Source organism: Paraburkholderia sp. Ac-20340 (genome assembly GCF_017104965.1).
GTDB lineage: Bacteria > Pseudomonadota > Gammaproteobacteria > Burkholderiales > Burkholderiaceae > Paraburkholderia.
In genome coordinates, this window is record NZ_JAAGPR010000040.1 from 1 (window position 1) to 57,671 (window position 57,671).

General features: G+C 63.4%; 52 protein-coding genes (1 of these 52 running past the window's edge). 22 read left to right on the top strand and 30 right to left on the bottom strand.

What is annotated here, in order from left to right:
- The 15 genes from tssI to hypD form a co-directional block, all read left to right on the top strand.
- Window positions 1–1,334: type VI secretion system tip protein TssI/VgrG (gene tssI, locus G3N59_RS32080; protein WP_205986875.1), on the top strand; the 1,334-nt coding region annotated here is incomplete at its 5' end.
- Complete coding sequence (locus tag G3N59_RS32085) at window positions 1,331–2,272, top strand: DUF4123 domain-containing protein (RefSeq protein ID WP_205986876.1); 942 nt, start codon at window positions 1,331–1,333, stop codon at window positions 2,270–2,272. The genes tssI and G3N59_RS32085, both read left to right, overlap by 4 nt.
- On the top strand, window positions 2,269–5,520 hold the full coding sequence (locus tag G3N59_RS32090) for a T6SS effector BTH_I2691 family protein (RefSeq protein WP_205986877.1): 3,252 nt from the start codon (window positions 2,269–2,271) through the stop codon (window positions 5,518–5,520). The genes G3N59_RS32085 and G3N59_RS32090 overlap by 4 nt, the downstream gene beginning before the upstream one ends.
- A complete protein-coding gene (locus tag G3N59_RS37170) occupies window positions 5,520–6,323 on the top strand; it encodes a DUF6708 domain-containing protein (RefSeq protein WP_241024569.1) in 804 nt (267 codons plus the stop codon). The genes G3N59_RS32090 and G3N59_RS37170 overlap by 1 nt, the downstream gene beginning before the upstream one ends.
- A complete protein-coding gene (locus tag G3N59_RS32100) occupies window positions 6,320–6,541 on the top strand; it encodes a hypothetical protein (protein ID WP_205986878.1) in 222 nt (73 codons plus the stop codon). The genes G3N59_RS37170 and G3N59_RS32100 overlap by 4 nt, the downstream gene beginning before the upstream one ends.
- A 202-nt stretch (window positions 6,542–6,743) precedes the next feature.
- A complete protein-coding gene (locus G3N59_RS37175) occupies window positions 6,744–7,346 on the top strand; it encodes a DUF6708 domain-containing protein (protein WP_241024571.1) in 603 nt (200 codons plus the stop codon).
- Window positions 7,343–7,564 carry a hypothetical protein gene (locus G3N59_RS32110; protein ID WP_205986879.1) on the top strand — a complete coding sequence of 74 codons (222 nt, stop codon included), beginning with the start codon at window positions 7,343–7,345 and terminating at the stop codon, window positions 7,562–7,564. The genes G3N59_RS37175 and G3N59_RS32110 overlap by 4 nt, the downstream gene beginning before the upstream one ends.
- On the top strand, window positions 7,564–8,358 hold the full coding sequence (locus G3N59_RS37180) for a DUF6708 domain-containing protein (RefSeq protein WP_241024573.1): 795 nt from the start codon (window positions 7,564–7,566) through the stop codon (window positions 8,356–8,358). Before G3N59_RS32110 ends, G3N59_RS37180 begins: the two co-directional genes overlap by 1 nt.
- Complete coding sequence (locus tag G3N59_RS32120; RefSeq protein WP_205986880.1) at window positions 8,355–8,576, top strand: hypothetical protein; 222 nt, start codon at window positions 8,355–8,357, stop codon at window positions 8,574–8,576. Before G3N59_RS37180 ends, G3N59_RS32120 begins: the two co-directional genes overlap by 4 nt.
- Window positions 8,576–9,370 carry a DUF6708 domain-containing protein gene (locus G3N59_RS37185; RefSeq protein ID WP_241024575.1) on the top strand — a complete coding sequence of 265 codons (795 nt, stop codon included), beginning with the start codon at window positions 8,576–8,578 and terminating at the stop codon, window positions 9,368–9,370. Before G3N59_RS32120 ends, G3N59_RS37185 begins: the two co-directional genes overlap by 1 nt.
- Window positions 9,367–9,588: a hypothetical protein gene (locus tag G3N59_RS32130; RefSeq protein ID WP_205986881.1), complete on the top strand. Its 222-nt coding sequence runs from the start codon at window positions 9,367–9,369 to the stop codon at window positions 9,586–9,588. The genes G3N59_RS37185 and G3N59_RS32130 overlap by 4 nt, the downstream gene beginning before the upstream one ends.
- Window positions 9,588–10,382, top strand: a complete 795-nt coding sequence (locus G3N59_RS37190) for a DUF6708 domain-containing protein (protein ID WP_241024577.1) — start codon at window positions 9,588–9,590, stop codon at window positions 10,380–10,382. Before G3N59_RS32130 ends, G3N59_RS37190 begins: the two co-directional genes overlap by 1 nt.
- A 232-nt stretch (window positions 10,383–10,614) precedes the next feature.
- On the top strand, window positions 10,615–10,872 hold the full coding sequence (locus G3N59_RS32140) for a PAAR domain-containing protein (RefSeq protein WP_346777973.1): 258 nt from the start codon (window positions 10,615–10,617) through the stop codon (window positions 10,870–10,872).
- Between the two features lie 1,500 nt (window positions 10,873–12,372).
- Window positions 12,373–12,747: a HypC/HybG/HupF family hydrogenase formation chaperone gene (locus G3N59_RS32145; RefSeq protein ID WP_205986883.1), complete on the top strand. Its 375-nt coding sequence runs from the start codon at window positions 12,373–12,375 to the stop codon at window positions 12,745–12,747.
- 90 nt (window positions 12,748–12,837) lie between these two features.
- Window positions 12,838–13,947 carry a hydrogenase formation protein HypD gene (hypD, locus tag G3N59_RS32150; RefSeq protein WP_205986884.1) on the top strand — a complete coding sequence of 370 codons (1,110 nt, stop codon included), beginning with the start codon at window positions 12,838–12,840 and terminating at the stop codon, window positions 13,945–13,947.
- A 25-nt stretch (window positions 13,948–13,972) separates the two neighbouring features.
- On the opposite strand, the gene G3N59_RS32155 is transcribed toward hypD, so the two are convergent.
- From G3N59_RS32155 to galU, 5 genes are all read right to left on the bottom strand, one after another.
- A complete protein-coding gene (locus G3N59_RS32155) occupies window positions 13,973–16,501 on the bottom strand; it encodes a transglycosylase domain-containing protein (protein WP_205986885.1) in 2,529 nt (842 codons plus the stop codon).
- A 132-nt stretch (window positions 16,502–16,633) separates the two neighbouring features.
- On the bottom strand, window positions 16,634–16,930 hold the full coding sequence (locus tag G3N59_RS32160; RefSeq protein WP_205986886.1) for a hypothetical protein: 297 nt from the start codon (window positions 16,928–16,930) through the stop codon (window positions 16,634–16,636).
- 107 nt (window positions 16,931–17,037) lie between these two features.
- Entirely contained in the window at window positions 17,038–17,652 is a 615-nt protein-coding gene (locus tag G3N59_RS32165; protein WP_205986887.1) for a flavin reductase family protein, read from the bottom strand.
- 357 nt (window positions 17,653–18,009) lie between these two features.
- Complete coding sequence (locus G3N59_RS32170; protein WP_205986888.1) at window positions 18,010–18,528, bottom strand: GDP-mannose mannosyl hydrolase; 519 nt, start codon at window positions 18,526–18,528, stop codon at window positions 18,010–18,012.
- On the bottom strand, window positions 18,525–19,430 hold the full coding sequence (gene galU, locus G3N59_RS32175) for a UTP--glucose-1-phosphate uridylyltransferase GalU (protein WP_205986889.1): 906 nt from the start codon (window positions 19,428–19,430) through the stop codon (window positions 18,525–18,527). The genes G3N59_RS32170 and galU overlap by 4 nt, the downstream gene beginning before the upstream one ends.
- 231 nt (window positions 19,431–19,661) lie before the next feature.
- On the opposite strand from galU, the gene G3N59_RS32180 reads away from it, so the two are divergent.
- Window positions 19,662–20,996, top strand: coding sequence for an acyltransferase family protein (locus G3N59_RS32180; protein WP_205986890.1), 1,335 nt, complete (start codon window positions 19,662–19,664; stop codon window positions 20,994–20,996).
- A gap of 39 nt (window positions 20,997–21,035) precedes the next feature.
- Window positions 21,036–22,091 carry an acyltransferase gene (locus G3N59_RS32185; RefSeq protein ID WP_205986891.1) on the top strand — a complete coding sequence of 352 codons (1,056 nt, stop codon included), beginning with the start codon at window positions 21,036–21,038 and terminating at the stop codon, window positions 22,089–22,091.
- Between the two features lie 44 nt (window positions 22,092–22,135).
- Here G3N59_RS32185 and G3N59_RS32190 read toward each other — a convergent pair whose 3' ends face one another.
- From G3N59_RS32190 to G3N59_RS32200, 3 genes are read right to left on the bottom strand one after another with little or no spacing between them, the layout of a single operon-like run.
- Window positions 22,136–25,693 carry a hypothetical protein gene (locus G3N59_RS32190; RefSeq protein WP_205986892.1) on the bottom strand — a complete coding sequence of 1,186 codons (3,558 nt, stop codon included), beginning with the start codon at window positions 25,691–25,693 and terminating at the stop codon, window positions 22,136–22,138.
- Window positions 25,694–25,746: 53 nt separating this feature from the next.
- The gene (locus tag G3N59_RS37385; RefSeq protein ID WP_277397958.1) at window positions 25,747–26,280 is read right to left on the bottom strand and encodes an acyltransferase; all 534 of its coding nucleotides are present in this window, start codon (window positions 26,278–26,280) and stop codon (window positions 25,747–25,749) included.
- Entirely contained in the window at window positions 26,277–27,611 is a 1,335-nt protein-coding gene (locus tag G3N59_RS32200) for a hypothetical protein (RefSeq protein ID WP_205986893.1), read from the bottom strand. The genes G3N59_RS37385 and G3N59_RS32200 overlap by 4 nt, the downstream gene beginning before the upstream one ends.
- Window positions 27,612–27,641: 30 nt before the next feature.
- On the opposite strand from G3N59_RS32200, the gene G3N59_RS32205 reads away from it, so the two are divergent.
- On the top strand, window positions 27,642–28,130 hold the full coding sequence (locus tag G3N59_RS32205) for a hypothetical protein (protein WP_205986894.1): 489 nt from the start codon (window positions 27,642–27,644) through the stop codon (window positions 28,128–28,130).
- Window positions 28,131–28,140: 10 nt separating this feature from the next.
- On the opposite strand, the gene G3N59_RS32210 is transcribed toward G3N59_RS32205, so the two are convergent.
- The 14 genes from G3N59_RS32210 to G3N59_RS32275 form a co-directional block, all read right to left on the bottom strand.
- The gene (locus G3N59_RS32210; RefSeq protein WP_205986895.1) at window positions 28,141–28,695 is read right to left on the bottom strand and encodes a putative colanic acid biosynthesis acetyltransferase; all 555 of its coding nucleotides are present in this window, start codon (window positions 28,693–28,695) and stop codon (window positions 28,141–28,143) included.
- Between the two features lie 27 nt (window positions 28,696–28,722).
- A complete protein-coding gene (locus G3N59_RS32215) occupies window positions 28,723–29,874 on the bottom strand; it encodes a glycosyltransferase (RefSeq protein ID WP_205986896.1) in 1,152 nt (383 codons plus the stop codon).
- Window positions 29,871–31,022, bottom strand: coding sequence for a glycosyltransferase family 1 protein (locus G3N59_RS32220; protein WP_205986897.1), 1,152 nt, complete (start codon window positions 31,020–31,022; stop codon window positions 29,871–29,873). The genes G3N59_RS32215 and G3N59_RS32220 overlap by 4 nt, the downstream gene beginning before the upstream one ends.
- The gene (locus tag G3N59_RS32225; RefSeq protein ID WP_205986898.1) at window positions 31,019–32,374 is read right to left on the bottom strand and encodes a hypothetical protein; all 1,356 of its coding nucleotides are present in this window, start codon (window positions 32,372–32,374) and stop codon (window positions 31,019–31,021) included. The genes G3N59_RS32220 and G3N59_RS32225 overlap by 4 nt, the downstream gene beginning before the upstream one ends.
- Window positions 32,375–32,378: 4 nt before the next feature.
- The gene (locus G3N59_RS32230) at window positions 32,379–33,578 is read right to left on the bottom strand and encodes a glycosyltransferase family 4 protein (RefSeq protein WP_205986899.1); all 1,200 of its coding nucleotides are present in this window, start codon (window positions 33,576–33,578) and stop codon (window positions 32,379–32,381) included.
- A 17-nt stretch (window positions 33,579–33,595) separates the two neighbouring features.
- Complete coding sequence (locus G3N59_RS32235; RefSeq protein ID WP_205986900.1) at window positions 33,596–34,615, bottom strand: hypothetical protein; 1,020 nt, start codon at window positions 34,613–34,615, stop codon at window positions 33,596–33,598.
- Window positions 34,616–34,671: 56 nt separating this feature from the next.
- Window positions 34,672–35,676, bottom strand: a complete 1,005-nt coding sequence (locus G3N59_RS32240; protein ID WP_205986901.1) for a GDP-L-fucose synthase — start codon at window positions 35,674–35,676, stop codon at window positions 34,672–34,674.
- A 22-nt stretch (window positions 35,677–35,698) separates the two neighbouring features.
- Entirely contained in the window at window positions 35,699–36,814 is a 1,116-nt protein-coding gene (gene gmd, locus G3N59_RS32245; protein WP_205986902.1) for a GDP-mannose 4,6-dehydratase, read from the bottom strand.
- 59 nt (window positions 36,815–36,873) lie between these two features.
- Window positions 36,874–39,141 carry a polysaccharide biosynthesis tyrosine autokinase gene (locus tag G3N59_RS32250; RefSeq protein ID WP_205986903.1) on the bottom strand — a complete coding sequence of 756 codons (2,268 nt, stop codon included), beginning with the start codon at window positions 39,139–39,141 and terminating at the stop codon, window positions 36,874–36,876.
- Window positions 39,138–40,277: a polysaccharide biosynthesis/export family protein gene (locus G3N59_RS32255; RefSeq protein WP_241024590.1), complete on the bottom strand. Its 1,140-nt coding sequence runs from the start codon at window positions 40,275–40,277 to the stop codon at window positions 39,138–39,140. Before G3N59_RS32255 ends, G3N59_RS32250 begins: the two co-directional genes overlap by 4 nt.
- A 249-nt stretch (window positions 40,278–40,526) precedes the next feature.
- Window positions 40,527–41,954: an undecaprenyl-phosphate glucose phosphotransferase gene (locus tag G3N59_RS32260; protein ID WP_205986904.1), complete on the bottom strand. Its 1,428-nt coding sequence runs from the start codon at window positions 41,952–41,954 to the stop codon at window positions 40,527–40,529.
- Between the two features lie 47 nt (window positions 41,955–42,001).
- On the bottom strand, window positions 42,002–43,459 hold the full coding sequence (locus G3N59_RS32265; RefSeq protein ID WP_241024592.1) for a mannose-1-phosphate guanylyltransferase/mannose-6-phosphate isomerase: 1,458 nt from the start codon (window positions 43,457–43,459) through the stop codon (window positions 42,002–42,004).
- A gap of 292 nt (window positions 43,460–43,751) precedes the next feature.
- A complete protein-coding gene (locus G3N59_RS32270; RefSeq protein WP_241024579.1) occupies window positions 43,752–44,603 on the bottom strand; it encodes a helix-turn-helix domain-containing protein in 852 nt (283 codons plus the stop codon).
- A gap of 643 nt (window positions 44,604–45,246) precedes the next feature.
- A complete protein-coding gene (locus G3N59_RS32275) occupies window positions 45,247–45,513 on the bottom strand; it encodes a hypothetical protein (protein ID WP_205986906.1) in 267 nt (88 codons plus the stop codon).
- 26 nt (window positions 45,514–45,539) lie between these two features.
- Here G3N59_RS32275 and G3N59_RS32280 point away from each other — a divergent pair, with 26 nt between their 5' ends.
- A complete protein-coding gene (locus tag G3N59_RS32280) occupies window positions 45,540–46,274 on the top strand; it encodes a hypothetical protein (protein WP_205986907.1) in 735 nt (244 codons plus the stop codon).
- 179 nt (window positions 46,275–46,453) lie between these two features.
- Entirely contained in the window at window positions 46,454–47,764 is a 1,311-nt protein-coding gene (locus G3N59_RS32285; protein WP_205986908.1) for a glycosyltransferase WbuB, read from the top strand.
- 163 nt (window positions 47,765–47,927) lie between these two features.
- Here the strand turns inward: G3N59_RS32285 and G3N59_RS32290 are convergent, their stop codons facing one another.
- The 3 genes from G3N59_RS32290 to G3N59_RS32300 form a co-directional block, all read right to left on the bottom strand.
- The gene (locus G3N59_RS32290) at window positions 47,928–48,083 is read right to left on the bottom strand and encodes a hypothetical protein (RefSeq protein ID WP_167068239.1); all 156 of its coding nucleotides are present in this window, start codon (window positions 48,081–48,083) and stop codon (window positions 47,928–47,930) included.
- Window positions 48,084–48,290: 207 nt separating this feature from the next.
- Complete coding sequence (locus tag G3N59_RS32295) at window positions 48,291–49,286, bottom strand: hypothetical protein (protein ID WP_205986909.1); 996 nt, start codon at window positions 49,284–49,286, stop codon at window positions 48,291–48,293.
- Between the two features lie 260 nt (window positions 49,287–49,546).
- The gene (locus tag G3N59_RS32300) at window positions 49,547–50,248 is read right to left on the bottom strand and encodes an MgtC/SapB family protein (protein ID WP_205986910.1); all 702 of its coding nucleotides are present in this window, start codon (window positions 50,246–50,248) and stop codon (window positions 49,547–49,549) included.
- Between the two features lie 151 nt (window positions 50,249–50,399).
- Between G3N59_RS32300 and G3N59_RS32305 the strand changes: the two genes are divergently transcribed.
- The gene (locus G3N59_RS32305; protein WP_205986911.1) at window positions 50,400–51,482 is read left to right on the top strand and encodes an AGE family epimerase/isomerase; all 1,083 of its coding nucleotides are present in this window, start codon (window positions 50,400–50,402) and stop codon (window positions 51,480–51,482) included.
- A gap of 79 nt (window positions 51,483–51,561) precedes the next feature.
- Here G3N59_RS32305 and G3N59_RS32310 read toward each other — a convergent pair whose 3' ends face one another.
- Window positions 51,562–53,187 (bottom strand): methyl-accepting chemotaxis protein, encoded by a 1,626-nt coding sequence (locus G3N59_RS32310; RefSeq protein WP_205986912.1) that lies wholly within the window; start codon window positions 53,185–53,187, stop codon window positions 51,562–51,564.
- 316 nt (window positions 53,188–53,503) lie between these two features.
- On the opposite strand from G3N59_RS32310, the gene G3N59_RS32315 reads away from it, so the two are divergent.
- Entirely contained in the window at window positions 53,504–53,944 is a 441-nt protein-coding gene (locus G3N59_RS32315; RefSeq protein ID WP_205986913.1) for a PaaI family thioesterase, read from the top strand.
- Between the two features lie 108 nt (window positions 53,945–54,052).
- On the opposite strand, the gene G3N59_RS32320 is transcribed toward G3N59_RS32315, so the two are convergent.
- The 4 genes from G3N59_RS32320 to G3N59_RS32335 form a co-directional block, all read right to left on the bottom strand.
- The gene (locus tag G3N59_RS32320; RefSeq protein ID WP_205986914.1) at window positions 54,053–54,901 is read right to left on the bottom strand and encodes an ureidoglycolate lyase; all 849 of its coding nucleotides are present in this window, start codon (window positions 54,899–54,901) and stop codon (window positions 54,053–54,055) included.
- Window positions 54,902–54,965: 64 nt separating this feature from the next.
- On the bottom strand, window positions 54,966–55,718 hold the full coding sequence (locus tag G3N59_RS32325; RefSeq protein ID WP_205986915.1) for an SDR family oxidoreductase: 753 nt from the start codon (window positions 55,716–55,718) through the stop codon (window positions 54,966–54,968).
- 154 nt (window positions 55,719–55,872) lie between these two features.
- On the bottom strand, window positions 55,873–56,739 hold the full coding sequence (locus G3N59_RS32330) for an amidohydrolase family protein (protein ID WP_205986916.1): 867 nt from the start codon (window positions 56,737–56,739) through the stop codon (window positions 55,873–55,875).
- A protein-coding gene (locus tag G3N59_RS32335) for an aldo/keto reductase (RefSeq protein ID WP_205986917.1) crosses the window boundary here: on the bottom strand, window positions 56,736–57,671 show its 3' portion. It continues 102 nt past the right edge of the window; the window shows 936 of its 1,038 coding nt (coding positions 103–1,038); its start codon lies off the right edge, out of view — the gene reads right to left on this strand; it ends in the stop codon at window positions 56,736–56,738. Before G3N59_RS32335 ends, G3N59_RS32330 begins: the two co-directional genes overlap by 4 nt.

The following is a 57,671-nucleotide window of genomic DNA, read 5'->3' on the forward strand; positions in this document are numbered from 1 at the left end:
TTGAGCACCAGGACGGCGGTTATGAACGCTTCGACTACCCCGGGCGGTACAAGCGCGATGAGGCTGGGCGGCCATTTACGGAGACGCGCCTGCTCGCGCTACGTAACGAAGCCCAACTGGCCGCGATCGAGGGCGACGATGCCCGCCTGCAACCGGGCCTCGCGTTCGATCTGGAGGGCCACGCCCGGGAAGACTGGAACGCCGGCTGGCGGGTGGTGAGCATGGTGCACACCGGCACGCAGACCGTGAGCCAGGCGGAAGAATCCTCAGAAGCCAACACAGGCACGCAGTACAGCTATACGGCGAAGATCATCCCTGACCACATCGAGTGGAAGCCGGAACTCCTACCCAAGCCCCGTATCGACGGTCCTTTGATCGCGACCGTTACCGGTCCCGAAGGCGAGGAAATCTACTGCGACGAATATGGTCGCGTCAAAGTGCAATTCCCCTGGGATCGCTACGGCAACAACGACGCGAACAGCTCCTGCTGGATACGCGTGGCGCAGAACTGGGCCGGTGCAACGTGGGGGCACATGGCGATACCGCGCATCGGACAGGAAGTCATCGTGGCCTTCCTCGATGGTGACTGCGACCAGCCGATCATTATCGGAAGAACGTATCACGCCACCAATCTGCCGCCCTATGAACTGCCGCGTCACAAGACGCGCATGACGATCAAGAGCCAGACGCACAAAGGGGAAGGTTACAACGAACTGCGTTTCGAGGACGAAAAGGATCAGGAAGAAATCTACGTTCATGCGCAGAAAGATCAAAACATTCACGTTAATCACGATGAGACGACGTTCGTCGGCAATGACCGCAAGGAAAATGTCGAGCATGACGAAACAATCGACATCGGTCATGACCGAACGGAAAGCGTGGGCAATGACGAACAGGTGAGCATCGGGCACAACCGGACCCACACCGTTGGTCAGGACGCGCTTCTTTCTATCGAGCGCAATCACACGATCCATGTCGGCAAGGATCGCGTCGAGCAGGTGGGGAATCATCGTAAAGACCAGACCACGGCCAATCACATCATCGATGTGGGTGGACATGTCGAGGCGAGCGTGCAAGGGCATCACAAGCTCACAGCGGGTCAGTCCATCGAACGACAGACGCAACATTACGAGTTGAAGGCCAGCCAGGAGATCGTGATCCGTGGCCCGGGCGGCACGATCACGATCAACAGCGGCGGCATCACCATCGAAGCCATTGCGATCAAGCTCAAAGGGCCGATGACCAATCCGGGCAGCGGAGCTGGCAACAGCTTCTCCTTCAGCGGAAATCCGGATGCAGGTGATCTGGTCAACTGCGTGGAGAAGCATCGATGAGCGTAGACGTAGTGCAGGCATTCGCAAATATCACGCGCTTTGCAGATGATTTTCTGTACGTCCTGCTCGACCCGCTTGCCGGAGGCGGCAAAGACCACCCGCTAGATCCCGGTGCGCTGGCTGAACGCCTTGGCGAGGCATCAACTACGCGATTACCGCATCCAGGCTTCGCACATGCGTCAGACGCTGCGCCGACGCTCGTCACGCTGGCCGCACCTGGCGCTGCGCCCGACGCAGCGTTGATTGGACTAACGCACGCGTGCGCCACGGATGACGAGCACTATCGCAAGCGCTATGTATGCGGCTGGCTGGCGAGTCCGTTGCCTCCCGACACACTGGCATCACACCTTATTTCGCTATGTGAGGCGGCCCAGACAACGCTCGACGGCTCCTTCACTCCCCTCTATGAACCGCCCCGTCTTGAACTGTGGGCTGCTGCGTTGCCCAGTGGCCTTGCAACGCATTTGTGGCCCATTCGCCACTGGCTCTATCCAGTCAGTTGGGGAGGCTTCGCGCTCTTTAGCGGTTCACCGGGCACACCAGCCGACTTGCCAGTGGCGGCTCGCGAGACGCAAAGCGAGTCGCTGCTGGTGAGGGATGTGCTGGCAGCATGGCGACAATCCTTGCATACGCCGATGAGTTACGCCCCATGGCGCTGGCGTGGCGAGACGCTATTGCCGCCACAAGCCGCTGCACGTGCCTTCCGCATGATTCGCGATGCACGCCGGCTGGGTCTGCACAGCAGTGAGGACATCATTGTCCTCGCCCTCCACCGCGTCACGGTCCACCCAGATTTGCCCGATAACGAGCGCGTGTGCGCCGACATTGCCCGCGCCGCGAAGGGCGAAGCCCGTCTCCAAACGCTCTTTGATGCCTATGACGATGCCGCATGGCGATACGTCGCCTCATTGCTGCCCCATGCCAAGGATTACCCATGAGCACCAGTCAAGCCCTCGGCACCGTTGCCAGGGAAACCAGCCCAGTTCCTCCCGGCTCCTGCCGGGCGTGCGAGCGCAACGGTCTACCCATCCTGCTGCTGCGGCAGGCCGTGTGGCCAGCCAGCAGTTCACTGGCAAAGCATGGCACGCTGAGCAACCCTTCGACGCAGATGGCCGCACGTGTGTTGCGCGAAGGGTATGTGTACGTGCTGCTGGACAAGAAGGAATGGCAGGCTTATGAGGTTTCGCCGGAAGGCTTTCTGCGACAGTTCAACCCCTACGAACTACCACGCGCCAAGCCACAACCGCTCGCCAAGGCCTGCATTACGGCCGGACACGATCTGCGCGCCTCATTCCTGAACGTCAACACCACTGCCTACAAGCAGGCGTGGATCGCGTTCTCACAAGACCCGTGGCCCAGCGCGGTGCTCGACTCGTACAAAACCGGTATGAGCAGCACGACCGACGCAAACGGCAAGACCGTCAAGGTTGCGTTACGCGGGGATTATCAACAACGCTTCACTGTAATCGATCTGGCCACGCTCAAGACCGATCCCTCGAAGACGCAGGCGCTTGCCCTTGAGCATGTCCATCCGCTCGCTGGGCAGATTGTGGAATACACCAGCGGCATGGCGGATTTCGGCAGCGTACACGGCTCCTATACTCGCCAATCCCGTGCACAGGCGATGCGCGACTATCTGCGCATGCTCGAGAAGCAGTATGAACTGCCCAACGGTGTGGCCGGAGTGATTCTGCCCGATCCGGCTGGCACCATTCACGAGCTCAACAATCTGCGTCTGGCCGAATGCACTCAGCAACAACGCTGGGCGGAAGAACCCACGAATCGCTACAAGTACCTCACCTCGCAATGCCTGCTCGGCATTAAGGCACTGGAAGCCTCCCGCGCGCTTGATGCCGCAGCGGCCGAAGCCAAAGCCAATGCAACACAGGCGGACGCCTGGAACAGCAATCCCTTTCTGGCCGAAAAGGCGGGTCTGCCTCGCGTCGATGTAGCGCGGCAGACCGGTCAATTGGCGAAAGCCAGGACTCGGAGCCGTCACGAGCGTCTTGAGGGCCGGTACGACGAGACGGCGCGCAAAACTTTCCAGGATCAGTATGACAAGGCTGTCGCTGCCTCGCAAAAGCGTATCGACGCATACGCAAAGGATTGGGCCGACGCCGTGCTCAAGGCCGACTGGCGCCGCATTGTCGAACTGGACTATGCCGATAACGTAGGCCGCTCGCGGGCGTCTCGCCTGAAGATGGTGTCCGACTGTCTGCTTGGCGGCGTCACCGATGCGCCGCCGCCAGCCGCCAAGCCTGGTGAGAAACCTGCGCCCGAGGTGCCTGGCCCGAGCGGCAAGATCTGGCAGCAGTTGCTCAGCGATCCGAAGAGTCCCGCTTATATCGCCCTGCAAGGCCAGCAGACGGCGCTCATGACCGCTCTGACGCCGCTGTTCAACTCGGGCAGTATCGCCAACGATGCAGGCAAGAAGTATTACGACACCCTCAAGGGCGTGGCTGGCAGCAACGGGATCACCGAGTGGCGAGAGCACCTCACAGCCGGGGCGGCGGATCGTCTTCTTGCGGCCATGCACGATGCCGTTAACCGTCTCGATAAGCAACTCAGTGACGGCGCAAAGGCGGCGCTGAATGGACTGCATCAAGGAGCCAACTGGCGGTACGGCGGTGTTCAACTGACCCAGGTAAAGATTCAGCTTACCGTTGGCGAGTGCTTCGACATCCTCTCCGAGAATCTGCACGGCGCAGTGGACTCCGCCGCCCAAGGTGCGGGACGGCGCGTGCGGGCGATGGTGTTCGCCGGGCTGATTGCGATTCCCGATCCTGCTGTGCGCAAGACGGTGATCGAGGTCACGCTGTGGGTACAGGGCAACGCCGGGCAGGTTAAACAACGGCTGTTATCGAAGGGGGGGAGTCTCAAGGCTGAAACCAGTGCGGCGCTGCGCGAGGTCGCGGCTGGCCTGAAAAATCTGGAGCCGGAGGTCGCCAGCGCATTGCGTGGCATCAAGGTTGCCGGGGAGGTTGCGCGTGACTTCGCGAGCGGCAGTTTCCGGAGCCTGAAGAACCTGTCGATCAATGGCGTGGACGGCGGCCTGTCGCTCATCAGCCTGTACTTCCTGAACGATACGCTGAGGAGCAGCCTGGCGGACGTTGACGCCAAGGTGGGCGCACGCCATCCCGAGGCCGTGGCGGCATTCTATGGTGCGTCGGTGGGCATGATGGGCGGCGGCGCTGAAATCGCGGGGCAGGCGATCAAGATACCGGCCAAGGCGATTCAGGCGTTTATCCAGCGTGCGGGGACGGAGGTGACGCCGACGCTGTCCAAGGTCATCGGCTTGGGCGAGGGGCTGGTGAAGGCGGGTGGGGTGATTGCTGCGGTGGGGGGGATTGCGGATGGGGCGGGGAGTTTCAGTGCGGCGGTGCGGGTGGCGAAGGTCGGCGATGGGTGGGCAACTGTTGCTTACGGAGTCGCCAGCGTCCTTTCGCTTGGTGGAGCGTGGTTTAGCGCTGTAGGTGCCGTCGGAGCAGGTCTCTTGTTGGGGCCACTCGGAATTGGTATCGCTTTAGGACTAGCCGCCTTTTCTGTCGTCCAGATCGCGAAGAGCTTGGAATCCGACTCACTTGAACTGTGGGCGCGCAATAGTTGCTTTGGCAGTGCCCCCAATCATCGGCGGTGGGGGCTGACAGACAAGGATGGAAGGCCCGTCGATGTGGCGCATATTCCCGATATCATGGCAAGCGCGGTGGCGGCTCTGAATGCTGCTGTAATCGGTATGGATGTTGCACTGGGGTTTGACAGCGCCAAGCGGCCAATGGATAGCACGGCACTCTTGACGGCGGATGTTGAGGTACTAAAAAGCACCGGCGGCATTGAATCCGGTACGTCGCTGAACTATCGCGTCGTGCTTCCCGGTTTCAATCCGGAACTGTCGAGCTACAACTTCACGCTGGAAGTCGTCCGCTTCGGGCTGCGCCCAGACAAGCAAACTCTGGCTTCAGGGCAGTTGAACGATAGTACAGCGATCACTGCGTCGACTACCATTGCCCGCCCTGACTACACCCTAGACGAAGAAGGCAAGCCCACTGCCGCGGTGCCAGTGCTCAAGGGTTGTTACTGGCTCGATCCTGTTAATCGCATGAAGTCGGCCACATTCACGATCATATTCTGGCCTGATAAAACGGATCAAAACGGCTTTGCTCAGGTTACGCTCACGGAGCACGCGTAATGGCCGCGCCGAAGCTTAACCCACGGTACAGAGGCTGGCAGCAGGACTTGCCGGGACCAAACGATCCGCTTGCTGAGGCGCCGACGCTGCTTTGGTTGGCGCCTACGCATCTTGAAGACTCCTATATGGAGCTACCGCGCAACTCGCTGGGTGTGCGCGGGTTCATCTTGATCGGTGCAGCGATGATGGCGCTGCTATGTATCGTCTACCCGGCGTTCGCTATCTGGGTCGCGCTTTCAATGGGAATGCTGAGACGAGGATTCGCTGAGGCCGCCTTCTATATATCCTTGCAGTCGGTAATAGCAGCATTTTGCGTGTGGTCAACAGCTGTCTTTTTTCGCATGGATGTCTCACCACCGCGTGACCTCCCCCTCCGCTTCAATCGCCTGCGTCGCAAGGTCTACGTCTACGGGTTTCATTCAGTGTGGTGGAACCCGTTCACACGATGGTATGTCACCACGGCAAGCTACGACTGGGACGATCTGCGCGCCGAGAAATGGAAGGTGCGCGGCGCTACGGCCAATGGCGGACTCATCATCAAGGAAGGCGTATCTATTGCTGTCATCAAGCCGGGCACCAATGAGGTCATTGAGCGTTTTGACCTGAGCACGCGTGCTGCCAACACCACCAACGTGTGGGCGTATGTGTGTCACTACATGCAGCATGGCCGGCAAGGTCTCGATCCCGGTGAGGCCGAACCGCACGACGCCAACGATGTGCCGCCCTACAACCTTGCGCTGCGTCTGGCACCCAGGGTGGAGTGGCCTGCCGACATGGACGCCGAATCGCGGAGCGCGCCATGAATATTAGAGTCCGCATCACCGCGCCGACCACCATTGTCCACTCCGACTGCACCCTCGACGAAGAAGGCAAGCCCACCGTCGCGGTGCCGGTGCTCAAAGGTAGCTACTGGCTCGATCCTGTAAATCGCATGAAGTCGGCCACGCTCACGATCACCTACTGGCCGGACAAACCGGATCAAAGTGGCTTCGCCCAGGTTGCGCTGACGGAGCAGGCGTAATGGGTGCACCGAAGCTCAACCCACCGTGTAAAGGCTGGCAACAGGACTTGCCGGGGCCGAATGAGCCGCTTGCAGAAGCGCCGATGCTGCTTTGGTTGGCGCCTACGCATCTTGAAGATTCCTACATGGAACTACCCCGTAACACCTTGAGTGTCCGTGGCGTAGTCGTGTTATTTGCTTTGCTCAATGCTGCGGTGACACTATGGCTTTCTTGGTCTTTTGTGCGCAGTTTGGTGACGACGAATTTGCTTCACACTGGCAGTATTCTTGCGCTCGCACTTTTTGCGATAGTGAATGCCACTGTGATTGCGTTAGGTCTTTGGTCGGCCTATGTCTTCTACCGCATGGACGCATCCCCCCTCGCGATCTTCCCCTGCGCTTCAACCGCCTGCGTCGCAAGGTCTACGTCTACGGGTTTCATTCGGTGTGGTGGAACCCGTTCACACGATGGTATGTCACCACCACCAGCTACGACTGGGACGATCTGCGCGCCGAGAAATGGAAGGTGCGCGCCGCCACGGCCAACGGCGGACTCATCATCAAGGAAGGCGTATCTATTGCTGTCGTCAGGCCCGGCACCAACGAGGTCATTGAGCGCTTTGATCTGAGCACACGAGCGGCCAACACCAGCAACGTGTGGGCGTATGTGTGCCACTACATGCAGCATGGCCGGCAAGGTCTCGATCCGGGCGAGGTCGAACCGCACGACGCCAACGATGTGCCGCCCTACAACCTTGCGCTGCGTCTGGCACCCAGGGTGGAGTGGCCTGCCGACATGGACGCCGAGTCGCGTAGCGCGCCATGAATATTAGAGTCCGCATCACCGCGCCGCCCACCATTGTCCACCCCGACTACACCCTCGACGAAGAGGGTAAGCCCACCGTCGCGGTGCCGGTGCTCAAAGGTAGCTACTGGCTCGATCCTGTAAATCGCATGAAGTCGGCCACGCTCACGATCACCTACTGGCCGGACAAAACGGATCAAAGTGGCTTCGCCCAGGTAACGCTCACGGAGCAGGCGTAATGGTGGCGCCAAAACTCAACCCGCCGTGCAGAGGCTGGCAACAGGACTTGCCGGGGCCGAATGAGCCGCTTGCTGAAGCGCCAATGCTGCTCTGGCTCGCTCCTACGCATCTTGACGACATTTACTTGGAGCTTGCCCGAAATACGATGGCAATACGTGGTCTCGTTGTTTGGTTTGCATTGTTTTCAGTTCTAATGGCGCCGTTCTTCATTTGGGCGCTGCTCACAATTGGCGATTTGGACACGAACGATGGCGTTGAAATAGCGCTATTTGCGCTGGTGGATGTCGCGATGTTGGCGCTTTGCCTGTGGTCAGCTGGCATCTTCTATCGCATGGATGTCTCGCCACCGCGCGATCTTCCCCTCCGCTTCAACCGCCTCCGTCGCAAGGTCTACGTCTACGGGTTTCATTCAGTGTGGTGGAACCCGTTCACACGATGGTATGTCACCACCGCCAGCTACGACTGGGACGATCTGCGCGCCGAGAAATGGAAGGTGCGCGCCGCCACGGCCAATGGCGGACTCATCATCAAGGAAGGCGTGTCTATTGCTGTCGTCAGGCCCGGCACCAACGAGGTCATTGAGCGCTTTGACCTGAGCACGCGTGCTGCCAACACCAGCAACGTGTGGGCGTATGTGTGTCACTACATGCAGCTCGGTCGGCAAGGTCTCGATCCGAGCGAGGCTGAACCGCACGACGCCAACGATGTGCCGCCCTACAACCTTGCCCTGCGTCTGGCACCCAGGGTGGAGTGGCCTGCCGACATGGACGCCGAGTCGCGGAGCGCGCCATGAATAGTAGAGTCCGCATCACCGCGCCGACCACCATTGTCCGCCCCGACTACACCCTCGACGAAGAAGGTAAGCCCACCGTCGCGGTGCCGGTGCTCAAAGGTAGCTACTGGCTCGATCCTGTAAATCGCATGAAGTCGGCCACGCTCACGATCACCTACTGGCCGGACAAAACGGATCAAAGTGGCTTCGCCCAGGTAACGCTCACGGAGCAGGCGTAATGGGTGCACCGAAGCTCAACCCACCGTGTAAAGGCTGGCAACAGGACTTGCCGGGGCCGGACGAGCCGCTTGCTGAAGCGCCAATGCTGCTCTGGCTCGCTCCTACGCATCTTGACGACATTTACGTGGAGCTTCCTCGGAATACATTAAGTTTGCGAGGGCTGGTAATTTGGTTCGCGGCCTTCATGGGGCTTATCGCTCTTGCCTACGCTATGCTCAATGTCTGGTCCTTAGCAACGGAGATGTACAACGCACAGGATCTTGTCATATTCGTACTTATGAGCGTAGCCATTACGGCCCTCTGTATATGGTCGGCCTGTGTCTTCTATCGCATGGACGTCTCGCCACCGCGTGACCTTCCGCTCCGCTTTAATCGCCTCCGTCGCAAGGTCTACGTCTACGGGTTTCATTCAGTGTGGTGGAACCCGTTCACACGATGGTACGTCACCACCGCCAGCTACGACTGGGACGATCTGCGCGCCGAGAAATGGAAGGTGCGCGCCGCCACGGCCAATGGCGGACTCATCATCAAGGAAGGCGTGTCTATTGCTGTCGTCAGGCCCGGCACCAATGAGATCATCGAGCGTTTCGACCTGAGCACACGAGCGGCCAACACCAGCAACGTGTGGGCGTATGTGTGTCACTACATGCAGCACGGTCGGCAAGGTCTCGATCCCAATGAAGCCGAACCGCACGACGCCAACGATGTGCCGCCCTACAACCTTGCGCTGCGTCTGGCACCCAGGGTGGAGTGGCCTGCCGACATGGACGCCGAATCGCGTAGCGCGCCATGAATATTAGAGTCCGCATCACCGCGCCGACCACCATTGCGCGCCCCGACTATACCCTCGATGAAGACGGCAAGCCCACCGTCGCGGTGCCGGTGCTCAAAGGTAGCTACTGGCTCGATCCTGTAAATCGCATGAAGTCGGCCACGCTCACGATCACCTACTGGCCGGACAAAACGGATCAAAGTGGCTTCGCCCAGGTAACGCTCACGGAGCAGGCGTAATGGGTGCACCGAAGCTCAATCCACCATGTAGAGGCTGGCATCAGGATTTGTCGGGGTCGAATGAGCCGCTTACCGAGGCGCCGATGCTGCTTTGGTTGGCGCCTACGCACCTTGATGACATATATATGGAACTTCCTCGAAACACATTAAGTGTGCGAGGACTCATGATTTACGCTGCGGGATTAATGGGCGTTACCACTGTTGCCTATGTGGCACTAAACATCTGGGCTTTCGCCGTCAGCACGTATAACGCACGAGACCTTTTCTTCGCGATCTTGTTGGGTATGTGTGTAACGGCAATTGGCGGCTGGATCGCATGTTTCGCGTATAGAGCGGATGTTTCGCCACCGCGTGACCTGCCCCTTCGCTTTAATCGCCTGCGTCGCAAGGTCTACGTCTACGGGTTTCATTCAGTGTGGTGGAACCCGTTCACACGATGGTATGTCACCACCGCCAGCTACGACTGGGACGATCTGCGCGCCGAGAAATGGAAGGTGCGCGCCGCCACGGCCAATGGCGGACTCATCATCAAGGAAGGCGTGTCTATTGCTGTCGTCAGGCCCGGCACCAATGAGATCATCGAGCGTTTCGACCTGAGCACACGAGCGGCCAACACCAGCAACGTGTGGGCGTATGTGTGTCACTACATGCAGCACGGTCGGCAAGGTCTCGATCCGGGCGAGGCCGAACCGCATGACGCCAACGATGTGCCGCCCTACAACCTTGCACTGCGTCTGGCACCCAGGGTGGAGTGGCCTGCCGACATGGACGCCGAATCGCGTAGCGCGCCATGAATAGTAGAGTCCGCATCACCGCGCCGACCACCTTTGCGCGCCCCGACTACACCCTCGAAGAGGAAGGCAAGCCCCCCTTTGGAGGCACTGGAAGGCGAAACATCACCCCTGGTAACCATCGAAATGGCAAGCAAGGGCGTGCGGCCTTGATCCGCTACGTTGCGAAGGTCCCGTCTGGAGGATGACTGGATCTATCGACCATCCATATTTCTCAATCAATGAAGGAGTTCTTATGAAACCCGTCGTTCTCGTAGGCCACCGTCATTCCTGCCCGCTGCATGGTCCCGGCACTGTCACCACGGGCGCTGCCGAAGCGAATATCAACGGCAGGGCCATCGCTCGGGTAACCGACCGCATTAGTTGCGGCGCGACGATTATTACTGGCGCCGCTGACTGCGAAATTGAAGGCCATCCGGTCGCGCGCCAGGGCGACCACACCGATCATGGCGGCGTGCTTGAGGAAGGCGACAGCGGCTGGATGGTTGCATAGGTTACGGACAACGTGTTTGAGCAACTCAATGCGAGCACGCCAGTGCCAAGACGCCCCGTGCTCGACCAATGCTGGGGAGCGCGAGCCACTATCGTGACCGGTTCCTCTTCGACGGTACACGGGCAGAGCTTTGCCCGCGCGGGTAGCACCATCAGTCATGGCGTGACACTGTTGGCAGACGATGACGGTGACGGGATCAATTGATTACGGGAGTCGCTATGCAGGAGAAGACGGCGGCAAAGCACACCATTGAAGAGATGCGGCGCATTGCCGGGAGCCGGGGTGGAGCGTGTGTGTCGGAGGTCTATGTGAATCGGCGCACCCCGCTCACGTGGCGCTGCGCCGAGGGTCATTGCTGGGACGCAACGCCCGCCGCGGTGACCCGCACCAACGGTACGTGGTGTCCGGTGTGTTTCAGGTCGAGTAGACGCGGCACGCTAGAAGCGATGCAGCGGATCGCTGCCGAGCGCGGTGGTCGGTGTCTTTCCGAGCGTTATATGGATGCCAATATTCCTCTTGTCTGGGAATGTGCCAGCGGACACCGCTGGGAGGCCAGGCCGTCGGCGGTCAAGCATCGCTCCTGGTGTCCGCATTGTGCAATCGAAGAGCGCTGCCATACTCTTGACACGATGAGAGATGTTGCCCGACAGCACGGAGGCGAGTGTCTGGCGGACCAGTATGTCAACAATGCCACGCCGCTGCGATGGCAGTGTGCGCAGGGACATGAATGGCTAGCGGCACCCAACCGGGTATTACAGGGTGCATGGTGTCTGCAGTGCTACTGGGACAGCATGCGCAGCAGCCTCACGGAGATGCAGGCGCTGGCCGCTTCGCGTGGTGGACGTTGCCTGTCAAAAGAATATGTCGATTCCCAAACCAGGCTGCTGTGGGAATGTCACCGGGGGCATACATGGCAGGCCGTCCCGAATTCAATCAGGCAGGGAACCTGGTGCGCCGAATGCGCGTGGCTGGAGCGTTCCATCAGGACGAGCAAGAGGCGCAGGTACGAGGCGGTCGAGGCACCAGACATCCCACCCGCGCGTCGGCGGAAGAATCACACCCTGTGATTGCCCTCATCGTGCCGCGGGGGAAAGTTCTCGCCGTTCCCGGAAACGTGGGCGTGGATGATCGAGGGCGACGGGGAGCAAGAATTTTCCCCACGCACTGCGCGAGAAGCCTTGAGGAAGCCGCCAGAGCGGGATCGGGGTTAACTTATGCACAAGGTTATCCAGAAAATCTGTGGATATCTTTTAAACATTGCGCCCCCTCCTGCGCCCCCGCAACATAGATCAACGTTTCCGAACTGCCACGCTCCGCGGCGCGACACCACGCTCCAGCCGCGACACAGCGGCGCTACCCGTCCGCCGCCCTTGCTTTAGCTTGCGCAAGATCAACAGCTTCATCGCCGTGCAATCGGCCGCTTCCAAGATGCTGCTAACTTTCGCGCTCGTTTTCGCCGCGCGCGCCCTGATGCGCTGCACTGCTGTCCCCAGGATTGCCATGCTCCAATTTACCCGCCACACCGGCTCGCCAGCCGGAGATTCGTCTGCGCCACGCGGCTCGCGCGCCGGGATCGGCCTGCCCGCGCGCATCGTCTGCGCGGAAGGGCTGACCGCGCAGGCCGTCACGCGTCACGGCGCCTGCGCGCTCGATCTCACCCGCACCGGGCCGCTGCCGGCCGGTGCGTGGGTGCTGGCGCTAAACGGCGCGGCGCGTTCCGTCATCGGCGTGGAGCAGGCGCGCAAGATCGACGATGCACTCGATCTGCTCGACGCCATCGCGCGCGGCGATCTCGAAGCACGCCACGCGTCCAGCGGCCTGGCCCACTATTTCGCCGCTCTGCAACGGCCCGCCGGCACCACGCATCTTGAATAAACGAAGGATTCCGAATATGTTTTCCGCGCTCATACGCGGTGCCGAAACCCGGATCGTGCGCCCTGTCGAATCAAACGAGCGAGCCGTCCGATGAAATTCACCGACGACATTCGCAACAATCCCATCGCACGCGGCCTGAGCGCGCGCATTCGCGATGCCGTCGAGCGACGTCGCCGCTATCGGCTGATGGGCTTTTGCCGCAGCCATGCACTGGCGATTGCGCGTCATGATCTCGCGTCGCTGTTGCCGCCGCAGATCGAGCTGATTCACGGGCCCGGCTGCCCCGGCTGCGTGCTGCCCGCCAGCCGCATCGATCACGCAATCGATCTCGCGCTCGAACGCGGCGTCACGCTCTGCGCGAGCGAGGACACACTCGGCGTGCCGGGCGCACGCCACGCAAATCTGCTCGCCGCGCGCGCGGCCGGCGCGGACATCGTCACGCCCGGCGCGGTCGGCGACGCGCTCGCGCTTGCCCGTGCCCATCCGCAGCGCGAGATCGTCTGGCTGGCGACGGGCTTCGAGACCGCCGCGCCCGCCACCGCCGAAGCGCTGATGCGCGCGCGTGCGCTCGCCATCGGCAATTTCAGCGTGCTGTGCAATCACGTGCTGACGCCTGCGGCCATGCGCTTTCTGCTCGCCGACGATGCCCTCGGCGAGCGTGCGCTGCTCAACGGCTTTCTCGCGCCCTCGCACGTGAGCCAGGTGATCGGCGTGGCGCCTTATCGCTCGATTTCGGGGGATTTCGTCAAGCCGGTCGTGATCGCGGGACCGGAACCGCTCGACGTGCTGCAGGCCGTGCTGATGCTGGTCGAGCAGATCAACGAATGTCGCGCCGATACCGAAAACCAGTACCGGCGCGCCGTGACCGAAGCGGGCGATACGAAGGCGAAGCGACTCGTGGATGAGGTGTTCGACGTGCGCGCGTCATTCGTGTGGCGTGGCCTCGGCCCGGTGCCGCACAGCGCGCTGGCCTTGCGGCCCGCGTTCGCGAACTGGGATGCGGAGCGCCGTCACGCGCTCGCTTTGCGTGACATGACGATCGGCATCGCGCCGGTGCCTCCCACGGATACGTGCGCGGGCAAGGCGCTGCGCACCGCTTCCGGCGCGACCTGCACGCCGTTCGCGCCGCTCGAACTCTGCAAGGGCGCGACCGCCGGCCCCTGCACCGACGACGCACGCCACCGCGCGCAGGCGATCTGAGGACCGCCCGGCGCGGCGTTTCGCGTCAGTTGCCCTGAGGCGGCGTGTACTGCGCGGGCGCGCCGCCGTTGGAGTCGGCGTCATCGGGTGTGGGCGTCGGTGCCAGCGAAGGCTCCTGCGCCGGATACGGCGGCTGCGGGGACGAAGGCGCGTTCTGCTGCGAAGCGCCCGACGGCCCGAGAATCGGCGGCATGCTCTGCCCCGGCGGCGTGACGCCGTTGAGGATCGCCGAAGCCGCCGCCGCGTCCGATGCCGCCGCAGCCGCCGATGCCGATGCCGATGAAGCACCCGACGACGAAGCCGCCGCCACACCGCTGGACGGCGGCACTTCGCCCGGCTCAGGCTGCTCAGGCGCAGGCGCACGCTTGACCGGCGTGACCGGACGCGGCGCCTCGGGCTGCTTCGAAGCGAACAGCGAGTCCATCCACGTCTTCAGACGATCGCGGAACTGCTCGAAGGCGCCCGGCGTGACTTCGGTATCGAAGCGCGCGCGCGGATCGACAATGCGCGAGCGCAGCGCACGCTGGAAGAAATCGCCGACGATCGGCAGCGCACTGCGCGCGCCCTGCCCCCAGTAATCGCTGTTGAGCGTGACGCGGCCATCGTCGAAACCGACCCACGCGCCCGCCACCAGTTGCTGATCCATGAGGATGAACCAGCCGTCCGCGTTGTCCTGCGTCGTGCCGGTCTTGCCCGCCACATCGGCGCGAATGCCAAAGCGCGTGCGGATACTCGAACCCGTGCCGCGATTCACGACATCGCGCATCGTGTCGAGCAGCGTGCGATCGGCGTCGACGGACAGCGCGCGCTCCGGCGACGCGCTGCCGAATTCCGCCAGCACCTCGCCCTTGCCGTCCTCGATGCGCGTGACCATGCGCGGCTGCAGATACACGCCGTCGTTGGCGATCGTGCTGTACGCCGACACCATCTCCTTGAGCGTGACCGGGCTCGTGCCGAGCGCCAGCGACGGCACCGCGTTGAGCTGGCTGTCGCGCACGCCCATCGCGCGCGCGAGACGCGCCACCTTGTCCGGGCCGACCGCCTGCATCACCTGCGCCGTGATGCGATTGCGCGAGAACGCGAGCGCGTCGCGCAGCGTCATCGGCTTGTTGCTGGGCGGCACATCATCGTTAGGACGCCAGATTTCCCCGCCTTCGAGCGGCATTTCCACGGCCTGGTCGATGATCGTATCGGACGGCTTCGCGCCATTGGCGAACGCCGCGCCATAAACAAAGGCCTTGAACGTCGAACCCGGCTGACGACGCGCCTGCTGCACGTGATCGAACGGTTCGTCCTGGAAGTCGCGGCTGCCCACCCACGCCTTGATCTGGCCATCGCGCGGATCAATCGCGACAAAGCCCGCCTGCACATCGGTCTTGGCCTTGCACAGCGAGCGCATGAAACTGCGGTCCGAGGCGAGCTTCTTGAGCGCGTCCGCGTCGCTGGCGCCCGCGTCGTGCGCGGCCTTGAAATCCGGCGTTTCGCGCATGAAGGTCTTGAACAGATCGTTATCCGCCGAGCAGCCGTTACGCCCGCTCCACGCGCCGTTCGCGATGCCCTGCAACTGGTTCGCGTGCTGCTTGAGCGACGCCGTGGCCATCGCCTGCAGACGCGAATCGATCGTCGTGCGCACGACCAGGCCATCGGAATAGATGTTGTAGTCGTTGCGGTCGGCCCACGCGATCAGCCACTTGCGCAGTTGCTGCGCGAAATGCGGCGCGGGGCCAGGCGGTTCGGTCTGACGCTCGAAGTCCAGACGCAGCGGCTTTTTAGAAAGCGTCGCGAATTGCGCGGGCGTGAGCTTGCCGTACTTCACCATCTGCGAAAGCACGGTGTTGCGCCGCGCGAGCGCGCGCTCGGGGTTGATCACCGGGTTGTAGTAGGCGTTGCCCTTGAGCATGCCGGTGAGCGTCGCGGCCTGCAGCACGCTGAGCTGATCCGCCGATACGCCGAAGTACGTCCGCGCCGCCATCTCGATGCCGAACGCGTTGTAGAGGAACGGCACCGTGTTCAGATAGGTTTCGAGAATCTGCGGCTTGCTGTAGACGGCCTCGATCTTGAACGCGGTGATTGCTTCCTTGATCTTGCGCGTGAGCGTGGGCGCACGGCCGATCTCATCGGGATACAGATTGCGCGCGAGCTGCTGCGTGATGGTCGAGCCGCCCTGGCGATCGCCCGAGAACGTGTGCAGCGCCGCGCCCGCGGTGCGCTTGAAGTCGATGCCGTGGTGCTCATAGAAGCGGTGATCTTCGGTCGAGATCAGCGCGTCGACCATATGCGGCGAAATCTGCGCGAGCGGCACCCATTCGCGGTTCGACGGCTTGAATTCGGCGAGCAGTTTGCCGTCCGCCGACATGATCTGCGCCGGCCGGTCGACCCGCGCCTTGCGGATGTCGCCGATGCCCGGCGTGAACGGAATCAGCACCAGCACGTAGAGCACGACCGCTGCGGGCACGGCGCCCACGGCGATCAGCACGCCGCGGCGGGTCGGATGGCGCAGATGATGGATGCCCTGAGCGAGCCGCGGGCGCGCGAGCGCGCAGACTCGCGACATCAGGGGCTTCAGGCTGGAGGCACACTTCGCGCCCAGGGCGCGGATGAACGACACGGAACGCTTCACGCGGGCAACTGGATAGCTGACAAAGCGTGCATCGTACCAAAACTGCGCGACCGGTCTTTCAGCGCGCTAGAGAACGAGCGACAGCGCGATCGAGGCCCACACCGCGCAAGCGCCTGTGGCGAACACGCGGCGCGCGAGCAGAAAGCGCCGCTCGTCGCCGGACGCGGCGGGCGAAGTGGCCAGCCACGGCACGCTGCCGAGGCACGCAAAACCGGCCAGCGCGAGCGCGACGATCACGCGGTCGCCGGCGCGCCACGGCGAGGCCTCGTGCAGGCCCCAGTAGCCGAGAAAGATCATGCCGATCGAAAACATCGTCGAGGCCGCCGAACTGAGCGCCACGACCGAGCCGGTCGGAGATTGCATGGACTGTCTCCCCCGCGCGACGCGCGATGTGGGGCCATTATCGGCGCGCGCGGGGCGGCGGGCAACGGGCGCGGCCGCGCCGCGCTCGCCCGACCACGTGCCGGGGTTCAGGCGCTCGGGCGCACCATCTGGAACATCTCGCCGATCTGCGCATAGTCGGCGCGGTAGCCCGCGCGCATGATGGGCTGCGCGGCGTGCGTATCGAACAGACCGTCCTTCAGATATTCCTCGCGGATATGCACGCCCACCACCTGGCCAAGCGCGAGCCAGTTGTCCATCGGCGTGCCGTCGAGCGCGTTCAGGCGCACGATCTGCAGCAGCTTGCATTCGAGCGCGGCGGGCGCTTCGGCCACGTGCGGAACCGCCACGTTGCGGCCCGGCGCGGGCGTGAGGCCCGAAAGCGCGAATTCATCGACATCGGCGGCGACGGGCGCGGAACTGCGATTCATCTGCTCCGCGAGCGGACGCGATGCCAGGTTCCAGACGAACTCGCCAGTCGCTTCGATATTGCTGATGCTGTCCTTGCGGCCTTCGCTGCAAAAGCCGATCACGGCAGGAAACGTGGCGAAAGCGCCGAAGAAGCTGTACGGCGCGAGGTTGAGCACGCCTGCGGGCGATCGGCTGGAAATCCAGCCGATCAGGCGCGGCGCGACGATGGCCTTGAAGGGATCGTGAGGCAGGCCGTGGCCGGCGGCGGGGTCGTAGAAGTAGGTGTCGGACATGAGAGCGGCGGTTTGATGCGGGTTTGATGCGGATTTAGCGCGGCTCACACTATGACATGGGGTGGGGAAATGTGCTGCGAGTGGATAAGTTGGGACCATTGAGCGGCCACGTTATCCACAGATTTCGTTGACAGCCTTGTGAACAACGCTTGGAAATCCGCCCCAACCCCTTGATCCACAAACAAAAATCACAAACCACCACCACACAGGCGCCCCGCCCCACCCAAAACTTTTCCACAGATTTTGTTGAGAGCCCTGTTGATAACCCGTGAGTGCATCACGCAAGTGCCTGTGCGCAAAGGAAAACCGCGCCCTGCATCGGCGCGGCCCTGAACGTCACCACAATCGGCGTAACGATCAGCGAAAGTACGCCTTGGTGTTCTCATGCACATCGTCGCGCGCGAGCAGCGCTTCCGGCGCCATCCACGCGTACTCGCTATGCTGCTCGGGCCGCCCGACGCTGCGCGCGTCCTCCACGGCCATGATGTGCGCGAGCACCACATAATGCGTCGGCACGCCTTCGCGGCCCGCGAAGTTGTCCGGGTAGTGATGCTCGTAGAGCCCGTAAAACGACGCCTGCTTGCGCGTCACGCCCGCCAGCCCCAGTTCGGCTTCGACGATGCGCGCAAACGCCGCGTCCAGCGTCTCGTTCTTGCGGATACGCCCGCCCGGCACGAACCACCAGGCGCGCGCCGGCCGGTTCCGGCGCCAGCCCACCAGCACGCGGCCGGCCTCGTCGGTGACGATCAGGTCGATCGCCACCAGCGGCGACAACCTGACCGCCGACAGAAACTCGCCTTCGTCGAGCGGCGGCGAATCGTCGGCTTCGAAGGGCGGCGCGGGCGCGCGCACCAACGCGAGCGGCGACGTGCTCATGCCACTTTCGCCCGCTGCGCGGCCGCCTCGGTTTCGAACGCCAGTTCTTCGAGGTAGCGCTCGAAGCCTTCGCCCACTTCGGGATGGCGCAGCGCGAACTCGACCGTCGCCTTCAGATAGCCGATCTTGCTGCCGCAGTCATAGCGCTTGCCGCGAAACCGGTACGCCAGCACCTGTTCGCGCGCGAGCAGCGAGAGGATGGCATCGGTCAACTGGATTTCGCCGCCCGCCCCCGGCGTCACGCGGCGCAGATGCTCGAAGATGCCGGGCGTGAACACATAGCGCCCCACCACGCCCAGCCGCGAAGGCGCAGCGGCGGGTTCCGGCTTTTCGACGATGCCGTTCATGCGGAAGATGCGGTCGTCCCACGCGCGCCCGTCAATCACGCCATACGAGCGGCTTTCTTCCGGCTCGATCTGATCGACGCCCACCACCGAACACGCGTAATGACCGAACACGTCGAGCATCTGCGACAGCACGGGCGGCTGACCGTCGAGCAGGTCGTCGGCGAGCATCACGGCGAACGGCTCGTTATCGACGATCTTTTCCGCGCACAGCACCGCATGACCGAGGCCGAGCGCTTCGGCCTGACGCACGAACAGACAGGTCACGTGACGCGGCTTGATGCTCTGCACGACGCGCAGCAGTTCGGTCTTGCCGCGGCTCATCAATTCCGCCTCGATTTCATACGACTTGTCGAAATGGTCTTCGATGGCGCGCTTGCTGCGCCCCGTCACGAAGATCATTTCCGTCACGCCCGCCGCCGCGGCTTCTTCCACGGCGTACTGGATCAACGGTTTATCGACGATCGGCAGCATCTCCTTCGGGCTTGCCTTGGTGGCCGGTAGAAAGCGCGTGCCAAGACCCGCGACCGGAAAAACCGCCTTGCGTATTGTGCGCATCGTTGTTTCCTCGACGTGTTTGCCAGGTGGCGCCTGCATTTGCCCGCATGTGCCCGCATGTGCCCGCATGTGCCCGCATTTGCCTGGACTGGCCGGATGAGGTCGATCAGTACTAACCCCGAGATCCGAGCGTATGGGCAGCCGCGCGAGCGCGCACGCCAATGCCTCGCCGATTGCAGCCACCCCGCCGCCGATCTCGCCCCAACGTACGCCAGCGCACACGCGGCCCGCATGCGCGGCACCCGCACGGTGTCGATGTCGCACAACGCCGAGGCCATGGCGCACATCGACGGTTTTGCGGCAGTAGCATCGCTCGAACCACTCAGCATCCGCGCACGCCGGCCTGCGTTCGCCAGGACATTCGCCACGATGAAGCCAGGGCTCACCACTTTCCTCGATTTCTCGCGCTGGTTCGCCGCGCTGCTCGTGGTCGTCAATCACGCGCGCGCGCTGACGCTCGCGGACTTTTCCACGGCCGGCGCGTCGGCGACGGCGGGTCCGTTCATGCGCGCGCTATACCTTTTCACGGGCCTGGGCCACGAAGCCGTGGTGGTGTTCTTCGTCATCAGCGGCTTTCTGGTGGGCGGCTCGACGCTGGAGCGCTGGCAGCGGCGCGGGCCCGATCTGCGCGCCTATGCGTCCGCGCGCACGAGCCGCATCTACACGACGCTCGTGCCTGCGCTGCTGATCGGCATCGCGCTGGATAGCGCCGGGCTGCGCTGGTTCAACGCGAGCGGCATCTACACGACGATGCCCGAGCCCCCGATCGCGACGATCACTTATGTCATCGGCTCCGCGATGAATCTGCCGACGTTTCTCGGCAATCTCTTCATGATGCAAGGCGTGTTCACGCAGACGCTCGGCAGCAACGGGCCGCTCTGGAGTCTGGCCTGCGAGTGGTGGTACTACTGCGTGTTCGCGCTGGGCGCCGCGGCGCTCACGAGCGATAAAAGCCGGCGGCTGGGCTGGGCCGCCGCGGCCTGCGCGCTTGCCCTGCTGCTGCCGTTCTCCATCATGCTGTGGGGCCTCGTGTGGCTGACAGGCGTGCTGACGTATCGATGGGTGCGTTCGAGCGCGTGGCGTCCGCACCCGCTTGCTGGCTTTGCGCTGTTCGCCTTCGCGCTGGCCGCTTCGCGCTTCACGCATGGCATCGCCGTGATCGAATCGAATCTGCTGGCCGCGTTCGCGCGCGATTTCGTGCTCGGGATCGCTTATGCAGCGGCGCTGGCGAGCGCGAGCCGTCTCACGCGCGCCCTGCCCTTCGCCGCATGGCACCGCCAGCTCGCCGAGTTCTCGTATACGACTTATCTGTTCCACTTCCCGGCGTTGCTGCTCCTTTGCGCGGCAGCGGCGCAGAGCTTCGGCCTGCATTTCGTGCAGCGCCCCGACGCGCGCGGCATGGCATGTTTCGCCGCCGCCGTTGTGCTGGTCTATGCGTACTGCTACGCCATTTCGCTGCTCACCGAGCGGCACACGCCGCGCGTTCGTCACGCACTCGATACGTTGTTGCGCGCGCGCCCTGCCTTGCAGGTCGAGCCGTCGCGCTCCCCGGCGTCAGAAGCCTGAAAACCCGCCCAACGGCCGATTGCTACAGGAGGAAGGATCATGGCGCCAGGCGCTCTGCGGTTTCTGCTCGCGACCCTCGTCGTGGTGTTTCACTACACCAGCTTCGGCATCGGCCATATGCCGGTTTATCTGTTCTTTGCGCTAAGCGGCTATTGGGTCTTTACGATGTGGCAGAAGAAGTACGCCGCCACGCGCGAGCCCTACGCCACCTTCATGATTTCGCGCACGTGGCGGCTCGCGCCGGTGTTTCTGCTCTGCAGCCTCAGTGCGATGGCGATATCGTTCGCGCTGCCGCTTGTGATCGCGCCCGCTCTGCCATTCGCGCCGCCCGACCCGCTCGCGCTGATTTCGAGCTTCGTGCTGCTGGGCTACAACACCGCCGCCGGTGCGCCGCTCGTGCCCGCCTGGTCGCTCGACATCGAGTTCCAGTTCTATCTGGTCGCGCCGTTCGTGATCGCATTGCTGCAACGGCGCGCGCTGCTTGCCGTGCTGCTGTGCGCGGGCGTGAGCGTGGCGTCGTTCGCGGTTTTCTACGACCGTGCGTCTACCTCGTATCTGCCGTGGTTTCTCGCCGGCATGCTGGCCGCGCGCTATCCCGCGTTGCTGCCGCGTCCTCGGGTTGCGCAGGCTTCCGGCTTGCTGACCTTGGGTGTCGTCGTGCTATTCGCCTGCGTGCCCGCATTGCGCCCGGCGCTGTTTGGCGGCGCGCATCGCGGCGAAATCTATATGACGTGGAATCCGCTGCTGAACGCGGCGCTTGCGGCCGTTGCGCTGCCGTTTGCACTCGGCACGCTCAGCGTTCGCAGCGGCAAGTTCGATCGCCTGCTGTCCGATGCGTCTTATTCGCTCTATCTCGTGCACTGGCTGCCGCTGCTCTACGTCTCGCATTACCTGCCGCAGATCGCCGCGCTGCCACACTTTTCGCGCGCACTGGCGACGATGCCGCAAGTGCTGCTGTCCTACGCCGCCGCTTTTGCGATCACCGTCTACGTCGACCGGCCTTGCAGCCGCGTGCGCGAACGCTTCGTGAAGACGCGGCACGCGACGCACGAACAACCCGCCGCCGCCACGCTCGCGACTCGCAGCGTGCGCTGAATCGCATCGTTAATCGCGCCTTTTTTCGCGCTTTCGATCGAGATTCACTGATTCGCGGCATCCACGAAACGCAGCTTGCCCCAGAGGTTCGGCGTGAGTTCCGCCTCGCCCGGCAAGTCGCTGACCAGGCCGCCCGCCTTGTTCGACCAGTACGCGCGCTGCAGCGTCTGAAAACCGTTGCCGCGCAGCACGCCGATATCGCCGGCCAGCGTGCGCCCCGCCGTCGCGTTCAGGCCCAGCACGCTCAAGGGCACCGACACCTTGTACAACACGTCCTGCGCGTTGCCGCCTGACTGACGCTCGATCGACACATCGACCTTGTCGCTCACCTCGTCGACGCGATCGAAATGAATCGTGCGCAACGGCGAGCTATAGGTAATCGGCGCAAGACCATCGGGCGTCGCCACCGGCCGATAAAGCATCGCCTTCGTCATATCGTGCACGCGCGACACCACCAGACGCTCGTCGCCCTGCACGGCATTGCTGCGATTCGGCGCGGCGTCGGCATTCGTGCCCAGCATCAGGTCGATGCCGCCGCCGGTCGCGAAGAGGTTCTGCAACGCCTCGCCGCTATTGTCGAGCAAAGTGGGCGTGTCCGTCGTCACGGCGATATAAAGCCGGTCGCCGAAAATCGCCAGCGCCGCTTTTGTTTCGCTATCCTGATGACCCCAATCGCCAACCTGGATGGAACGCGTGTCGATGCTCGCCCATTGCGTCGATGAATCGGGCCAGTTCTGCGCGCCCGATTCGGCGTGGATCGCCACGTTGAGCACGCTATTGGCCGTGCTCGCGCTGGCCACGCGCGCCGCGGCATCGCGCGTTTCGCGCTGTGCATCCACGAGTTGCTGCGCCGTGATCGTGATCTGCCGATCCGGCAAACGCCGCACGCCGTCGAGCCCGACAATGCGCAGCAGCGGCGCGGCCGAGCCTGCCTGCATGTAGATATTGCCGTCGTCGGCGCGCACGATGGTCGGATGAAAACATTCGGGCCCGAGACTCGTTGCGGCAAGGTCGAGGCCACGCGTGGCCTGCGCGGGCGGCGGCGCAGTGTCGAGCCGCGTGTCCTTGAACAGCGTCGCGACGAACAATCCATCGGTGGTGAAGAGATAGACGCTGCCCTCGTTGCCATTGATCGCCCAAAGCTGGCCCGCATCCGAAGGCGCGGGCGCGTCGAACGGATTGCCGAGTACGCGCGTCGTGCCGATCAGTTCGCCGGGTTTGCCGGGCACCGGCGCGGCGTGCGACGCGTGAAGCCCCGGCCAGAGACTGGGATACGACCACGCCGCGCCATCGGCACGCAGACCGGCGACGCCTTGCGGCGCGAACGGCGCGGGCGGCGTGGTGAACACCGTCCAGCCGTCGCGGCCCACCAGCACCTGGCCGCCGCCCGTGCTCACGGGCGCCTGCACGTTCGTCGCGAGCGTCTTGAGATGCGCCGGATCGTAGACCGGCACGCCGCGCGGCCCGATCGACGTAGCCGGCACGACCACTGCCGCGCTTCCCGCGTAGGCAATCGCAAACGAGAGATCGTCGAGTACCGTCACGTTGCCGAGCATCGCCGCATTGCCGCGCGCTTCGCCTTGCGGTTGCCAGAACGTGACTTCGTCGGGCGCGATGCGGCCGTCACCGTTCGTATCGCGCCAGACAAACAGCAACGCGCGGTGTAGCGAATCGCTGCCGGCCGGCATGCGCGCGCGCATCGCATCGCTGTTGAATGCGGGCAGCAATTTGCCCGCACTGTCGAACGTGCTCCCTGCCGCCGCGACCGCGTGCGCCGCGCCGTCCGCGCCCAGATGCCAGAGAATCGCGCTGGGCCGGCCCGTCACCTGGGCGCTATGCGCGTTGGTCAGATAGCGTTCGCTGCCGCGATAGAGCGGATAGTCGGGCATGCCGCCGGTGTCGCTGCCGCTCAGGCCGAGATCGTCGGCATCGGCGCGATAGGGAATCGATTGAGGCACGCCGCTGCCGTTGGTCCAGTCGAGTTTGAACGCAATCGCGCCCGCTTCGTCGGCGTAATAGAAGCGCGTGCGATCGCGCGGATCGAGCGTGCCGCCGCCGCCATATCGCGGCGGTCCATAGAACGCGTTCACGAAGCGGCCGCTCGCGGCGTCCCAGACGCTCACGCGCTTGGGCGTCTTGTCGTTTTCGGCCACCCACAGACGCCCGCTGCCGTCGATCGACATCCCCGCGGGATGATTCATATGCTGCGGATCATAAAGACCCGCAACGGGCGCACCCGCGTGTCCGATCGCTCGCAACAGCTTGCCCGCTGCGTCGAAGACTTTCACCTGATGGCTCTTGCCCCAATCGCTCACGTAAAGTGCGCCGTTCGTATCGACGCAAAGCGATTGCGGATCGTCGAGTCCCGTTGCGATGACCGCTTGCGGCGACGAAACATGCAATTGCCCATTGCCATCGAGACTCGCATCTAGCCGCACGAGGCGCGTGCCCGATAACGCCAGCAAATGCCCTTGCGCATCGAACGCGAGGCCGCGCGGGTCCGCCAGCGGCACGCGCTGCACCACGCGATGCCGGGCCGCATCCACAAACAGCAGTTGATTCAGCGCGCGCAAGGAAACGACGATCAGCCCGTCGCGCACCGCCAGCCCGGCGATGGCCGAATGGCGCTCGGGATAGGGATCGTCGGCTGCGGACTTTACGGTGTCGGGCGGTTCGTCGATGCGATACGCGGGCGTAAGCACGGGCACATCTTCGCCGGTGCCAAGACGCGCATCGGCGGGCGCGCTGCGCTGCGCGCCTGCGCTCATCAGCGCATTCAGGCGCAATTCGCTGTAGTGGTCGCCGGGTTGATCGCTGCGCCACGACGTCGCCGCGTAGGCATAAGCGCGAGGCAGCGCGTGCTCGCCCGTGTCGCGCGCGAGTTGCGTTGCGCCCGTCCACACGCCGCCCATCCACGTCTGGCCCCAGCGTTTGCGGCCCTGCATATCGAGCCATGCCAGGCCGCTACCGCCTTCCGTCACGTAACTGCCGACGAGCATCGCGCCTTCGGCGCCAGCGTGCGCGGACCCATTAGCGCCGCCCGGCACGAACAGCACCGCCGATGGCGCCGCGTGATTCGCCAGCCATTCGCTGCTGCGATCTGCCGTCTTCCACGGCGGACGCCCCGGATCGTAGGGATTGAATTCGTACAGCGCCTTCAGCGCAGGCCGCACGAGCCCGCGCACACGATACGTGCCGGGCGCGACCAGGCGCCCGGGAATGCGGTATTGCGCGTGCGCAGCGGCATCGGGATCACGGCCGAGATCGTCCAGACCATCCCACCACGCCGTATTGTCGCCCGCCGGAAATGGCGTCTCGCTCACGAGATTGCGCACGCGGCGGCCATCGGTCGATTCGATCACGAGCGTGACATAGCCGGGCTGCGCGAGCGAAAAATGAATCGGTATGGACGCGTGATCACCAGCAGCCTCGGTGGCGCTTTTCACATTCGATGCGCTCGCAACTTCTTTCGCTTTTGCTTCGCTCGCCGCGCTGACCGCGGCCGCCGCCTGCACCACAGCGGACGAACGCATCATATCGAGCGCGATCCACGCGCCATACAGCAGCGCGATGGCCGCGCAGATCGTGATGCTCCAGCGCACGATGCGTCTGCGCGCCGCCGTTCGTTCGCCGTGTCGCGAGCGCCTGCGTTGCATCATTTGCAAAGCTGCCGATAGAGCGGATTGCATTCGAGCCGGCCATGACGTCGCCCGATCGCGCGTGCCGGCACACCGGCAACAATGGCATAAGGTTCGACCGAGGCGGTGACCACCGCACCGGCCTCCACGACCGCGCCTTCGCCGATCATCACCCCCGGCATGATCAGCGCATTCAATCCGATCGAAACATGATCGCCAATAATCACGCCGCGCTCCTGCCCCGCGAAACGCGCTTTTCCAGGCTCGCCCGCCGCCGTCAAAATGGTCGCCCGCGAGCTGATCGACACATTGCAGCCAAGCACGATGCCGCCGCGCGTATCCATACGCGCCTCATCGTTGATGACGGAGTTCGCGCCCATCGCAAAGCCGCGTCGCGCGTCGAAAGTGACGCCCGTGAGAATCGCCGAGCCCGGCGCAATGCTGAAACCCATCACGCAGCGATACCAGACCTGTCGCACGAAGCGCAAAGGCAAGCGATTCACGATCACGTTATTGACATAGAGAATACAGGCGCCGATGACGAGTTTCATGCTTCCATCCTGCCAAAGTGAAGCGTGGCCGAAATCAGATACACAGCGATCGAGACCACCGGGCTGATCGACGAAAAAATCACGACGCGAGCGATCGTATCGATGGGCATGAATGCAAGCAGAACCGCCTGAAACGCGAGCGTCACAACCACCTGAATCCACGAAGACGCGACCCATGCTCTCGACATATTCAGCGAATAAAGCAACGCTTCGATGACATAGAGTGCAGCCGAGCCGAGAATCAAAAGCAGTTCGCCATGCAGACCCGCATACTGCCCGCCGAGCACCGACAACACCACACCGGGAAACAGCCATGCTGCACCGAGCAATATCGCGATCAGAACCAGAAACGCCGAAACCGCCAGCACATACTTGCGCAGCATGTCAGCCTTGTCTTTCAATACGGCGAAACGCGGCATGAGAATACTGGAAAACAATGACTGCGTGACCATCAGCAATGCGGAAATACGTCCGAGCGCACCCAGTTGCGCAACCTGCGTCGCGCTGCCGAAATAGCCGAGCAACAACACGTTGAGCTGGCCTTGAATGCAGAAGTAAATCGATGCGGGCGCCTGGCGTCGCGCGACCTTCGAGAACTCCGCACGAACCGTGTCGAGCGGATAATGCGTATCCTGATCTGCAATATCGTAGCGGCGGCGTATCGTCCAGGCCTGCCAGGCGATGGCGATCAGCGCGGCAAGCAGCGCCGTAATCGTATTCGCCGAGACCAGCAAGGCGGCCAGCAAAACGAGGCGTATTGCAGCGCCGGAAATCGTGATCTGCTGTAGCGACTTGAGATCCTGTTCGAGCTTGGGCAGTACCGAAAGCAGACTGAAGTTGAGCTGAAAAAATGTCACGGCTAACACACAAACCATGATCGCCGCAGCAGCTGGCCACGAAGCCTGCGACCTTGTCAGCAGAAAAACGCCCGCGCCAAACACCACGGCACCGAATAACGCAAAGAACTTCGTGCGCGCTTCGTAAGCCACGGCGAACAGCCGGTTGACCTTGGGACGGTCGGGCCACAGCCGCCCCGCGAGACTCAAGAGCGCCGCGCCCACGCCCATATCGCCAAGTACGATACCCGCGCCCAGCATGGTGGTGGCAATCGTGTACCACGCATACTCATGCACCGTGAGCGCACGCACCACCCAGATGCCGCCAACGAAATTAAGGCCTTGCACCACGGCCTCGCGCGAAAGAAACTTCGCGACAAATACCGGCAATCCGCCTGAACTACGCAGCGCACGCAGACGCGAAGCGCGCGGCGCGGCCACATCGTCTGAAACGTAGCGTGCCTCGTTTGGGCTTTCACTGCTGGGCGTGCTCATCGTCGCGATGTTTCCCGTAAAGGGTTTGGTTTGCAGACCGGCGATGCCTATAATCTGTTCGGTCGGCTCAGGTTCCTGCTCAACGCCTCACTTACAATCATTCGGACTACGATGAAACATTCGATCTCATTGATGATGCTGATTGCCGGTGTAAGCGCGGCCGTGCTTTCTGGCGCCAATGCTTATGCCGCTACAACGGCCAGTTCTACTCGCACCGATGCACAGACAGCGCGCGACTCATCGGCATCGGATTCGACCTCGAACAACAGCGGCCTCGCTACCGAAGACGCCTCGCGCGCCAGCGAGCAACAACTGCTGGGACTGCCACGCGTGCCGAAAGACACCAACCTCAGCGCTCCCGATGACAGCAGCGCCGCTGTCACGCGCGTCGCGCTACGCCGGTCGGCAACGTCGTCGGCCTCGGCTTCCACGAAGCACGGCGGCGTCTTCGCCAATCCCTTCCCCGCATCGATTTATCCGGCAGATTCCAGCGGCACCGTCTACCAGAGCCCCTGGTAAGCACGCCGCGTCACGCCGTCTGCGGCACGCGCCGCCGCACCGGCTGGCACGGATGGCCGAAGCACACCATGCCTTCGGGCATATCGGCGAACACGCTGCTGCGTGCCCCCACAATCGCACCCCGCCCGATTGTCACGCCTGGCCCGACGAACACATCCGAGGCCACCCACGCCTGATCGGCCACGCGAATATCGCGGGCGCGAATCGGAAAATTTTCGACGGTGGCGTCGTGATCGCCCGCACACAGATAACAGCCCTGCGAGACCACTGCATGATCGCCGATGGTGATTTCGCCAAGGCTATAGAGCACGGCGTTATCGCCCACCCATGCGTAATCGCCAATGCTGACCTTCCACGGATACGTTATCGTCACCGAAGGCCGGATCACCGTGTTGCGGCCCACATTCGCACCGAAGCGGCGCAGCAGCCACGCACGAAATCCATAAGCGAATTGCGGCGAGGGTTTGAATAGCAGCGCCTCGACGATCCACCAGCACTGCACGAACCATTTCGAACGTCCGCGAAAGCCGGCAGGCATGCTGAACTGCGAGAGATCCTGATACATGGCGCACTCCACTCGGGTCTGGGGAAATCAGGCAAAACGCTCGACGGCGTCGATCAAACCATGCGCCATCGCCTTGACCGTGAAGTGCGATTCGTAGAGCGATTGCGCGCGTACTTTCATGCGCTCCTTGTCGCCGAGTTTCAGGCGCAGCCAGCGATCGAGACTATGTTCGACGCCGTCGACGGTGTCGTCGCTCACAAAACCGGCCTCGTTTTCCAGCACTTCGCGCCAGATATTCACCTTGTTCGTGATGAGTACCGGCAACTGGCAAGCCAACGCTTCCGCAATCACAATGCCGAAATTTTCCTGATGCGAAGGCAGCACGAAGACATCGCTCGCATAGAACGCGGCCCACTTTTCATTGCCTTCCAGCATGCCGGTCCAGGTGATGCGTTCGCTCATACCCAGTTCGCTCGCGCGGGCGCGCAGACGCTCGCCCAGATTGCCGCTCTCGGGGCCGGCCACCACGAGATGCCAGTCAGGATGCGCCTGCGCGCGGCGTGCGAATGCCTCGATCAGCAGATCGCAGCCTTTCTTCGGATGCACACGGCTCAGAAACAGCATGAGTCGTTTGCCGCGCAAATGCGGATGCGCCGCAAAAAAGGCATCGCGCAGCGATTCGCCCTGTAGCGGCGGACTCGCCGTGCCGCACGGCACCACATGTTCATTCGCGCGATACAGCCAGAACGAATCGCGCGAAAGCAGGCGCTCCTCTTCGCTCGTGAACAACACGGCGCAGGCGTCGCGCAGCAAGCGATATTCGGACCACGGCCAATAGAGCCACTTCTTCAAATGCTTGAGCGGATACGTGCGCTTGAACCACGGATCGAGCATGCCGTGCGTGAAGACGAAATACGGCGCGCGCGAGCGACGCAGCGCACGCCACGCGCCAAAGCTGTGGTATTGCCAGAGACCGTTGATGATCACGGCGTCGTAACGTTGCGCATTCGCGCGCAGCCACGGCACGAGCCGCGAGTTATAGCGGTAGTGCCCCGCCGATGGCCCGATCGCATGCACCGGCAGCGAAAACGCGGCGACATGCACGTCGCCCGGATCATCGAGCGACAGCACATCGACGGTATGGCCCGCCGCGCAAAGATAGGCGCCCGACTGGCGCACCGCTTCCACGGTGCCGCCAAGCAAGGGATTCGTCGATGGCAGGATATGCAAAATCTTCATGCGTGAGTCCCTATGGATTCCTCATGAGTGACAATCGGCCTTGTTGCATCGAGGCCAATCGCGGCAATGAGTTTGCGGGTCATCTCTTCATGGGTAAAACGCGTGGCGTTGTCGAGACCTGCCAGCGTCATGCGCTCGAAGTTCGCGCGATCCACCAGTTCCGCCGCGCGCGCCGAATCGGCAGGATCGAAATAGACGGCGGCCGCGCCGCCCACTTCCGGCAACGGATCGATACCGGCGGCAAACACCGGGCATCCGCAGGCCTGTGCTTCGATCACCGGCCAGCCAAAGCCCTCGTTCAGCGACGGAAAAATCATCGCCTGCGCGCCCGAATACAGCGCAACAAGCAGCGCATGCGGAGCGTCTTCCACCACCTGAACGCGCGAGCCGAACCCGCCGCTGGCGATCACCTCGCGCATCGCCGCATCGGGCGGCGGCCCGACGAACACCAGTTGCGCATCGGCGAAACGCGGCTTACGCAGCAGATGTTCGAAGATGCGCGCGACCGCCACGCGATTCTTGCGCGGATGGTCGGAACCCACGTGCAGGAAATAAGGCCGCTCGCCGAGCGCGCCATGGCCGTTCGAGCCCAACGTCGCGCGCCACGCGGGATCGGGTTGAAAAGCGCTATGCAGGGCATTGAGCACCACCGACGTGCGCGACGCAACATCGGCGCGCAACGCCAGCAGATGCGTGCGCGTGAGATCGGACACGCAAACGATACGCCGCGCGCGCCCGATACCGTGATAATTGAGCGCCTGCAGCACCTTGCCGGTAAACCCCGTGTGCCAGCCCTCGACCAGCCCACGCGCCGCCTGAATCGCAATGACGTCGTGGCAGGTGACGCTGCTGCGTTCGCGCGGCAGCCAGAACAGATACATGCCGTTCGAGTGATCGCACACATGCGTGCGGTCGAAGCGGCGCGCGGCGCGTGCCAGTGAAAACGGAAAGAGCACGAACTTGTCGATATAGCCAATCCACTTCGCAAGCCCGGATACCGAAGCCTGCGAGCGCAGCAACACCGCGCGCGGCGCCATGAACTCCACCTCCACGCCGGCCGCGCGCAAGCCGCCCAGCACCATCTGCGAATAGGCCTGCATGCTTTTCTGGCCATCGGCGGGATAGTTGCCTACCAGCAGCACTTTCATGAACGCGCTCCCCAGGTCAGCATCGGATCGTCGATGGGCGCGCTTGCCGGTAGTGTCCGCGTCGAACACAAGGCCAGACCCAGCGCGATATAGCCAAAGGCGTTCGCGCTCACCTGCCCGCTCACCGGCCACGACGACATGCCATACGCCGTGGTCGCCCACATCAGCAACGGCAAGGTCTCGCTACAACGCACGAGCCGCACCAGGCTACGCGACAGGCCAACCGCGAAAATCAGGCACTTCACCATCAGCCACGCGAAGCCAATCACACCCATTTCCAGCAGCACGCGCGCGGGCTCCGATTCCGCGAGTTCGAACGCGTTCTCGCCGGTCAGCAGCACCGAACCCGCATTGGTGCCCGCGCCCAGGCCGTGACCAATGGCATTCATTTCTTTACGCGCGGCGAGTTCGCCCAGCAATTCGGTTTCGATGCGGCCCATCACGTCTTCATCGGCGGCCGCAGTCTGGAAGCGCTCTTGCGTGGCGGTGAGCGCGTCGCTGAACAGGCCGAGCGTGACGGCCAGCGCGATCACGGCCAAGGCCGTTCGCACGAACGATTGCATCAGCGCCTTGCCTGTTTTCGCGGCTCCAAAGCCCGCCAGCGTCTGCACGGCGAGCAACGCACCGAAGAACATGATCGATGCGCGCGAGCCGCTCACGAGCGTGGAAATCGACACGGCGATAAATGCCACCACCGCGAGCCACGCATGCCGATAAAGACGCACGCCGTTCCACACCGAACTGATCGCAATCGGCGACACCACCGCGATGAAGCACGCAAAGCCCATCGTGAAGGTGAAGGTGCCGCTCACGCGCACGATGTCGGCGGTCACGCGGAAGATCGCGTCTTCGTCGGTATCGGGCTGCACGTTGATCGGCGACGAAGGCGGCAGGACATGCTGCAGCATCACGAGCGGCGTCATCATGATGCCCAGCACGATCATGAGCCGCATCACACGCACGATTTCCTGGTTCGTGAGCGTGCACGCCATCGCCAGCGCCATCCAGAAGTACAGCAGCCAGAAACGCAGCCCGAGCAGAAACAGCACGATCGGCCCTTGCAGCACGATGATCTGGAACAGTCCCCAACCGGCCACCACAAAAGTCCATGCAAGCAGGCATTGGGTGGCGAACGGCATCGCCGCAAAGCGGCCGCTCAACGCCGTGCGCGCGACCAGCGCGAAAGCCGCGCCATCGCGGCACAACAGCAGCGGACTCGTGAGGCCCGGCGCGATCCATTTGCGCACCGCGCCTTCGAACACCGTGACGAGAATCACGGTCAGCACGAGCAGAAAATCGAAGCGCAGCGCTTCCTGCCCGGCACGTCTGGTAGAGATCGCGGATGATCGCATCGGCTTACTCCAGCGTTTCGGCGATCAGATCGGCCACGCGCGCGCGATACGCACGCCACGTGAAATAGCGCGACGCCGCCAGCGCGCGCTCCGACGCTTCGCGTATCGAGCGGCGGTCCGCCACTTTCTCGCGCATCGACCGGTAGATCGCCTCTTCGGTCGGCTCGACCACCCAGCCGCTATCGGGAAAGCGCGTGATGACTTCGCGCGCGCCCGTCATCGTCGACACGATGGCGGGCGTGCCGGTCGCCATCGCTTCCACCACGACCATGCCGAAGGCGTCGAAGCGCGAAGGCAGCAAAAGGCAATCGGCCTCGGCAAACAAGGCATAAAGTTCGCGTTGCGGCACGCCGGCAAGACAGCGCACGTGCGGGACCTGCTTCGCACGCGTGAGCCATTGCGGGCTTTCGCTGCCGCCGACCAGCGTGAGATCGGCGCAATGACTGTCTGCGTTCAGACGCGCGAAGGCGTCGAGTATCAGGTCGATCGACTTGCGCGACGAAAGCGTGCCCGCAAAGATGAACTGCACCGGTTTTGCCGATTCGGCGCGCCGCGCAACGCCCGCAGGCAGTTCCGCGCCCAGCAGCACGGAACGGACTTTGCGTTCGTCCACGCCGGCACGCAGATACGTTTCGCGCGCCATGTCCGAGCAGGTAATGACCAGGTCGGCCAGTTTCACTTCTTCGTCCTTGCGGCGATTGATTTCGTCGATATAGCCGTTCGACGGCACCTCGATCAAACGCTTTGCATCTTCGTGATGCAGCGAAGGCGCGTCGAGAATGCAGGTCGCGCCTACTTCGCGCGCGGCCTTGAAGGTATGCCAGGCCGAGTTTTCGTAGCCCACAACGGCAGCGGGCTTCAACGCCCGCACCTGCTGCGCGACCCACCAGTCGAACCAGTGAAACACGCGATGCATGTAGTCGTGCCGCGTCGGCGCCGTGCGCGCGAGCGAATTCGCCCGCACCAGCATTTGCCACCAGACGGGATGGCGGCGCAGCGCTTGCGGCACTTCCGTGTCGCGCACCTTCCTGCGCCACCGTGCGGGAATGTACGAGCGGCCGCTATCGCCCTCGCAACGCACCGGCACGCCGGACCAGAAGGTCTGCAACATGCCGCGCTCGTAGAGTCCCCACGCAAGCTGATGCGAATGCTGCAAGCCCGGATGAAACACCGCGACGTTCTTGCCGCGTGCTGCTCTTGCCATAGGTCGCGCTGCCCCGTTCATGACGTGATCTCCACGATCTTTTCGATGAGTTGAGCGCTGCGGGCATGCTCCGCGAACACGCGTGCGCCGATGGCCGCCGATGTCGTATCGAGCGTGTCGCCCGCTTCGCGAAACGCATTGCGCGTGAGGAAATGCTGCTCGGGCAGCGGATAAAACGTCGGCACCGGATAGTTGCCGACGCCGTCGAAAATCGACACCGGCGCGACGCCATGGCAGGCATAGGCTGCATACACCCCGGATTTCGATGCCTGTCCCCAAGGCGTATTGAAGAAGCCCCATTTCGCGCGCATCAGCAATTGCGAAATCGCCTCGGAAGGCATCGGACCGCTTCTTTCGAAGGGCCAGGGCTGCAATGCCTGTTCCACGCTATCGAGCCACGGGCCGCCGCTGCCCACATCGATCACGCGTTCGATATGGCCACGCCCGAGTTGCTCGGCAAGCGCGGGCAGCGCTTCGCGATAGATCTCTTCGCGCGTGCGCGCCGAGCCGAATACCACCGCGATATCTTCGCGTTCGCGCCAGGCGCTTACCGAATCGGGCTCGCCTACGTTAGAAAAAGTGGGCGAATAGATCGCGCGCTCGCCCATGCGTTCGACGCCCCATGTATAGGCCCAATCGGTATTGAAGAACGCGTAATCGGCCAGTTCCGCCACGCGTTCGCAGATACGCCGCTGCATCGGCGCGAGCCAGTACGCACTCGACAATCCGCGCGCGACCAGCACCCAAAGCTCGTGAAAATAGACCACCACTTTCACGCCACGCGCGCGCGCCGCATCGACGAATGCCGGCAGCCATAGCGGCACGCCTTTGCGACTGAAACCGTAGATCGACAGTTGCAGGATCCATACGTCGCCGGGCACCACCGGCACCGTGCGCGCCGCGGCGCGATTGGGCACGGCGTAACGCTGTGCATCACGCTGGCGCTCGCGCAACAAGCGCACGAGCACGCCCGAGTGATCGGAAACGCCGCAACCGTGTTCCTTGATTTCCGGTTGAACGATGCGAAAGCTGGTCATGGTGACGACGTCCTTGCGTTCGACTCTCGTGGTGGTCCTGCTTCGGGCTTCAGGCTTCAGGCGTTGGCGAATCCGCGCACGGGCATCGCTTCGACCTGCGTGCCCAGGAAGGCCGCATAGGCGCGTGCAAGCCCATCCACCAGCGCGACCGTCGGCTGCCAGCCCAGCGCTCGCAGGCGCGCGCTATTCATGAGCTTGCGCGGCGTGCCATCGGGCTTCGATGCGTCGAATTCCACCTGACCGTCGTAATCGACGACGCCAGCAATGGTTTGTGCAAGTTCGGCGATCGTCACGTCGCTCCCGAAACCCACGTTGATATGGCTTTGCATCGGCGCCGTGCATTGCTCGTAGACCGCGCGATCCATCTCCATCACATAGACGCTCGCGGCCGCCATATCGTCCACATAGAGGAATTCGCGACGCGGACGCCCCGAGCCCCACACCTGCACCGCGCGATCGCCGTTGCTGCGCGCCTCGTGAAAACGGCGGATCAGCGCGGGCACGACATGGCTCGTCTGCATCGTGTAGTTATCGCCGGGACCATAGAGATTGGTCGGCATCACGCTGCGATAGTCGGTGCCGTGCGACGCGCCGAACTGCCGGTTGTAGCTCTCGCACAGCTTGATGCCGGCGATCTTCGCAATCGCATAAGGCTCGTTGGTCGGCTCCAGCTTGCCGGTGAGCAGCGCGCCTTCGTCGATGGGTTGCTCGGCGAACTTCGGATAGATGCAGCTCGAACCGAGAAAAAGCAGGCGTTGCACACCCGCGCGCCACGCTTCATGAATCACGTTCGCTTCGATCATCAGGTTCTGATAAATGAAATCGGCGGGATAGTGATCGTTGGCGAAAATGCCGCCGACTTTTGCAGCAGCCAGATAGACTTCTTCGATGGCTTCGTCGCGAAAGAAAGCACGCACGGCGTCCTGACTCGTGAGATCGAGTTCCGCGTGCGTGCGCGTCACCAGTTCGACGTCGGGGCGCAGCGCCAGAATGCGTGCGATAGCGGCGCCCACCATGCCGCGATGTCCCGCTACATAGACTCGTTTGCGTTTGTTCTGCATGATCGGCTCCTTGCCGTTGCACTCATTCGTGATAGTCGTAAGCGACATAACCGTGCTCTTTGACCAGTTCGTCGCGACCGGCGAGTTCATAGTCCGACCAGACCATTTCCTTCACCAGTTGCTCGAAGCTCGTGGTCGGCTCCCAACCCAGCTTCTGCTTGGCCTTGGCGGGATCACCCAGCAACGTTTCCACTTCGGTCGGGCGGTAGTAGCGCGGATCGATGCGCACAATCACGTCGCCAGGCTTGACGTGCTTGCCGTCATGCACGGCGCAAACCGTGCCGATCTCTTCGGCGGCAGTACCGCTCCATGTGATCTCGATGCCCATTTCCTTCGCAGCGGCTTCGACGAAATCGCGCACGCGATACTGCACGCCAGTCGCAATCACGAAATCTTCCGGCTGCTCCTGCTGCAGCATCAGCCACTGCATGTGCACGTAATCGCGCGCGTGGCCCCAGTCGCGTTTGGCGTCGAGATTGCCCAGATAGAGCGTTTTTTGCAGGCCCAGTTTGATACGCGCAATCGCGCGCGTGATCTTGCGCGTGACGAAGGTTTCGCCGCGATTCGGACTTTCGTGGTTAAAGAGGATGCCGTTGCACGCGTACATGCCATACGCTTCGCGGTAATTCACCGTGATCCAGTACGCGTAGAGCTTGGCTACGGCATACGGGCTACGCGGATAAAACGGCGTGCGTTCGGTCTGCGGAATTTCCTGCACCAGACCATAAAGCTCGGAAGTCGATGCTTGATAAAATCTCGTTTCCTTAGTCATGCCAAGGATACGAATCGCCTCCAGAATGCGCAGCGTGCCGATCCCGTCGGCATTGGCCGTATATTCCGGCTCCTCGAACGATACCGCCACATGGCTCTGCGCAGCGAGGTTGTAAATCTCCGTAGGCCGCACGGTCTGGATAATGCGGATCAGGTTGGTCGAATCGGTCAGGTCGCCGTGGTGCAGCACGAAATTGCGGCCCGTCTGATGCGGGTCCTGATACAGATGATCGATACGATCGGTATTGAACAGCGAAGCGCGACGCTTCACGCCATGAACTTCATAGCCCTTGTCGAGCAGCAGTTCCGCGAGATAGGAACCGTCCTGCCCCGTGATGCCCGTAACCAGTGCAACCTTGCGTTCCATAATGGCGCTCTCCAGTGTGTGTGCGCGTGCGGCGAATGCGTGTTGCCGATGCCAATGCTTCAGTGCAATTCCACGGCGTCCGCCGCGTAGGTGGGGAAGTTCGATCCGTAGCCAAAGGGCCCGCGCGGCACATCGGTGAGCACCACGCCCTTCACCGCAATGCCGCCGTGCCGCAGCCGCCGCACCGTCTCGCCGATGCCAGAAAGCGCATCGCGGCCATGACGGCACACCAGCAGCGTCAAGCCCGCGCGGCGCGCGATCAGCGCGGCGTCGGTCACCGCCAGCACGGGCGGCGTATCGATCAACACCACGTCGTAGCGCGCGGAAAGCTCCTCCAGCAGCGAGCGAAAGCGCTCGCTCATCAGCAGCTCGGAAGGATTGGGCGGCACCGTGCCTTGCGGCAGCGCGTCGAGGCCGGGCAGCACGTTGCGGATCACGGCGCTATCGAGGTCCGCGCCCGCGATCACGTCGGAAAGTCCGGGCCGGCGGCGGATATTGAGGTACTCGTGGATATCGCCACGCCGCATATCGCCGTCGATGATGATGGTGCGCTTGCCGCCCAGCGCGAGCACCGCAGCAAAGTTCACCGAGACAAACGACTTGCCGACCTTGTTGCGCGGCCCCGTGATCGCGACAATGTTATTGCTGGCAGCAAGCAGGCCGAATTGCATCGCAGTACGAAGATTGCGAATGCCCTCGATCGCGACATCGTGCGCGGCGCATCCGGCGAGCACATGCTGGGCGCGCGTGCCGCGCTTCATCTCTTCGTAGATCTTGAGTTGCGCATTGCTGCGCGGCACGACCGCATAAACCGGCACACCAATGACTTGCTCGATTTCCTTTGAATTCTCCACGCCGCCAAACACCATCTTGCGGCACAGCGCGACGCCCACGCCCACGAGCACGCCCAGCAACGCCGAGAACACCAGGATGATCGAACGATTCGGGCGCACTGGAAATTCTGGCATCGACGCGTGATCGACCACGCGCACACTGCCCACCTGACCGGCTTTCACCACGCGCAACTGCTGCGCGTTATTGAGCAGGTTCGTGTAGAGCTGCGTATCCACACGCACATCACGCATCAGGCGCAGGGCGTTCTGCTCGGTGTCGGGCATCTTCTCCACGCGCGCGGTGAGATCGGCCATCTGCTGGCGCAGCGTGCCCATCTGCGCATCGAGCGCCGCTACAGCGGGGTGCGCAGGCGTGAAGCGCTGCACCATCGCATCGCGTTGTTGCTGGAGATCGACGAGTTTGGTCTTGTCGTCCACCACCTGTTGCAGCAGCAGACGGCTTTCCTCGCTCAGATCGACCGAGCCGTTTTCATTGCGAAAGCGGTTGTACTTCTGCTCGGCATCGTCGAGCTCCGCGCGCAACTGCGGCAACTGCTGCTCGAGAAATGCGAGCGTATGCTCAGCTTCTCCCGAGCGGCTGTCGATGTTCTGTTTGACGTATTGCTCGGTGATCGTGTTGAGGATCAGCGCCGTGCGTGCCGCATCGTTGCCGTGCAGGCTCACACCGATCATGCCCGACTGCTTGGCCTTTTCCGCCACCGTGAGATGACTCTGCAATTCGCCGGTGGCGTGTTCGAGCGACACCTTCGACACGCCGAATTGCGTGCCGGGGCGCGCCACCAGATTATCGACCCGCACCGTCACCGTGCCACCGCCGAAGGGCGCGGTTGCCGTCGTTCCGGCTCGACCGTTGAGCAAGAGCTGGCCGCCTTTGGTCACCAGGCTGTAGGCATTGCCGCCCTGCGCGACCAGCACCACGCCTTCGCGCGCCAGACGCAGCGGCAGATCGAGCGCGCTGATCGCCAGTTCTTCGCCGCCCCACGCGTATTGCGCAAGGCCGAAGCGCGGCGCTGCGAGGTCGCCCGGCGGCACATGACGCGCGAGCGCCGCGCCGATCAGCGGAAAATAATGCGGCTGCACGTCGATATCCAGATGCAGACGCGACACCGCCTGTCCCACGACGAGGTCCGAACGCAGCAATTCGATTTCGGCAGCGGCCGTGCCGCCTTTATCGAAGATCGAAGCCAGCTCGCCCAGCGAATCGCGATCTTTCGCCGACAACTGGTTATCGAGTATCTGGATCAGCGATTGCGCTTCATACACGGGCGTGGCGACAAACGCATAGAAGCCGCCCAGCAGTAACGCGATCACCGTCATCGCAAGAATCAGACGCCAGCTTTCGGCAATGCGCGAAAACCACATCGAAAGCGGCACGTCGGTCTGGGCGGCGAGCGGCTGCGTCTCCACCGGCGCCACGGCGCTCAGGTGCTCGGCAGCGGGCTCTCGTACGAGGCGAGGAGTAGGTGCGTTCATTTCGTCAACACCGCTGCGGTAAGGCCCGCGTTAATGGCCGGAAGAAGGAGGTTCAGCACGCGCGAGAGGCGTACGAGCCCGTTGCTGTCGACATAGACGACATCGTTGGATTGGAGCTGGAACTGGTTGGCGAGAATCATCGATACCGGCGAGCGCGCATCGAGGTGATAGACCTGCGGCTCGGTGCCTTCCGCGCCGCGTATCACATAGAGTTGCTGCGGATCGGCGGTATTGGCGTTGACGCTGCCAGCCTGCGAGATTGCATCGCTGAGCATGAGTTTGCCGTTGCGCATGGGCACGGCCGTCACGGGCTTCGACACTTCGCCCATCACATAAACGCCGTTGTCCTCGCGCGCTACCACGCGCAGCAGATCGCCATTGCGCAGGCGGATGCTAGAAGGATTCTCGCCGCGCGCGAGCATCGCCGGCAGATCGAGCCGATACGACTTGCCGTCGCGCACCAGCACCATCTGGCTTTGATCGGCGTTCTTCGTGAAGCCGCCTGCGCGCGAAATCGCCTGATAGAGCGTCATCGGCACGTCGTTGATGGCGTACGAGCCGGGTGTCAGCACTTCGCCGTCCACGTAGATCTGTTTCGAGCGATACGAGACGATGCGCACCGTCACCTGCGGCTTGTTATAGACCACGGAAAGACGGTCGTGCACGAGTCGTTGCACGTCCTCGATCTGCATGCCCGCCACGTGCTCGCGTCCCACGTACGGAAACTGTAGATAGCCATCCTGATCAATGACGAAGCCTGGCGCGGGATCGGCGGCACGTTGCGCCGAAACGCTATTGGCCTGGCCGCTTTGCGCGGCAATCAGTTCCGGGTGATCCCACACGGTAATATCGAGCACGTCGCCGGGACCGAGCGTGTAATGCGCCGGCTGATTCGCCGAAGCGAGCACGGTCCACGCGCTGTCCGGCGCGGCGGACGCGCGCAATTGCTGGATCAGGCGCAGATTGATTTCGGTGATCGGAATATCGGTCTGCGCCTGGGCGTTGTTACCCGACGTGTCGCCGGTCGGCAACGAGGCCGGCTCGGACATGCGCATACCCGGCGCAGTCGAGCAACCCGTCAGTGCGCTCACGAGCGCGAGTACGGCAATGATGGCCGCCAGTCCGCCGCGGCCCATGCGGCGAGACTTGACGATGCGGCCCGATAGCAAGCCTGAATGCGCGCGCATCGCGCAACGTGCTCTGCGGCACGCTTGCAGGATGACGGCAACGATGAACCCTTCCAGCATCTGGATGAACACGATCATTCTTCCCCAACGTTGAGAGGAAACGACGGACGATCGAAGGCCCCGGAACAGACGCGTTTGCTGCATGGCGTCCACCACCCTCCGATCGGAACATCTATGAAAGCGCTGCAAAGCAAGCGCTCAATACGCGTTGCTGTGCACGAGCCCCTTGAGAACGGTGGCCGCCACGATGCGCATGTCGAGCGCGAACGACCAGTGATGGAGGTAATAGAGATCGTGTTCGACGCGGCGCTCCATCTTCTCCACGCGATCGGTCTCTCCGCGATAGCCATTCACCTGCGCCCAGCCCGTGATACCCGGCTTGATGCGATAACGGTGGATATAACCGTTCACGACCTTGCGATAGAGTTCGTCGTGCTCGATCGCATGCGGGCGCGGGCCGACCACCGACATGTCGCCGCGCAGCACGTTATAGAACTGCGGCAGTTCGTCCAGACTCGTGCGACGCAGAATCCCGCCCACTTTCGTGATGCGCGAATCGTTGCGCGTGGCCTGCACGACCTGTCCCGCGACTTCGGCGTGCTGACGCATGGTGCGGAACTTGTAGATGCGGAACACGCGGCCATCCGCGCCCATGCGCTTTTGCGTGAAGAACACCGGGCCCGCCGAAGACAGCTTCACAGCCAGGCTTACCGCAATGAAAACCGGCAGCAGCGCGAGCAGCGCAGCGGCGGCAAACACGCGGTCGAAAATCTCTTTCTTCACCAGCGCATGCGCGGGCATGGGCGAGGCCACGAGATTCATCGCCGGCATGCCGATGAGATCGACCATTGCATTGCCGAACAACGCCATGCTGCGCACATCGGGAATGAATCGCACGTTCACGAGATCGTCGCGAAACGCATTCACGCATTGCAGAATGGTTTGCTCTTCGCACAGCGGCAGCGCGAGCCACACTTCCTGAATGCCGTTGCGGCGCACGAAATCGACAAAGCTCGCAAAGTGTTCCGTGCCTGCAAACGCCGGCACGCCGATGATGGCCGCGCCGCCCGCCGGTTTCGCATCGAACGCCGCCATGGCGCGAAAGCCGGTAGCGGGCGCTTGCTGGATGCGCTCGACCATATGCTGGCAATGCTCGCCGCAACCGACGATCGCCACGTTGCGCAGATTCATGCCGGCATGGCGCGCACGCGAAAGCGCAGCGCGCACGACCAGCCGCACGCCGACCATGCCCGCCGCGGTATAGCCGGTCCACCACATGAACCACTCGCGCGAGACGGCGTCGGTGCTGTGCACGGCGAACATCATCACGAGCGCGCAGACGGCGACCACCGCCCACGCCAGCACGACCTGCGAAAGAAACCGCAGAATCGAGCGCCCGCGCCATGATTGATACACGCCGAACACGGGAAACACGGCGAGCGTAAACGCACAGGCGAACAACGCAAATGCGCCCTCCACGCCCAGCGACACGCTATCGGCCGCATGCAGGCCAGTCGCCAGCCGCGCACAGCCGACGACCAGCGTGACGTCCAGCATGCGCGCAAGCAGTCCTTGCACGCCGCCGAACGAGGCCGGAGATTCCGGCACGAACTCGATGGTACTCATGACCCGACTCTCCAGTTGCGAGCGCAACGAGTGCGCTCCAGATCGCTTCAGGCCCGGCCGTAGGTATCGTCGAAACGCACGATGTCGTCTTCGCCCAGATACGCGCCCGATTGCACCTCGATGATTTCGAGCGGCAATTTGCCGGGGTTTTCCAGACGATGGCGCACGCCGATCGGGATAAAGGTCGATTCGTTTTCGCTGAGCATGAACTGCTCGTCGCCGCGCGTGACAAGCGCCGTGCCGCTCACCACGACCCAGTGTTCGGCGCGATGGTGATGCAGTTGCAGCGAGAGTTGCGCGCCCGGCTGCACGACGATGCGCTTGACCTGAAAACGCGCGCCCTTGTCGATCGAGTCGTAATAGCCCCAGGGACGGCGCACCTTGCGGTGCGTATTCGCTTCGGGCGCGTGCATCGCCTTGATCTTCGACACCAGACCCTTGACGTCCTTCACGTGCGAGCGGTCGGCGACTAGTACGGCGTCGTCGGTTTCCACCACCACCACGTTGCTCACGCCCACGCAGGCCACCAGACGCCCTTCCGAATGCGCGAGACTCGACGTGGCGTTCTCGAACATCACGCGGCCGCGCGCAACGTTGCCGTCGGCGTCCTTGTCGAGCGCGTCCCACACGGCGTCCCACGATCCCAGATCGGACCAGCCCGCATCGAGCGGCACGACCACGCCCTGCGCGAGCGCGGCGTCGGTGCCAAGGCGCTCCATCACGGCGTAATCGATCGAATCGGACGGCGAGGTCTTGAAGTAATCGCGATGCGGACGGAAGAACGCGCCATCACGCTGCCCCGACACATACGCGGCCATGCAGGCCTCGTGCATTTCAGGCTGAAGATGTTGCAGCGTGTCGAGCCATACCGATGCGCGCACAACGAAAATGCCGCTGTTCCACCAGTAATCGCCGGTGTCCACGTAATGCGCGGCCAGTTCGGGCGCGGGTTTTTCGACGAAGCCCGCGATATTGCGCGCGTCTTCATCAAGCGGCGCGCCCAGACGGATATAACCGAAGCCGGTGTCGGGACGCGTGGGCGGCACGCCGAGCGTCGCGATGGCGCCTGCTTCCGCATAACGCGCCGCGCGGCTCACGGCGCGCTGGAACGCAGCCAGATCGCCAATCGCGTGGTCTGCAGGCATAGCCACGACGATAGCGTCGCCGCCTTGCGCGCACGCAGCGGCGCAGGCCAGCGTCAATGCAGGCGCGGTGTCGCGGCGCTCCGGCTCCACGATAATCGCCGCCTTCACGCCGTTCACACAACTCTGCTCGGCGGTCATAAAGCGATGCTCGTCGCCGCACACGATGATCGGCTCGGGCACGATCTCCCACGGCGTGGGAAAGCCGTCGAGGCGACGCATGGTCGATTGCAGCAGCGTGTCCTGACCGATCACGCCGATCAACTGCTTCGGATATTGCTCGCGCGACATCGGCCACAGACGCGTGCCGGCGCCGCCCGCCAGCACCACCGGCACGATGCGCAGCGTGGGGATATGCGTCATCGGCGCGCCCGGCGTGCTGACGTCGAGTACATCGACGGTCATGAACACCGGCGCCGCCTTGGCGGACTCCAGCGGTTTGACGAGTTTTGCGTAATCGATTTCCATTGCTTCGTACTCCTATTATCTATAGGAAGTTAAAACCGCCGGGGCAGCGCCGCGCCAAAGCGCGGACGCCTCGCCCGTCGTCGAAGAGGAATGCGTGTGCTGTCTCCGCCTCGCACGGCGTCGCGCCGTACGGTACGTGCTGTTAGCGCGTGGATGCGCTATCTACGTGAGATCGCCGATGCGGCGCTCATTGGCCAATCGCGTCGTCCACCCGAACACGGTGACGGCTGCGATATTCGGTGGGAGAAACGCCCAGCCGGCTGCGGAAGACCTTGGACAGGCGGTCGCCGTCGCGCATCCCGCTGCGGCGTGCGATCTTGTCCACCGGCAGATCGGTGTTGACGAGCAACTGGCAGGTCAGTTCGAGCCGCACCTGCAACAGATAATCCGAGGGCGTCATGCCGAGCACGTCCTTGAACCGCCGCAGAAAATTGCGCTCGCTCATCGCGAAAGCCTGCGCCGCATCCGCCACCGAGATCGCCCGCTCGCAGTTCTCCTGGAGCCAGCGCGCCGACGCCCAGACCTTGTCGCCCGAGGTGGGACGCGAGGCATCGGCAAACAGCGCGGAAAGCCGCGTGGAAAGACTTGGCAACGCGCGTTCGCCGACCTTGCGCGCCGCATCGGCGCCCATATCGCGGCGAATCAGCACGAGCGCCGCGCGCAGCGCTTCGTGATGATCGTCGGCGGCTGCATCTTCCTCCGTGCCCGCGAGGCGCACACGTTGACCAAACGGCGCGCCGCCCTGCTCCGATTCGAGCCCGGCCGCCTTCAACAACGCATGCCCTTCGCCAATCGCCCGCACTTCGTCGCTGGCCGGCACGACGCGATGCAGCCACGCCTTCAGGCGCGCATCGTTCAATGCATTCGCCACGGCACGGCCGCCGCCGATAAAGAGCGCGTCGAAACCGCGGATGCACGAATCGCCCACTTCGTCGATCGCGGACGTCGCCAGTCTGAGCGACGACGAGCACGCCACTGCGCCCCCTTCCACCGAAAGCATCCAGACGCGGTACGGCAGCGTGCGGTTGCCTTCGGCCATTGCAATGTCATTAGCCAGCTGAAATACCTCTGCCACCATCCCTGCGCCGAGCAGGGAAAAACCTTCGAACAGCACAATCCCGATTTGCCGAGTAACACTTTCACGGGTGACTCGCGCCGCAGTATTTCTAGCCGATAGCGACGCGGCCAAACCTCGATCATCTATAACGACGTATGCCATGGCTGATCCCCAATGTGGACGGTCCGCTGGCTCCCTTTTCTCGCATTCGTCGATGCGATTTTGTTGTTTCGTGTGCAGTGCATCATAGCGCGCCGAAATGCATTGCGCGTGACGTGACGGATTATGGCGAGGTGTTGGCGGATCAATAAACTGGGTAATTATGTGGCCTTACGCACATTGATAAGACAAGAATGGCCGCCATTCGGCGCTTAAAGCAAATGAAAGCGATTCAGCAAGCAGCACCCCGATGCTCAGGTGCGCACGATTCTGGCAGAGCGCGAGCAAACGCACTTGCATTGCGATGCAGCATGCGCAAAACCCCTGTAATTCCGCATTCCCGGCAAATCAGATAAATAATCAGGCTGAGAAATCGGTCATTTAATTCGTCTGGTTTATATAGAAACGTTTCATTTTTGAATCGGAAAATCCATCAAATTGGCGCGGCTAGCAGAATCCGTTCCATTCAAAATGTTTTCAGTGATTTTTCCTCGGACAAATCGAAAGCTGAATGGAGAGAAGTAACGGGGTTCTCCCGCATGGACAAAAACCGTGAGGAAAAAGCCACAGGAAGAATTGCTTTTGTATGGTGCATGGCAAAAATATGACCGGCCACATTTACCGCTCCTGCACCCTGGATGGCCGATTCCGCCGAAAGCTTGGCGTCGAACGCATTCCGGTGCGTAGTAAGGTGGCTCGAGGGCTTCAAGCGGCGAACCGCAACGGCAAACATACCAAACCACGACAACAGGTCAGGCCATGAGCGAAGGGGTAACGGCTGCGCACGGCGGCCTTGTCAGCGAATTCGTCGGCGTTGTGCCGCCCGACTTGCTGGCAAGTATCAATGCATCGATTGAAGCCGCGCGACACGAATGGCAGCCACCCGACGGACGCCGCGCCTCGGCAGCGGCGCGCCAGTTCGCCGACGCGCTGCGCCGGCACGAGGCCTTCAGCGCCATGGAAGCGCAAGTCTGCGCAGCAGCGCGACAGTGGGTTGCGCGCACCCAGGCGCGCGAAGCGAACGATCCGCCCATTCATGTTTTACGTTGTGTCGGGCCGGCGATGGCCGCGCAAAGCTATCTGCGCCATTTCGATTCGCATGTACTGACCGTGCTGATTCCGCTGCAGCGCGCGCCCGATGGCGAGCAGAACGGCGACCTGATCGTGCATATGCGCCGCTGCGCGCCGCTTGCACCGCTCGCGCATTTGATGACCAAGGCGTGGCTCTTTTTCGAGCACGGCCTGCCCTTCGGGTTGCGTCGCGCAATCGTCAATAGCGGTTTCGGCACGCGGCGTGGTTTGCGCATTCGCTGCGAGCCCGGCAACGCCTACGTATTCAATGGCTTTGTCACGCTTCACCACAACCTGCATGTCGCCGATGGCGAACGCCGCTCGCTCATCATCCATCACTATGACGCAGGCCTCGAAGCGCGGCTGCGCACGATGGTGCGAGCCGTGCGCCATATGCGCGACCGGCTTGCTGGGTACTCCTGAATGCTTGATCGACACGGATCTTCGATATCGTACGATTGTCCGATCGCTGCGAGATTCTGGCGGGCGGGCACATCATTGCGCGCCGCATAATCGGCCACACTCGACCTCGATTCGAGCACCCGCTTCGAGCATGGTTCGATTCCCGCTCGAGTCCAATTCGCCGCGCGCACGGAGGGCCAGTGAAGATCCTGATCTACGGCATCAACTACGCACCGGAAATGACCGGGATCGGCAAATACACGGGCGAAATGGCCACCTGGCTCGCCGCGCGCGGACATGAAGTGCGCGTGGTCACGGCGCCGCCCTACTATCCCGAGTGGCAGGTAGCAGAACCGTACTCGGCAAACCGCTACGCCAGCGAAACGCGCGACGGCGTACAGGTCGTGCGTGCGCCCTTGTGGGTGCCGTCGAAGCCGCGCGGCAAGGGCCGCCTCGTGCATCTCGCGAGCTTCGCGTTATCGAGCCTGCCGCTGATGTTGCGCTTTGCGCTCTGGCGTCCCGATGTGGTGTTCTGCGTCGCGCCCAGTCTGCTCAACGCGCCCACCGGCTGGCTCGCAGCGCGGCTATGCGGCGCACACGCGTGGCTACATATTCAGGACTTCGAAGTGGATGCGGCATTCAAGCTCGACATTCTGCGCGGCTCATGGCTCAAGCGCACGGCGCTGGCGATCGAACGCGCGCTGCTGACGCGCTTCGACAGTGTCTCGACGATCTCCGGCAAGATGCTCGAGCGCGCCGCCGACAAAGGCGTGCGCGCCGCGCAACTCGTGCGTTTTCCCAACTGGGCGAGCACCGACGCCGTGTTTCCGCTGGAGCGCGTGAGCCGCCTGAAAGCAGCGCTGGGCATCGCGCCCGACGCAATGGTCGTGCTCTACTCCGGCAACATGGGCATGAAGCAGGGCCTCGACGTGCTGACCGACGCCACGCTCGCGCTCAAGGATCAGCCCGATCTCGCCTTCGTGTTCTGCGGCAGCGGGCCGGCGCGCGCGGCCATCGAAGCGGCCTGCGGCGAGTTGCCGAATTGCCGCGTGATCGATCTGCGTCCCGTCGAGGAGCTCAACGAACTGCTCAATCTCGCCGATATCCACGTGCTCCCGCAACGCGCCGATGCCGCCGATCTCGTCATGCCGTCCAAGCTCACCGGCATGTTCGCAAGCGGCCGCGCGGTGATCGCGATGGCCAGCCCCGGCACGGAGTTGCATAGCGCCGTCGCGCCGCGCGGCATGGTGGTGCCGCCCGGCGATGCGCCCAGCCTCGCCCAGGCGATCCGCGCACTGGCCGACGATCCGGTCCGGCGTGCGGAATTCGGCAAGGCCGGCCGGGCGTTCGCGGTTGCGTCGCTGTCGCGCGACGGCGTGCTGGAGGATTTCGATGCGCGCCTGCGTGCGGTGCGGGCCGCGCGCAAAGGACCGTCGAAAGTCGGCACAAAGGCCGAAAGCCCGAAGACGCCGGCGCTGGAGGTCGTGCGCGACGCGGAGCGGCCTGGCTGACGTTTTTTCGGGCGCCAGACGCAACAAAGCCGGCTCTTTTACAAGAACCGGCTTTGTTCGCTGCAGATCGACCAGCAGATGGGCGGCGTGTGCCCGAACAACGCCTCAGGCGTTGGTTCGTCCCGCTCCGATTGCGATCAGACCGTATTCAGCGGTGAACAGCTTAGTCGCGCGGCAGACCGAACGGTGCGTAGTGCGAGCGGCGGATGCGTTCGGCTTCGCGAGCACGCGCAGCATACGAATAGTCGGCATCCATCGGCAGGTAGGGCGACGCGAAGAAGTCGTCCACCTTCTGGAGCAGTGCGAGGATAAAGCTCATGATGACTCCCGGTGTGACAGGTTTTAAGGGTTTTCCCTAGGAATGAAAGCATTATAGGGTTTTCCCTAGGCAAACGCCAGTGCACTGCAACAAAAAATCTGCGGCGCGGCGTCGCGGCCCGTCAACAGGCGCCCATGCGTTGCGCAAGGGCAACACATAGGCGATCTGATTTTCAGGGGTCGAAAGGAAAAATACGGCGCTGACTGATTAGTTCTTCGCCGTCTGCGTCGGGCGGGCGCCCTGCTGGGAACGCGTTTTGGCGGCGGCGTGCGAGCCGGCCTTTTCAGCGTTCTTTTCTGCAACGGCCTTTTCCGCTGCGGCTTTTTCAGCGGCCTTCCGGGCAGCACGCGCGGCGTGGCGCGAAGGCGCCGATGCGGACTGCGCTCGCGCCGCAGCAGGCGCCGCCGACGTGGCGGCAGGCGCAATAGCCATCGGCGCGAGCGCTGCAACCGGCGGCGTGTCCATGCGCGCCGCCAGCTTGTCGAGCGCGGCCTGCTGGTTCTGCATCAGCAACTCGATGCGCTGCTGCTGCGCCTGCGAATCGGCGGAAAAATTGGCCAGCATGGCCGTTTCCGCGACCGCCAGCACCGTTGTGACCGCCAGCGCCGCTACCGCAGCCGTGAGCATCCACTTCGTGCGGCGTGCCTGCACGGCCAGTGCGGCCGCGAGATCGGCAGGCGACGCTTCGGCCGTGCGCTCGTTGACGGGGCCATGCACCGCCGCCTCGAAATCCGAAGCATGCACCACCGACGTCAGATGCGCCGGGCTGCCGCTTGCGCTCGTGGGCGCGTAGGAAAAGCCGCTGACGGACGGCGCCGCCGGTTCGAGCTTCTCCTTGTATGGCCTGGGAGCGACGGTTGCGTCCGGCGCTGCGGATTCAGCGCTTTGCTCAACCTGCGCGGTTTCCGCCGATGCCGGTGCCGAAGGCACTTCGGCCTGCTGCGGCGCGGGCGCGTCCTCATGTGCCATATCGGCGTGAAAAGACGGCTCGATGGGTTCGTCGGATAGCTCTGGCGTCAGCGCAGGCGCTTTTTGCCGCGCTGCGCGACGCGCGGCGGGCGACGCCATCGCGCGGCTGACCTTGGCGCTCATGGTCTGCGGCGTGCCGACGAATTCCGGCGCAGGGCCTTCGCCAAACAGATCGAGGGTGGTTTCAGGAGGCTGGGAGTCCAGCGTAGCGGAGTCGGTTTCGGCGGAAGACACCGGAGTGCGTCGCCGGGAGGCGCTGGTGCGCGCACCGCGCCCGTTTCCCGACGTTCCGTTGACTGCATTGTCTTCGTTGTCTGCGTAATCTGCGTGATCGGCCATGGGTCAACGATGATGCTCACTTCGGATGAACTCGCGAGGCGCGCGTCCATCCTTTGGCCGGGCGCCTCTGGACAGGCATCTTAGCCGCAAACGTTACCGGTGTGCGTCCCTAAAATATGAAGTATCCATGACGCATTGCTGCATTGCCCGCACCCTCATCCGTCGATGACTCCGCTTCGCGGGCCGTCCTCGCGAAATTCCTTGACCGCGTCCAGGCGCCGCAGCGCCGTGCAGATCGCCTCGTACTCCATCGACGAAACCCGCGCCAGCACGATCATCACTTCATCCAGTTCGGGCGAATCGTCGCTCTGCTGCACCACGAACTGCTTCACGCGCGGGCTGGAAGTGCCCAGCGCGTCGTGCAGCGAATGGAAAGTGAGCGCGCCGCGCGTGACCAGCAGCGAGATCTGCCGGCGCTGCCGGAACGTGATGAAGCGGCGCTCCAGCGGCTTGATGCCCGCAAGGATGATGAGGATGATCACCGTTGCCGCGATCGCCGCCGTATAAAGGCCGCCGCCCACCGCGAGGCCGATGGCCGCGACCGACCAGAGGCTCGCCGCCGTGGTCAGGCCGCGCACGATCTCGCCGCGCAGCAGGATCGAGCCCGCACCCAGAAAGCCGATGCCCGAGACCACCTGCGCGGCCATCCGCGACGGGTCGAGGACGACGTGATCGGCGCTGAGCACATCGGCGAAACCGAACGCCGACACGATCATGATGAGCGCCGAGCCCACGCACACCAGCATGTGCGTACGCAGTCCGGCGGCCCACGACAGCCGCTCGCGCTCGAAGCCGATGACGCTGCCCAGCGCCGCCGCAATGACGAGTCGCGAAACGAGTTCCCAGTTGTTCAGCATGGTTGGCGTTCTCCTTGTCGTTAGGTGGAAGTCGGGCTTGCATCGCCAGCAAGCTTTAGTAAGACCTCGATTCGAGACAGCCTGCGGCGCAGCGTACAATCGGGAAACCCATTCAGCCTGTTGCCGCCGTCAGCCGTGCGGCACGTCCTTCATGAACGCATTTACCGGCGCAGCCAGCCTGCGCGATCATTTCGACCGCACCGTCCTGCCGCTGTGGCGCGGCCCGGGTTTCAATACCGCCCTGCGTCTGCCGCACGAAGCGCTCGACGCCACCGGCACCGCGCCCTTGCCCGACACGCGCTATCGCGCGATGGCCTGCGCGCGCCAGCTTTTCGTGTTCTCGCAGAACGGCGACGCGGCGCACGCGCATACGCTGTTCGAATCGCTGTGCCGTCTCTTTGCGGACCGCACGCACGGCGGTTGGTTCTATAGCGTCGATCCGCAAGGCGCGCCGCTCGATACCACCAAGGATCTCTATACGCACGCGTTCGTCGTGTTCGCCTGCTCGGCGTATGGGCAGCGCTTTGGCGTGAGCGAGGCGCTCGATGTGGCGCGCGAGACGTCGGCGCTGATCCTCGACCGCTTCAAGGCCCACGACGGCTTGCTACATGCCGCGCTCGACGTCTCGTTCGCAAGCGCCATCGGCGGCCCGCTGCAAAATCCGCTGATGCATCTGACCGAGGCCTGGCTCGTGGCCCGCGAAGCCACCGGCGACGCCGCGTTCGACACCGCCATCACGCGTCTGTGCGAAGCGCTCGCGCGCGGCTTTCTGCATACGCCCACGGGCTGTATCGCCGAATTGCCGATCGGCGCGGCGGGCAACCGCCTGGAGCCCGGCCATCAGTTCGAATGGTTCTGGCTGGCGACGCAGGCGGGCCATGCCCGGCTGGGTGCCTCCGGGCTGCAGGAAGCGCTTGCGCGCGCGTTCACGTTTGCAGTGAAGCACGGCGTGGACCCGGTCTCGGGCGCCGTGGCTGCGGCTGTCGATGAAGCAGGCCGCGTGACGGACGCCACGCAGCGCATCTGGGCGCAGACGGAGTACCTGCGTGCGATTGCAACGCACGACGATACCGTTGTGCGCGCAACGTTGAACGATCAGATCGGCAAGTTCGCCGGGCGCTTCATCACGCCGCAAGGCTGGGTGGAATGCCGCAGCGCAAACGGCGAAATCGCTCGCGCCGATATGCCTTCGACTACGCCGTATCATTTGCTGACGGCGTACAGCGCGCTCTAACGCCGCGCGAAATTAAACGAGAAAGGGCAGCCCGTGGCTGCCCTTTCTTCATGCTGAAACCGACTTCGCTGCAGCAAACTCAGGCTGCGGCAAACGCTCCGTCCGGCTCCGTGCGCGCCGCGCTCAGCGCCGCCAGATTGCGGCCTTCCGCCAGCACCGCCGGCGAGATCTCGAACGCCGCCACCGCTTCCGCAAGCTGACGCGTCTGCTGATGCAGCGAAGCCGCCGCCGCCGCCGCTTCCTCGACCAGCGCCGCGTTCTGCTGCGTCATCTGGTCCATCTGCGAAACGGCCGTGTTGACCTGATCGATACCCGCGCTCTGTTCGAGCGACGACGCGCTGATACCCGCCATCATCTGCGTGGCGCGCGAAATCGAAGTCGACACTTCGCGCATCGACTCGCCCGCGCGCTCGACCAGTTCCGAGCCGCCGCGAATCTGCGACACCGACTCGCTGATCAGCGTCTTGATTTCCTTCGCCGACTGCGCGCTGCGCTGCGCGAGCCCACGCACTTCGCCCGCCACCACCGCGAAGCCGCGGCCCTGTTCGCCCGCGCGCGCCGCTTCGACGGCCGCGTTGAGCGCAAGGATGTTGGTCTGGAACGCGATACCGTCGATTACGCCGATGATCTCGGCGATCTTGTCCGAGCTTTGCGCGATCGCGTGCATACGCTCGACCACTTCGCCCACCACGGCGCCGCCGCGCGAGGTGGCATCGAGTGCCGCTTCGGCCAGCGCGTTGGCTTCGCGGGCGTTTTCGGCGGTGTTGCGCACCGTGCCGGTCAGCTCTTCCATGCTGGCCGCCGTTTCTTCGAGCGAGGCTGCCTGCGATTCCGTGCGCGCCGACAGATCGGCGTTGCCGGTAGCGATTTCGTCGGCGCCCACGTTGATGCCGCCCGCCGTCTCGCGCACCGTATGCACCGTGCGCGCGAGGCTCGCCTGCATCATCGCGATGCCGCGGAACAGCCGGCCGATTTCGTTATCGCCGCGCGCCGTGACGGTCTCGTTCAGATGCCCGCGAGCGATGCGATCGAAGTGGCGGCCCGCTTCTTCGAGCGGTGCGACCACGCCGTTGCGCAGCCCGAAGTGCACGCTGGTCGCGAGCGCGACGAGGCCGATCAGGATCACGATGCCGACGGTCTGGAACACCGCAAGGCGCGTATCGATCGATTCGAGCGAAGCCCGGCTGGCCGCCGCGCTAAAGCGCGCGAACTCGTGCAGCTCGTTCAGGTAAGCGTCCTGATACGACTGCGTCGGTTGATCGAGGAAGGCCTGAATGTTGTTGGCGTTGAGGTCGTCGACGAGTTCGGCGAGCGCCTTGTGATAGACCTGATAACGCTGGCCGAGCGCGGCGATGCGCGTGCGGTCTTCGTCGTTCATCGCCTCGACGGCGTTGAGCGTCGCGAACGCCTGATCGGCCGCGCCGAGTTCGTCCTGCGCGTGGCTGATGATGTCGGTCGGCGCCGCACCGCCGCCGCGAATCAGACGGGTGCCCGCCCGCGACAGGTTGATGCGCGCGTCCATCAGATGCTGGGTGATTTCATTGGCGGCGCTCGCCTGACGCAGCGCGACCTTGGAAAGATCCTTGACGTCGTCGTGCGTGCGGGTGAGCGACCAGAAACCCAGCCCCTCGGTCACGAGCTGGAGCACACAGAATGCGACTAGAACGCATAGAAGGCCGGATGCGACCTTGATCTTGCTGAACATCTTGAACACCTGGGATGGCAGTGAGTGTGGGGTGAGCGCCCGCATGTGATCGCGTGCGCCTGCACTGGGGTTTACGGCAGGCGCAAACGTTGAATTGAGGCTTAAAACATGAAATTTCCGCGTCAAAACAGCGACAGATCGTTTCGGAATCGATTTGAAAGGCCGATTTGAAATGCCGGAGCGGATTGCCGATTGATTCAAGCCATTTGTCGCAACAATCCGCGTAAAGGCGTTCGTCGATTCACCTTGCGCCGCCGCAAGACGCTTCCTAGAGTGGTTAGGGAATTCATGCGGGCATCGCCCGAGGAAGCCGACCATGACCGATCTGGTGGACCGCGCGCGCGGCGCGCTGATGGCGCAGCCGTTCAGCATGCTGCTTGGCACCGAGCTGATGCACGTCGGCCCCGACGAGCTGACGCTGCGCCTTCCCGTGCGCGACGAACTCAAGCAGCAGCACGGCTTCGTGCACGGCGGCGTGATTTCCTATCTCGCCGACAACGCACTGACCTTCGCGGGCGCGCTGGCGCTCGGGCCGCGCGTCGTCACCGGCGAATACAAGATCAACTATCTGAGGCCGGCGCTCTCCGGCACGCTGATGGCGCGGGCGCGCGTGGTTCACGCGGGGCGCCAGCAGGCCACCTGCCAGTGCAGCGTGTTCGTGATGGAAGACGGCGGCGAGCGGCTGGTGGCGCTCGCGCAGGGCACGGTCAGCCGGATGGGCGACGCGAACGGCGAGACGGTGCATATGCCGGTTTGAGGCTGCATCGCCGGTCACAAGGAAAACGGCCGCGGGTCTGAAACCCGCGGCCGTCCGCTTTTGCGCTTCGCTTCCGAGTATCGCTGCTGCCCGTATCAGGCGCCGCGCTTACTCCGCCGCACGCGTTTTCTGCGTCTGCACGCCCAGCCCTTCGATGCCCAGGCGCACGGTCTGCCCCGCCTTCAGGTACACCGGCGCGGGCTTCACGCCCATGCCCACGCCCGGCGGCGTGCCGGTGGAAATCACGTCGCCCGGTTGCAGGCTCATGCACTGCGACAGATACGACACGATCTTCGCGACCGTGAAGATCATCGTGCGCGTGTTGCCGTTCTGGTAGCGATGGCCGTCCACTTCGAGCCACAGCGAAAGGTTCTGCGGATCGGGCACTTCGTCGCGCGTCACGAGCCACGGGCCGGTCGGGCCGAAGGTATCGAAACCCTTGCCCTTGTCCCACTGACCGCCGCGCTCGATCTGCCATGCGCGCTCGGACACGTCGTTGATGACGCAATAACCCGCTACGTGTTCGAGCGCCTGCGCTTCGCTGACGTTCTTCGTGAACTTGCCGATCACCACGCCCAGTTCCACTTCCCAATCGGTCTTCGTCGAGCCGCGCGGGATTTCGATGTCGTCGTCCGGGCCGACGATCGCGCTGGTCCACTTGTTGAAGACGACCGGCTCGGCGGGAATCGGCATATTCGATTCGGCGGCGTGATCGGCATAGTTCAGACCGATACACACCATCTTGCCGATATGGCCCACGCACGGGCCCAGGCGCGGATTGCCTTCGACGAGCGGCAGCGTTTGCGGATCGATCGTGCGCAATTGCGCGAGGCCCGCATCGGACAGCACATCGCCGGCGATATCGGCGACGGCGCCCGAGAGCGCGCGGATGCGGCCTTCGGCATCCACGAGGCCCGGCTTTTCGTGGCCTTTCGGGCCATAGCGAAGCAGTTTCATCGTCTATCTTCCTTGTGTCTCTCTACAGTGTCTTTATGGATGCGGCAGTGAAACCGATCGCGGATCAGTTCGACCAGCCGCCATCGATCACATGCGCCTGGCCCGTCGTGAATGCCGATTCGTCCGAGGCCAGATAGAGCGCCAGCGCCGCGATTTCCTCCGGCTTGCCCACGCGCCCCATCGGCTGGCGCGCGACGAAGGCGGCGCGCGCCGCGTCCACCGTCGTGCCTTGCGCCGATGCCTGCGCGGCGATGCGCTCCTCCAGCGAAGGCGAGGCCACGGTGCCGGGACAGATCGCATTGCAGCGGATGCCGCGCGTGATGAAATCGGCGGCCACGGCCTTGGTCAACCCTATCACAGCCGCCTTGGACGCGCCGTAGACGAAGCGGTTGGGCACGCCCTTCACGCTCGACGCCGCCGACGACATATTGATGATCGAGCCGCCGCCCGCCTCCAGCATCGCCGGCAAAAAGGCGCGGATGGTGCGGTACATGGCCTTGGCGTTGAGGTCGAACGCGAAGTCCCAGTCCTCTTCGCTCGCTTCGAGGATCGAGCCCGCATGGACGAAACCCGCGCAGTTGAACAGCACGTCGATGGCGCCCAGTTCGCGCGCGAACGCGTTGATCGAAGCGCTGTCGCGCACATCGAGCGTACGCGCTTCGACGGGCAGTTTGCCGAGCGCGTCGATGCGCACGTCGGTGGCGATCACGCGCGCGCCCTCACGCGCGAACAACTCCGCGGCGGCATAACCGATGCCTTGCCCCGCAGCCGTGATCAAGGCCGTCTTGCCGGCCAGTCTTTGTCCCCTTTGTTCCATCTGCCGCTCCAGTTGATACGGTGTTGAATGCCGTGTTCGCCGATGAAGCCCGATGACAGGCATTATGGCGAGCCGCCACGCCGCGCGGGCCTTTCGGCGCTGTTGTCTAACCGGCTGGATTAACGCGCACTGATTTTTTCGACGTCTTTCGACTTCATTCCACGTCATTCAACCGATAAAACGCCGCCGCGTTGCCGCCGAAGATCGCCGCCCGCTCGTGCGCGGCGAGTGGCACGAAGAGACGTTGCGCGCTCGCGTGCCAGCTTGCGTAATCGCCGTTGAGATTGAGCACGGGCCAGTCGCTGCCCCACATCAGCCGATGCGCGCCGAAGCTCGCCAGCAGATGCGCGATAAACGGACGCAAGGTGTCGTCGCGCCAGCCCGGCGCGGCTTCGGTGACGAGTCCCGAAACCTTGCAGCGCACCTGTCCGAAGCGCGCGAGTCGCGCGACGGCTTGAGCCCACGCTTCGAACGCTTGCGCGCTGCCGTCGCGGATCGGCGGCTTTGCGCCGTGATCGATCACCACGCGCAACGCGGGATATCGTGTGAGCAATGTTTCGAGCGCGGGCGCGTGGCGCGCGAAGATCAGCGCGTCGAAAGCGAGATCGTGGGCGATCAGCGCTTCGATGCCGCGGGCGATATCGGCGGTCGCGATCCAGTTGTCGTCGGGCAGGTCTTGCAGCATGGGGCGCACGGCGCGCAGTTTCGGTTCGCCTGCGAGTTCGGCGATCAACTCGGCTGCGTGTGGATCGTCGAGCGGCACCCAGCCCACCACGCCTGCGATCGAATCGTCATCGCGTGCGAGATCCAGCAGATAGCGCGTTTCTTCCAGGGTGGGCGCGGCCTGCACGAGCACCGTGCGCTTCACGCCGCATTGCGCGCGCAGCGGCGCGAGATCGGGCGGCAGGAAGCGCCGATACAGCACGCCGAGTTCAGGCGTGAGCCAGCCGTAATCGCCGCGCGCGGGGTCCCAGTAATGTTGATGGGCGTCGATCTCCTCGAATGCGGTGGAGGCGTTCATCGTGCGGCAAGAACCGGCAGCGGAGCACGTGCATCGATCAGCCCTTCGTCACGCACCGCGAGCCAGAATTCGCGCGGCAACGCGGTTTCGAACGAAGCCGCGTTCTCGCGCATTTCCGTCGCGCTACGCGCGCCCGTGAGCACCGTCGCCACGGCCGCATGCGCATACGGAAATTGCAGCGCCGCCGCCGCGAGCGGCACGTTAAAGCGCCGGCAGATCGCATCGAGTTGCGCCACGCGCGCCACCACGTCCGGCGGCGCATCGCCGTAATTGAACTTGCGATCGCCTGCGAGACCGCGCGCAAGAATGCCCGAATTGAATGCGCCACCCAGCAGGATGCTCACGCCACGCTCGGTACACGCTGGCAGCAGATCGTCGAGCGGCGCCTGTTCGAGCAGCGTGTAGCGGCCCGCCAGCAGCGCGCAATCGATATCGAATTCGCGCATCGCTTCGAGTATGACTTCGCGCTCGTTCACACCGAAGCCAATCGCCTTGATCGCACCGGCCGCGCGCAATTCGTCGAGCGCGCGAAAGCCTCCGCCTTCGCTCAATTGCCGCCAGTAATGCGCGTTGCGCTCGCCATGCGTCAGTCTGCCGATGTCGTGCACCAGCAGAATGTCGATATCGACCAGGCCCATGCGCTGCTGGCTGTCTTCGTAAGCGCGCAGAATGCCGTCGCGCGTGTAGTCGTAGATTGCCTCGAATGGCAGCGGGTTTTGCCAGCCTTCGCTGCCGTCGTAGGCGTGCGTGCGCGGCACGAAACGGCGGCCCACTTTGGTCGAGAGCACGTATTCATCACGCGGATAACGCCGCAGCGCCGCGCCCAGCCGATGCTCCGCCTTCGTGTGGCCGTAGTGCGGCGCGGTGTCGAAGAAACGCACGCCCGCGTTCCATGCGGCATCGACGGTGGCTTGCGCTTCTGCGTCGCCGAG

Excerpts from the sequence above, each read along its gene's own strand:
- G3N59_RS32240 (WP_205986901.1), bottom strand. The coding sequence starts at position 35,676 with ATGCAGAACAAACGCAAACGAGTCTATGTAGCGGGACATCGCGGCATG.
- G3N59_RS32250 (WP_205986903.1), bottom strand. The coding sequence starts at position 39,141 with ATGAACGCACCTACTCCTCGCCTCGTACGAGAGCCCGCTGCCGAGCAC.
- G3N59_RS32170 (WP_205986888.1), bottom strand. The coding sequence starts at position 18,528 with ATGAGCACGTCGCCGCTCGCGTTGGTGCGCGCGCCCGCGCCGCCCTTC.
- G3N59_RS32215 (WP_205986896.1), bottom strand. The coding sequence starts at position 29,874 with ATGAAGATTTTGCATATCCTGCCATCGACGAATCCCTTGCTTGGCGGC.
- G3N59_RS32265 (WP_241024592.1), bottom strand. The coding sequence starts at position 43,459 with ATGACGCATATCCCCACGCTGCGCATCGTGCCGGTGGTGCTGGCGGGC.
- G3N59_RS32090 (WP_205986877.1), top strand. The coding sequence starts at position 2,269 with ATGAGCACCAGTCAAGCCCTCGGCACCGTTGCCAGGGAAACCAGCCCA.
- G3N59_RS32310 (WP_205986912.1), bottom strand. The coding sequence starts at position 53,187 with ATGTTCAGCAAGATCAAGGTCGCATCCGGCCTTCTATGCGTTCTAGTC.
- G3N59_RS32280 (WP_205986907.1), top strand. The coding sequence starts at position 45,540 with ATGAGCGAAGGGGTAACGGCTGCGCACGGCGGCCTTGTCAGCGAATTC.
- gmd (WP_205986902.1), bottom strand. The coding sequence starts at position 36,814 with ATGGAACGCAAGGTTGCACTGGTTACGGGCATCACGGGGCAGGACGGT.
- G3N59_RS32155 (WP_205986885.1), bottom strand. The coding sequence starts at position 16,501 with ATGTCGCGAGTCTGCGCGCTCGCGCGCCCGCGGCTCGCTCAGGGCATC.
- G3N59_RS32270 (WP_241024579.1), bottom strand. The coding sequence starts at position 44,603 with ATGGCCGAAGGCAACCGCACGCTGCCGTACCGCGTCTGGATGCTTTCG.
- G3N59_RS32255 (WP_241024590.1), bottom strand. The coding sequence starts at position 40,277 with ATGGGCCGCGGCGGACTGGCGGCCATCATTGCCGTACTCGCGCTCGTG.
- G3N59_RS32225 (WP_205986898.1), bottom strand. The coding sequence starts at position 32,374 with ATGCGATCATCCGCGATCTCTACCAGACGTGCCGGGCAGGAAGCGCTG.
- galU (WP_205986889.1), bottom strand. The coding sequence starts at position 19,430 with ATGCGCACAATACGCAAGGCGGTTTTTCCGGTCGCGGGTCTTGGCACG.
- G3N59_RS32315 (WP_205986913.1), top strand. The coding sequence starts at position 53,504 with ATGACCGATCTGGTGGACCGCGCGCGCGGCGCGCTGATGGCGCAGCCG.
- G3N59_RS37385 (WP_277397958.1), bottom strand. The coding sequence starts at position 26,280 with ATGAAACTCGTCATCGGCGCCTGTATTCTCTATGTCAATAACGTGATC.
- G3N59_RS32120 (WP_205986880.1), top strand. The coding sequence starts at position 8,355 with ATGAATAGTAGAGTCCGCATCACCGCGCCGACCACCATTGTCCGCCCC.
- G3N59_RS32140 (WP_346777973.1), top strand. The coding sequence starts at position 10,615 with ATGAAACCCGTCGTTCTCGTAGGCCACCGTCATTCCTGCCCGCTGCAT.
- G3N59_RS37170 (WP_241024569.1), top strand. The coding sequence starts at position 5,520 with ATGGCCGCGCCGAAGCTTAACCCACGGTACAGAGGCTGGCAGCAGGAC.
- G3N59_RS32330 (WP_205986916.1), bottom strand. The coding sequence starts at position 56,739 with ATGAACGCCTCCACCGCATTCGAGGAGATCGACGCCCATCAACATTAC.
- G3N59_RS32290 (WP_167068239.1), bottom strand. The coding sequence starts at position 48,083 with ATGAGCTTTATCCTCGCACTGCTCCAGAAGGTGGACGACTTCTTCGCG.
- G3N59_RS32220 (WP_205986897.1), bottom strand. The coding sequence starts at position 31,022 with ATGAAAGTGCTGCTGGTAGGCAACTATCCCGCCGATGGCCAGAAAAGC.
- G3N59_RS32300 (WP_205986910.1), bottom strand. The coding sequence starts at position 50,248 with ATGCTGAACAACTGGGAACTCGTTTCGCGACTCGTCATTGCGGCGGCG.
- G3N59_RS32320 (WP_205986914.1), bottom strand. The coding sequence starts at position 54,901 with ATGAAACTGCTTCGCTATGGCCCGAAAGGCCACGAAAAGCCGGGCCTC.
- G3N59_RS37180 (WP_241024573.1), top strand. The coding sequence starts at position 7,564 with ATGGTGGCGCCAAAACTCAACCCGCCGTGCAGAGGCTGGCAACAGGAC.
- G3N59_RS32200 (WP_205986893.1), bottom strand. The coding sequence starts at position 27,611 with ATGAGCACGCCCAGCAGTGAAAGCCCAAACGAGGCACGCTACGTTTCA.
- G3N59_RS37190 (WP_241024577.1), top strand. The coding sequence starts at position 9,588 with ATGGGTGCACCGAAGCTCAATCCACCATGTAGAGGCTGGCATCAGGAT.
- G3N59_RS32210 (WP_205986895.1), bottom strand. The coding sequence starts at position 28,695 with ATGTATCAGGATCTCTCGCAGTTCAGCATGCCTGCCGGCTTTCGCGGA.
- G3N59_RS32165 (WP_205986887.1), bottom strand. The coding sequence starts at position 17,652 with ATGTCCGACACCTACTTCTACGACCCCGCCGCCGGCCACGGCCTGCCT.
- G3N59_RS32100 (WP_205986878.1), top strand. The coding sequence starts at position 6,320 with ATGAATATTAGAGTCCGCATCACCGCGCCGACCACCATTGTCCACTCC.
- G3N59_RS32130 (WP_205986881.1), top strand. The coding sequence starts at position 9,367 with ATGAATATTAGAGTCCGCATCACCGCGCCGACCACCATTGCGCGCCCC.
- G3N59_RS32235 (WP_205986900.1), bottom strand. The coding sequence starts at position 34,615 with ATGACCAGCTTTCGCATCGTTCAACCGGAAATCAAGGAACACGGTTGC.
- G3N59_RS37185 (WP_241024575.1), top strand. The coding sequence starts at position 8,576 with ATGGGTGCACCGAAGCTCAACCCACCGTGTAAAGGCTGGCAACAGGAC.
- G3N59_RS32325 (WP_205986915.1), bottom strand. The coding sequence starts at position 55,718 with ATGGAACAAAGGGGACAAAGACTGGCCGGCAAGACGGCCTTGATCACG.
- hypD (WP_205986884.1), top strand. The coding sequence starts at position 12,838 with ATGAAATTCACCGACGACATTCGCAACAATCCCATCGCACGCGGCCTG.
- G3N59_RS32275 (WP_205986906.1), bottom strand. The coding sequence starts at position 45,513 with ATGTTTGCCGTTGCGGTTCGCCGCTTGAAGCCCTCGAGCCACCTTACT.
- G3N59_RS32160 (WP_205986886.1), bottom strand. The coding sequence starts at position 16,930 with ATGCAATCTCCGACCGGCTCGGTCGTGGCGCTCAGTTCGGCGGCCTCG.
- G3N59_RS32230 (WP_205986899.1), bottom strand. The coding sequence starts at position 33,578 with ATGGCAAGAGCAGCACGCGGCAAGAACGTCGCGGTGTTTCATCCGGGC.
- G3N59_RS32180 (WP_205986890.1), top strand. The coding sequence starts at position 19,662 with ATGCGCGGCACCCGCACGGTGTCGATGTCGCACAACGCCGAGGCCATG.
- G3N59_RS32110 (WP_205986879.1), top strand. The coding sequence starts at position 7,343 with ATGAATATTAGAGTCCGCATCACCGCGCCGCCCACCATTGTCCACCCC.
- G3N59_RS32145 (WP_205986883.1), top strand. The coding sequence starts at position 12,373 with ATGCTCCAATTTACCCGCCACACCGGCTCGCCAGCCGGAGATTCGTCT.
- G3N59_RS32185 (WP_205986891.1), top strand. The coding sequence starts at position 21,036 with ATGGCGCCAGGCGCTCTGCGGTTTCTGCTCGCGACCCTCGTCGTGGTG.
- G3N59_RS37175 (WP_241024571.1), top strand. The coding sequence starts at position 6,744 with ATGGCTTTCTTGGTCTTTTGTGCGCAGTTTGGTGACGACGAATTTGCT.
- G3N59_RS32085 (WP_205986876.1), top strand. The coding sequence starts at position 1,331 with ATGAGCGTAGACGTAGTGCAGGCATTCGCAAATATCACGCGCTTTGCA.
- G3N59_RS32305 (WP_205986911.1), top strand. The coding sequence starts at position 50,400 with ATGAACGCATTTACCGGCGCAGCCAGCCTGCGCGATCATTTCGACCGC.
- G3N59_RS32260 (WP_205986904.1), bottom strand. The coding sequence starts at position 41,954 with ATGAGTACCATCGAGTTCGTGCCGGAATCTCCGGCCTCGTTCGGCGGC.